Origin of the sequence: Actinoplanes sp. NPDC023936, assembly GCF_040639325.1 — a bacterium.
Lineage (GTDB): Bacteria > Actinomycetota > Actinomycetes > Mycobacteriales > Micromonosporaceae > Actinoplanes.
In genome coordinates this window covers 148,697-197,781 of the sequence record NZ_JBEZZR010000003.1, presented here as the reverse complement: position 1 = coordinate 197,781, position 49,085 = coordinate 148,697, and the positions used below count along the sequence as shown (strand labels likewise).

General features: G+C 72.2%; 43 protein-coding genes, 2 pseudogenes and 1 riboswitch (1 of these 46 cut by a window edge). Of the genes and pseudogenes, 24 read left to right on the top strand and 21 right to left on the bottom strand.

Features of this window, described 5'->3' with window-relative positions:
- Positions 1–123 precede the first annotated feature (123 nt).
- The 4 genes from AB0F72_RS05445 to AB0F72_RS05430 form a co-directional block, all read right to left on the bottom strand.
- Positions 124–333: a hypothetical protein gene (locus AB0F72_RS05445; protein WP_360425537.1), complete on the bottom strand. Its 210-nt coding sequence runs from the start codon at positions 331–333 to the stop codon at positions 124–126.
- A 205-nt stretch (positions 334–538) separates the two neighbouring features.
- Complete coding sequence (locus AB0F72_RS05440) at positions 539–1,558, bottom strand: cobalamin-dependent protein (RefSeq protein ID WP_360425533.1); 1,020 nt, start codon at positions 1,556–1,558, stop codon at positions 539–541.
- A complete protein-coding gene (locus AB0F72_RS05435) occupies positions 1,555–3,222 on the bottom strand; it encodes a PP2C family protein-serine/threonine phosphatase (protein WP_360425531.1) in 1,668 nt (555 codons plus the stop codon). Before AB0F72_RS05435 ends, AB0F72_RS05440 begins: the two co-directional genes overlap by 4 nt.
- A gap of 64 nt (positions 3,223–3,286) precedes the next feature.
- Positions 3,287–4,063, bottom strand: coding sequence for an exodeoxyribonuclease III (locus AB0F72_RS05430; protein ID WP_360425528.1), 777 nt, complete (start codon positions 4,061–4,063; stop codon positions 3,287–3,289).
- Positions 4,064–4,400: 337 nt separating this feature from the next.
- Here AB0F72_RS05430 and AB0F72_RS05425 point away from each other — a divergent pair, with 337 nt between their 5' ends.
- Positions 4,401–5,024: a hypothetical protein gene (locus AB0F72_RS05425; RefSeq protein ID WP_360425525.1), complete on the top strand. Its 624-nt coding sequence runs from the start codon at positions 4,401–4,403 to the stop codon at positions 5,022–5,024.
- A 3-nt stretch (positions 5,025–5,027) separates the two neighbouring features.
- Here AB0F72_RS05425 and AB0F72_RS05420 read toward each other — a convergent pair whose 3' ends face one another.
- Together AB0F72_RS05420 and AB0F72_RS05415 are read right to left on the bottom strand one after the other, a co-directional pair.
- Positions 5,028–7,355, bottom strand: a complete 2,328-nt coding sequence (locus AB0F72_RS05420; protein WP_360425522.1) for a bifunctional diguanylate cyclase/phosphodiesterase — start codon at positions 7,353–7,355, stop codon at positions 5,028–5,030.
- 73 nt (positions 7,356–7,428) lie between these two features.
- A complete protein-coding gene (locus AB0F72_RS05415; RefSeq protein ID WP_360425520.1) occupies positions 7,429–8,226 on the bottom strand; it encodes a universal stress protein in 798 nt (265 codons plus the stop codon).
- Between the two features lie 173 nt (positions 8,227–8,399).
- Here AB0F72_RS05415 and AB0F72_RS05410 point away from each other — a divergent pair, with 173 nt between their 5' ends.
- On the top strand, positions 8,400–9,683 hold the full coding sequence (locus AB0F72_RS05410) for a citrate synthase (RefSeq protein ID WP_360425517.1): 1,284 nt from the start codon (positions 8,400–8,402) through the stop codon (positions 9,681–9,683).
- 160 nt (positions 9,684–9,843) lie between these two features.
- On the opposite strand, the gene AB0F72_RS05405 is transcribed toward AB0F72_RS05410, so the two are convergent.
- Entirely contained in the window at positions 9,844–11,409 is a 1,566-nt protein-coding gene (locus AB0F72_RS05405) for a gluconokinase (RefSeq protein WP_360425514.1), read from the bottom strand.
- Positions 11,410–11,669: 260 nt separating this feature from the next.
- On the opposite strand from AB0F72_RS05405, the gene AB0F72_RS05400 reads away from it, so the two are divergent.
- From AB0F72_RS05400 to AB0F72_RS05350, 11 genes are all read left to right on the top strand, one after another.
- Entirely contained in the window at positions 11,670–12,161 is a 492-nt protein-coding gene (locus tag AB0F72_RS05400; RefSeq protein ID WP_360425511.1) for a SigE family RNA polymerase sigma factor, read from the top strand.
- A gap of 18 nt (positions 12,162–12,179) precedes the next feature.
- On the top strand, positions 12,180–13,031 hold the full coding sequence (locus tag AB0F72_RS05395; protein WP_360425508.1) for a hypothetical protein: 852 nt from the start codon (positions 12,180–12,182) through the stop codon (positions 13,029–13,031).
- A gap of 217 nt (positions 13,032–13,248) precedes the next feature.
- Positions 13,249–13,662 (top strand): hypothetical protein, encoded by a 414-nt coding sequence (locus tag AB0F72_RS05390; RefSeq protein ID WP_360425505.1) that lies wholly within the window; start codon positions 13,249–13,251, stop codon positions 13,660–13,662.
- 93 nt (positions 13,663–13,755) lie between these two features.
- Entirely contained in the window at positions 13,756–14,730 is a 975-nt protein-coding gene (locus AB0F72_RS05385; protein WP_360425502.1) for a hypothetical protein, read from the top strand.
- Complete coding sequence (locus AB0F72_RS05380) at positions 14,727–16,223, top strand: peptidoglycan-binding protein (RefSeq protein ID WP_360425499.1); 1,497 nt, start codon at positions 14,727–14,729, stop codon at positions 16,221–16,223. The genes AB0F72_RS05385 and AB0F72_RS05380 overlap by 4 nt, the downstream gene beginning before the upstream one ends.
- A 96-nt stretch (positions 16,224–16,319) precedes the next feature.
- Positions 16,320–17,039: an ABC transporter ATP-binding protein gene (locus AB0F72_RS05375; protein ID WP_360426050.1), complete on the top strand. Its 720-nt coding sequence runs from the start codon at positions 16,320–16,322 to the stop codon at positions 17,037–17,039.
- Positions 17,036–18,271: an ABC transporter permease gene (locus tag AB0F72_RS05370; RefSeq protein ID WP_360425497.1), complete on the top strand. Its 1,236-nt coding sequence runs from the start codon at positions 17,036–17,038 to the stop codon at positions 18,269–18,271. Before AB0F72_RS05375 ends, AB0F72_RS05370 begins: the two co-directional genes overlap by 4 nt.
- 154 nt (positions 18,272–18,425) lie before the next feature.
- Positions 18,426–18,551: riboswitch (cobalamin riboswitch) on the top strand.
- A gap of 57 nt (positions 18,552–18,608) precedes the next feature.
- Complete coding sequence (locus AB0F72_RS05365; RefSeq protein WP_360425494.1) at positions 18,609–20,798, top strand: VWA domain-containing protein; 2,190 nt, start codon at positions 18,609–18,611, stop codon at positions 20,796–20,798.
- 359 nt (positions 20,799–21,157) lie between these two features.
- Complete coding sequence (cobO, locus tag AB0F72_RS05360) at positions 21,158–21,757, top strand: cob(I)yrinic acid a,c-diamide adenosyltransferase (RefSeq protein WP_360425491.1); 600 nt, start codon at positions 21,158–21,160, stop codon at positions 21,755–21,757.
- Positions 21,751–23,097: a cobyrinate a,c-diamide synthase gene (locus tag AB0F72_RS05355; RefSeq protein WP_360425488.1), complete on the top strand. Its 1,347-nt coding sequence runs from the start codon at positions 21,751–21,753 to the stop codon at positions 23,095–23,097. The genes cobO and AB0F72_RS05355 overlap by 7 nt, the downstream gene beginning before the upstream one ends.
- On the top strand, positions 23,094–23,474 hold the full coding sequence (locus tag AB0F72_RS05350; RefSeq protein WP_360425486.1) for a cobalamin biosynthesis protein: 381 nt from the start codon (positions 23,094–23,096) through the stop codon (positions 23,472–23,474). The genes AB0F72_RS05355 and AB0F72_RS05350 overlap by 4 nt, the downstream gene beginning before the upstream one ends.
- 121 nt (positions 23,475–23,595) lie before the next feature.
- On the opposite strand, the gene AB0F72_RS05345 is transcribed toward AB0F72_RS05350, so the two are convergent.
- Positions 23,596–24,336 carry a hypothetical protein gene (locus AB0F72_RS05345; RefSeq protein WP_360425483.1) on the bottom strand — a complete coding sequence of 247 codons (741 nt, stop codon included), beginning with the start codon at positions 24,334–24,336 and terminating at the stop codon, positions 23,596–23,598.
- A 134-nt stretch (positions 24,337–24,470) separates the two neighbouring features.
- Positions 24,471–25,256, bottom strand: a complete 786-nt coding sequence (locus tag AB0F72_RS05340) for a hypothetical protein (protein WP_360426068.1) — start codon at positions 25,254–25,256, stop codon at positions 24,471–24,473.
- A gap of 133 nt (positions 25,257–25,389) precedes the next feature.
- Between AB0F72_RS05340 and AB0F72_RS05335 the strand changes: the two are divergent.
- A pseudogene (locus AB0F72_RS05335) lies at positions 25,390–25,515 on the top strand (cobalamin biosynthesis protein); the annotation flags it as partial.
- 143 nt (positions 25,516–25,658) lie between these two features.
- Here the strand turns inward: AB0F72_RS05335 and AB0F72_RS05330 are convergent.
- The 3 genes and pseudogenes from AB0F72_RS05330 to AB0F72_RS05320 form a co-directional block, all read right to left on the bottom strand.
- Positions 25,659–26,636: pseudogene (locus tag AB0F72_RS05330) on the bottom strand (acyltransferase); the annotation flags it as partial.
- 42 nt (positions 26,637–26,678) lie between these two features.
- Positions 26,679–28,157 carry a glutamate--cysteine ligase gene (locus tag AB0F72_RS05325; RefSeq protein ID WP_360425480.1) on the bottom strand — a complete coding sequence of 493 codons (1,479 nt, stop codon included), beginning with the start codon at positions 28,155–28,157 and terminating at the stop codon, positions 26,679–26,681.
- Positions 28,158–28,345: 188 nt separating this feature from the next.
- Positions 28,346–28,867: a hypothetical protein gene (locus AB0F72_RS05320; RefSeq protein ID WP_360425477.1), complete on the bottom strand. Its 522-nt coding sequence runs from the start codon at positions 28,865–28,867 to the stop codon at positions 28,346–28,348.
- Between the two features lie 224 nt (positions 28,868–29,091).
- Between AB0F72_RS05320 and AB0F72_RS05315 the strand changes: the two genes are divergently transcribed.
- Both AB0F72_RS05315 and AB0F72_RS05310 read left to right on the top strand, forming a co-directional pair.
- Positions 29,092–31,215, top strand: coding sequence for a hypothetical protein (locus tag AB0F72_RS05315; RefSeq protein ID WP_360425475.1), 2,124 nt, complete (start codon positions 29,092–29,094; stop codon positions 31,213–31,215).
- Between the two features lie 129 nt (positions 31,216–31,344).
- The gene (locus tag AB0F72_RS05310; protein ID WP_360425472.1) at positions 31,345–32,484 is read left to right on the top strand and encodes a SigB/SigF/SigG family RNA polymerase sigma factor; all 1,140 of its coding nucleotides are present in this window, start codon (positions 31,345–31,347) and stop codon (positions 32,482–32,484) included.
- Positions 32,485–32,527: 43 nt separating this feature from the next.
- Here AB0F72_RS05310 and AB0F72_RS05305 read toward each other — a convergent pair whose 3' ends face one another.
- The 6 genes from AB0F72_RS05305 to AB0F72_RS05280 all read right to left on the bottom strand — a co-directional run bounded on the left by AB0F72_RS05305 (position 32,528) and on the right by AB0F72_RS05280 (position 39,131).
- Positions 32,528–33,259 carry an ATP-binding protein gene (locus AB0F72_RS05305; protein WP_360425469.1) on the bottom strand — a complete coding sequence of 244 codons (732 nt, stop codon included), beginning with the start codon at positions 33,257–33,259 and terminating at the stop codon, positions 32,528–32,530.
- A gap of 57 nt (positions 33,260–33,316) precedes the next feature.
- Positions 33,317–35,155, bottom strand: a complete 1,839-nt coding sequence (locus tag AB0F72_RS05300) for a CheR family methyltransferase (protein WP_360425466.1) — start codon at positions 35,153–35,155, stop codon at positions 33,317–33,319.
- Positions 35,156–35,176: 21 nt separating this feature from the next.
- Positions 35,177–36,205, bottom strand: coding sequence for a chemotaxis protein CheB (locus tag AB0F72_RS05295; protein ID WP_360425463.1), 1,029 nt, complete (start codon positions 36,203–36,205; stop codon positions 35,177–35,179).
- The gene (locus AB0F72_RS05290; protein ID WP_360425460.1) at positions 36,202–36,942 is read right to left on the bottom strand and encodes an ATP-binding protein; all 741 of its coding nucleotides are present in this window, start codon (positions 36,940–36,942) and stop codon (positions 36,202–36,204) included. The genes AB0F72_RS05295 and AB0F72_RS05290 overlap by 4 nt, the downstream gene beginning before the upstream one ends.
- Before the next feature lie 66 nt (positions 36,943–37,008).
- Positions 37,009–38,124 (bottom strand): glycosyltransferase, encoded by a 1,116-nt coding sequence (locus AB0F72_RS05285; RefSeq protein ID WP_360426047.1) that lies wholly within the window; start codon positions 38,122–38,124, stop codon positions 37,009–37,011.
- A gap of 8 nt (positions 38,125–38,132) precedes the next feature.
- Positions 38,133–39,131 carry a glucosyl-3-phosphoglycerate synthase gene (locus AB0F72_RS05280; RefSeq protein ID WP_360425457.1) on the bottom strand — a complete coding sequence of 333 codons (999 nt, stop codon included), beginning with the start codon at positions 39,129–39,131 and terminating at the stop codon, positions 38,133–38,135.
- 184 nt (positions 39,132–39,315) lie between these two features.
- On the opposite strand from AB0F72_RS05280, the gene AB0F72_RS05275 reads away from it, so the two are divergent.
- Genes AB0F72_RS05275 through secA2 form a run of 3 tightly spaced genes read left to right on the top strand, consistent with a single transcriptional unit; the run spans position 39,316 to position 43,738 of the window.
- Complete coding sequence (locus AB0F72_RS05275) at positions 39,316–40,299, top strand: Gfo/Idh/MocA family oxidoreductase (RefSeq protein WP_360425454.1); 984 nt, start codon at positions 39,316–39,318, stop codon at positions 40,297–40,299.
- A complete protein-coding gene (locus AB0F72_RS05270; RefSeq protein ID WP_360425451.1) occupies positions 40,292–41,389 on the top strand; it encodes a zinc-binding alcohol dehydrogenase in 1,098 nt (365 codons plus the stop codon). Before AB0F72_RS05275 ends, AB0F72_RS05270 begins: the two co-directional genes overlap by 8 nt.
- 57 nt (positions 41,390–41,446) lie before the next feature.
- Entirely contained in the window at positions 41,447–43,738 is a 2,292-nt protein-coding gene (secA2, locus tag AB0F72_RS05265) for an accessory Sec system translocase SecA2 (protein ID WP_360425449.1), read from the top strand.
- Here the strand turns inward: secA2 and AB0F72_RS05260 are convergent.
- Entirely contained in the window at positions 43,722–44,099 is a 378-nt protein-coding gene (locus AB0F72_RS05260; protein ID WP_360425446.1) for an ankyrin repeat domain-containing protein, read from the bottom strand. The genes secA2 and AB0F72_RS05260 overlap by 17 nt on opposite strands.
- Positions 44,100–44,413: 314 nt before the next feature.
- Here AB0F72_RS05260 and AB0F72_RS05255 point away from each other — a divergent pair, with 314 nt between their 5' ends.
- The 3 genes from AB0F72_RS05255 (at position 44,414) to AB0F72_RS05245 (ending at position 46,141) form a co-directional block, all read left to right on the top strand.
- On the top strand, positions 44,414–44,872 hold the full coding sequence (locus AB0F72_RS05255) for a winged helix-turn-helix domain-containing protein (protein ID WP_360426044.1): 459 nt from the start codon (positions 44,414–44,416) through the stop codon (positions 44,870–44,872).
- Positions 44,873–44,882: 10 nt separating this feature from the next.
- Positions 44,883–45,512, top strand: coding sequence for a uridine kinase (locus AB0F72_RS05250; protein ID WP_360425443.1), 630 nt, complete (start codon positions 44,883–44,885; stop codon positions 45,510–45,512).
- 206 nt (positions 45,513–45,718) lie between these two features.
- Entirely contained in the window at positions 45,719–46,141 is a 423-nt protein-coding gene (locus tag AB0F72_RS05245; protein ID WP_360425440.1) for a TraR/DksA C4-type zinc finger protein, read from the top strand.
- 78 nt (positions 46,142–46,219) lie between these two features.
- On the opposite strand, the gene AB0F72_RS05240 is transcribed toward AB0F72_RS05245, so the two are convergent.
- On the bottom strand, positions 46,220–47,005 hold the full coding sequence (locus AB0F72_RS05240; protein WP_360425437.1) for a DUF72 domain-containing protein: 786 nt from the start codon (positions 47,003–47,005) through the stop codon (positions 46,220–46,222).
- A 90-nt stretch (positions 47,006–47,095) separates the two neighbouring features.
- On the opposite strand from AB0F72_RS05240, the gene AB0F72_RS05235 reads away from it, so the two are divergent.
- Together AB0F72_RS05235 and AB0F72_RS05230 are read left to right on the top strand one after the other, a co-directional pair.
- A complete protein-coding gene (locus AB0F72_RS05235) occupies positions 47,096–47,356 on the top strand; it encodes a BatC protein (RefSeq protein ID WP_360425434.1) in 261 nt (86 codons plus the stop codon).
- A complete protein-coding gene (locus AB0F72_RS05230; protein WP_360425431.1) occupies positions 47,353–48,558 on the top strand; it encodes a cupin domain-containing protein in 1,206 nt (401 codons plus the stop codon). The genes AB0F72_RS05235 and AB0F72_RS05230 overlap by 4 nt, the downstream gene beginning before the upstream one ends.
- A gap of 9 nt (positions 48,559–48,567) precedes the next feature.
- Here AB0F72_RS05230 and AB0F72_RS05225 read toward each other — a convergent pair whose 3' ends face one another.
- Positions 48,568–49,085, bottom strand: partial view of a hypothetical protein gene (locus tag AB0F72_RS05225; protein ID WP_360425428.1) — the 3' portion only. It continues 187 nt past the right edge of the window; the window shows 518 of its 705 coding nt (coding positions 188–705); its start codon lies off the right edge, out of view; it ends in the stop codon at positions 48,568–48,570.

The window sequence follows — 49,085 nt, the reverse complement described above, 5'->3', positions numbered from 1 at the left end:
GATCCGCTACGTGCCGGCGCCGGCAAAGGCCCGCCAACCTGTCCGGCGCGCTTAACCGTGCCGGCTATCGGCGGAGACGACCCAGTGTCGGCCTTTGCCCGGTGAATGTTCCCGGTCAACGTTCTAGCTGCGCCGGAAGGCGTAGCTGCGGCCACCGGCAGCGCCGGCGGCGCGCCCCGCGCGGTCCCGGCCGGACCGGTCGCGGGCGGCCTGACGGGGATCCCGGGCGCCGTGATGCGCGATCTCCGAGGAGTGGTCGCCCTCGTCGGCCGGCGACGGCCCCCGCTGCAGGGCGGCGGCGATGTCCTCACGGGCCAGGTCATCGAGGTTCAAAGATACAGAAAACGGCTTAGCAGGCATAAAGCGGCTCCTTGATGAACGAGGAAGAAGGCAAGCCGCAGTCGGCGCAGGACGAAGCTGTGGGCCGGCCGGGCCTGAAGAGACAGGAGGCAGCCCGCACACACGAGAGGGGGGCTGACCGGTATCCATCACAGCATGCGCCGACCCTAATCCGGCCGTCCGAGCCGCCGCAATCGATTTACTGCGCGAGCCCCGCCACCGCGGAATCGATCATCGTGGTCGCCGTCGGGAAGTCCACGAGCTGATCCCGGACCAGCCGCAGCCCGACCCGCAACGCGCCCGGCGGGACACCCCGGCTCGCCAGCACCCCCGCCGTCCACGCCACGAAGTCGGTGAAGATCGCTTCGTCGCCGACGTAGAGCGCGGCGGCCAGGAAGTCCGCGATGTGGCCGATGTCCTCGGCGGTGGCGTCGATCTGGGCCTGGTCGTAGTGGTGGGCCACCGGGTACACCGCAGGCAGCCGGTCCATCGCGCAGGTGATCAGCTGGGGCCGGGAGCGGACCAGGTGGGTGTACTCCTCGTCGCCGAGGAATGTGCCCGGGTGGTCGGCGACGTACGGCGGCGGCCAGTCGTCGGCCAGCCGGGCCACCGCCTCCTCCCCGGTGGCGGCCCACGCGTCCGCGCCGAGCCGCTGCGCGTACCGCCCGTCGGGGCCGAAGCCCCGGCCCCCGGCGATCACCGGGATCCCGGCGGCACGGCACGCGGTGATCGCGGCGTGCGCCCGGGGCAGCCGGGTCGGGATCATGCAGCTGAGCGCGACCGCGTCCGGCCCGGTCTGGTGCAGGTGGGTGATCAGATGGCGGCCGGGGACGCTGGCGCCGAGGAAGTCGACCCGCCAGCCGCCGAGACGCAGCATCTCGGCGAGCATCCGGGCGGGCAGCCCGTGCCACTCGCCGTCCACGCAGGCCAGGGTGATCCGGCCGCGGGTCGCCGGCACGTCGGTGCGGGCGCCGACGGCGGCCAGCACCCGCTCGCTCACCGCGGTGGCGGCGTGCTCCCGGGCCACACCCCACTCGTTGGACGCCCAGAGCTCACCGACCCGCCGCTGGGCCGCGCCGATCAGGTCGGCGATCACCTGCTGGGCCGGCATGCCGGAGTCCAGCAGCCGCAGCGCGAGGTCGATCGCGCCGCGCTCGTCGCCGTCGCCGATCAGCTCCAGATAGTGGTCGATCGCCACGTGGACGGCGACCCCGCTCATGACCGGGCCCGGCTTCTCCGGTCGCCGCGCCGGGCGGCGACCAGGTAGGGCGACGCGTTCGGCGCGCCGCCGCCGCGCAGGCTCAGCGGCGGCCGGGTGTGCGCGCGGACGGCCATGATGGCGATGTCGTCGCTGGGCCCGCCGTGCAGCCAGTCGGAGACCAGCTGGCGCAGCCGCTCCACCACCACCGCGCCGGGCATGCCGAGACAGCCGGCCAGATGCCGGTGCAGCCGCTCCTCGCCGAACTGCTCGTCGCCGCCGGGACCGCCGCGCGCCTCGGTGAGGCCGTCGCTGTAGAGCAGGCACAGCTCGCCCGGCGAGAGCTCGACCGTGGCCGGGGTGACGAGGGTGTCCGGGAGGACGCCGATCAGCGTCCCCCGGGTGGGCACCACGTCGACCGTACCGTCGGTGCGCAGGACCAGCGGCGGAGGGTGACCGCCGCTCGCCAGCCGGAGCCGCACCCGGCCGTGCTCCACCCGCTGGACCGAGCCGACCACCAGGGTGACGAAGCGCGAGCGGCGCCCGGACTGCAGCAGCGCCTGGTTGAGCACGGTCAGCATCGACTCGGGCGCGACGTCGACCAGCCGCAGCGCGCGCAGCGTCTGGCGCACCTTGCCGGTCAGCACCGCGGCTTCCGGGCCGGTGCCGCAGACGTCGCCGAGCGCGATCACCGTGTCGCTGCCGCCGGGCGGCGGCCCGAGCACGTCGTAGAAGTCGCCGCCGACCCCCAGCGAGTCACGGGCGGCCTGGTAGGAGGCGGCCAGCTCGAACCCGTCCGGCTGGGGCAGCTCGGGCGGCAGCAGGTCGGCTTGCAGGACCGCGGTGGTGTCGACCTGCTCCTGGTAGAGCATGGCGGCGGCGAGCGCGGCGCCGGCCCGCGCCGCGAAGACCCGCGCGAGCAGCTCGTCGCCGGGGTCGAACGCCCCCTGCGGCCCGAGCCGGGCCAGGATCAGCGCGCCGGCCGTCTCGGCGTTGCCGGGCAGCGGCGTGACGAGCAGCGCGCCGACCGGCCCGAGATCGGCCGGGAAGAGCCAGCCGGGCGTCTGGCCGGGGTCGAGCCAGCGGCTCGGGATCGGCGGGAACCCGTCGAGCGCCTCGGAGAGGCCCGGCACCTCGGTGAGCATCCGCGCCGCGAGCGTGCCCTCCTCGGGCGCGTGGCCGGGGGAGAGGCGGATCCAGGAGCACTGCCCGCCGGTCCCGGCGGGCAGGACCACGATGGCGGCGTCGGCCAGGTGGGCCACCGCCAGCTCCGCCGTGGTACGCGCACAGCGCCGCACATGCAGTGACGCGGAGAGCCGCTGTCCCGCCTCGGCGAGGAACGCCGCCCGGGACCGCTCCACCTCCAGCGCCGCGGCGTGCTGGGTCTCCTCGGTGTGGTCGCGCAGGAACCAGGCGTCGTGGCCGTCGTCCAGCCGGCGCCGCATCCCGTAGACCTGACGCCCGCCGATCGTGGCCCGGACCGAGTCACCGGTGAACGTGACGGCCCGGCCCGGGGTCAGCCCGGGCACCAGGTCGCGCGCCGCGGCGTTGGCGAACAGCACGATGCCGTCCGCGGCGGTGCAGAGCACCACGCCCTCGGCCGCGGCGTCCAGGGCCGCCCGGATCAGGACCGGGGCCGGAATCTGCAGCGATTCGCCGGTTCCGGCCGGCGTGAGCGCTGTCATCCATCCCTCCCGTTCTCTCCCCGTTGAGCCTTCAGGATCGACCCCAGCCTACGTGCTTTCCTGCTCAGTCCTTCAGGTCGACCACGATCGGGGCATGATCGGAGGGCCCTTTGCCCTTGCGTGCCTCCCGGTCCACCAGGGCATCCTCGACCCGCCCGGCGACGTCGGCGCTCGCGTAGACGAGGTCGATCCGCATGCCCTTGTTCTGATGGAACATACCGGCGCGGTAGTCCCAGTAGGTGAAGGGGTGATCACCCTTGAGCGGGCGGGCCGGCACGTCGGTGAGACCCAGCGCCCGCAGCTCGGCCAGGGCGGCGCGTTCCGGCGGCGTCACGTGGGTCGAGCCGGCGAAGACCCCGATGTCCCAGACGTCCGCGTCGGTCGGCGCCACGTTGTAGTCGCCGGCCACCACGACCGGCCCGGCCGCGAGGTCCGGCACGAGCGCGGTGCGCAGCGCGGCCAGCCACTGCAGCTTGTACGCGTAGTGCGGGTCGTCCGGGGTGCGCCCGTTCGGCACGTACACCGACATGAACCGGACGCCGCCGCAGACCGCGCTGATCGCCCGGGCCTCGGCGACGCCGCCGAACTGCGGCTCACCCGTGAAGCCGCGGCGCACGCCGTCCAGGCCGATCCGGGAGAGCAGGGCGACGCCGTTCCAGCGGCCCTGCCCGTACGCCGCCGTCTGGTACCCCAGCTCGGCGACCTCGCCGGCCGGGAACCCGTCGTCGGCGACCTTGGTCTCCTGGAGGCAGACGACGTCCGGGGCGGTGGTGCCGAGCCAGTCGAGCAGGCGGGGAAGGCGGGCCTTGACCGAGTTGACGTTCCAGGTGGCGAAGCGCATCCACCCAGCCTGCCCTATTCGAGCGTGCGCCCGCGCGTCGCGGTGAACAGAGCGGCGGCGAGCCCGGCCATCAGCACGAGCAGCAACACAGCGAGCATGTCCCCTCCTCTGCGACCGAAGGATGCGACCGGCAGGCGCGACCGAAGGATGCGACCGGCAGGCGCGACCGGCGGATCCGGCCGGCAGGCGCGACCGGAAGATCGGCAGTGACCTGGCGCACATCAGATTTCCGCAGGCGAATAATGCCGGAGTTGCCCGCACGGCACCAGTCCTCCTGACAGGTTTGTCATCGGAAGAGCATCTGCCGACGCAGCATCTGCCAACGACGGGGGAGATCATGGAAGTGCGCGTGGTGCCGGAGTTGCCGGCGGACATGTCCGACGATGCCTGGGAGTTCTACCAGGACACCTTCGCCGACCTCGCGATCCTCGCGGTCAACCGGCACCTGATGTACCGGAGCGAGTTCGACGACCTGATGGCCGACAAGCGCGCCGACAAGTACGTGGCGGTCGACGCCGACGGCGGCATCGTCGGGCTCGGCGTGATGACCAACGAGCTGGACGCGGTGTCGCTGATCTCGGCGGACTACTTCGAGTACCACTGGCCCGACCTGTTCGAGCAGCGCCGCCTCTTCTACGTGGTCTTCGTCGGCGCCAAGGCGGGCGCCCGGGGCACCGGCGTCTTCATCAGCCTGCTGCGGTCGATGTACACCGCGATCGGCGCGGCCGACGGCAAGGTGTTCGTCGACATCTGCGCCTACAACGAGGAGCGCAACTCGCTGCCCCGGATGATCTCGATGATCCTGGGCCGGGTCGCCGGGCGGGCGCAGCCGACCCGCCTGGACTCCCAGTCGTTCTGGATGTACGAGTTCCCGCCGCCCGGCGCCCCGGTCCGGCCGGAGCGCCGCACCGGGTTCCGCGAGCGCGGCGACCTGCCGGAGCGTCGCGGCGGGGCGCGCTGATCCTCACTCCAGCCGGCGGTGCCGGCCGTACAGGGCCGCCATCGCCGGCATCTCCGGTGTGGCGATCGCGGCGTGGTGCCACCGTTCGGCGAACTCCGCGGCCGGCACCGCCGCGCCCCAGAGCCAGCCCTGACCGTTGACCACGCCGATCGCGTAGAGGGCCTCGCGCTGCAGCGGGGTCTCCACGCCCTCGGCGATCACGCTGAGGCCGAGCGCGTGGCTCATCGCCACCACGGCCCGGACGATCTCGTCGTCCTCCGCGTTCGCGCCGAGGCCGATCACGAACGAGCGGTCGATCTTGACGCCGGTGACCGGGAAGCGGCGCAGGTAGCCGAGCGCCGAGAAGCCGGTGCCGAAGTCGTCGATGAGCAGCTTGACGCCGAGCTCGCGCAGCTCGAACAGGACCCGCGCGGTGACGCTGGAGCCGTCCACCATCACCGACTCGGTCATCTCCAGGGCGACGCAGTGCGCCGGAACCCCGTACCGGAGCATCTCGCCCGAGACGATCAGCGGCAGCTCCGGCTCGCTGAGCTGGCGCGGTGACACGTTGATGGAGAGGTAGAAGTCCTCGCTGACGACGCCCTCGGACCGCCACACGCCGAGCTGGCGCAGCGCCTCCTGACGGACCCAGGTGCCGATGCTGCCGATCAGGCCGGCGTCCTCGGCGATCGGGATGAACGTCATCGGCGGGATCGCGCCGCGCTCCGGGTGCTCCCAGCGGACCAGCGCCTCGGCGCCGACCGGGATGCCGGTCTCCAGCCGGACCAGCGGCTGGTAGTGCACGCGCAGCTGGTCCTCGGCGAGCGCCTGGCGCAGCGCCACCTCCAGCTCGATCCGCTCCCGGACCTGGTCGTGCATCGAGGTGTCGAAGATGGAGGAGCGGCCCGGCCCCTCGCTCTTCGCGCGGTACATCGCGGTGTCCGCGTCGCGCATCAGCGCCTCGGCGGTGACCGCGGCGCGGGCGGCGTCGCCGGCGGCGTGCGAGATGCCGATCGACGCGCTGATCACCACCTCGGTGTCGCGGACCGGGAACGGCCGGGCGAAGCAACCGCGGATGTCGTCCACCAGGTGCAGGGCGCCGCCCTTCTCGCCGACGTAGGCGAGCAGGAACTCGTCGCCGCCGACGCGGGCCACCGGGACGCCGGCCGCCACCGCCGCGCGCAGCCGCCGGCCGACCTCGATGACCAGCTGGTCGCCGGTGTCGTGCCCCCAGGAGTCGTTGACCCACTTGAAGCCGTCCAGGTCGAGCATGTAGACCCAGACCCGGTCGTGGCCCTCCGGGTCGACGACGGTGACCAGCCGTTCGATCTCGGCCGAGATGGAGACCCGGTTCGGCAGCGAGGTGAGCGGGTCGTGGGTGGCCTGGTGCTCGGAGCGCAGCTGGGCGGCGACCTGGGCCTCCACCGCGGAGGTGGCCCGGAACAGCAGCAGTGTGAAGATGGCCGCGCCGATCACGGCGACCAGGATCCGCGCCTCGGGCTCGCGGGTCCGGTTGGTCAGCAGCATCACCGAGGGCAGCAGCAGGGCGGGAGCGAGCATGGTGAGGCGCTGCCAGCCCCACTCCTGGACCGGCGCCTTCGCGGCCCGGCTCAGCTCGACCACCGAGGGGTGCAGAGCGGCGACGCCGAGAGACGTGTAGGCGAGCAGGAACGGCACGTTGAACAGCGGCGAGGCGTAGATCTGCCCGCTCACCCCGACGATCGCGTACGCGGCGTCGCCGACGAACATCATCACCATCGTGGCGGTCAGCGCGACGAGACTGAGCGGCCACGCCTTCGCGGTGAAGGTCAGGTTGATGATCAGCAGCAGGATCATCACGTCGAACAGCGGGTAGGTCCCCTGGATCACCGAGAGCACGGCGGAGCGCCCCGGGACCGCCGCGGCGGGCAGGGCCAGGATCAGCGTCGTGGTCATGCCGACCGAGAGCGTGACGATCAGGCCGTCCAGCACGGCGTGCCGGTCGACGCTCTGCCGCTGGCGCAGCAGCATCGCGAGGAAGACCCCGAGCAGGACGTATCCGCTGAAGCTGAAGACGTCGGCGAGCAGCGGCCACGGCATGTCCCACTCGGTGACGGTGGGCCGGACCAGCACCCCGATCAGGAAGGTGATCGCGGCCGTGCCCATCAGCAGCCAGGCGATCCGCGGCTCGGCGCCCCAGCGGCGCGGGCCGAAGAAGCAGGCCGCGAGGGTCCCGATGCCGAGCAGGATGAAGCTGATGTTGCTGATCAGCGTGTCGGGATAGATGGTGTAGAGCGCCGTGGCGAGGAGGCCGAAGGCGGCCATCACCTGCCAGAGCCGCCGGACGATCAGGGGCGGGAGTGCGGGTTGCACCGGGCATTCCTCCCGAAGAGCACCGGGCGTTCCTCCCGAAGACCAATGTTGGGATCAACGGTAGCAATCCGGGCTATTCGCCAACCGAGGTTTGCTGAACTGCCGGCGGCGCCGCAGACCCCGCCGGGAGGCCGTGCGCGAAGACCACCGGGCAGCCGCCGCGGCGCAGCACTTCGCCGGCGACCGAGCCGATCCGCCGGGCGCCGCCCGCGCCGCGCGGGCCGAGCACCAGCAGCCCGGCCCGGCGGGTGGCCCGGATCAGGGTGGCCGCCGGCGGGCCGACCAGGATCCGGCGCTGCTCGGCGGGCACCGCGGCGAGCAACCGGTCCGCCGCCTCCCGCCGGCCGGCCGCGCCGATCACGTGCACCACGCGCAGCGGGCAGCCGCGCAGCGCCGCCTCCTCGATCGCGAACCGCAGCCCCAGCAGGGAGAACTCCGAGCCGTCGACGGCCGCGACCACCGGTCCGGTCGGCGGCCGCTGGCCGCGGGCCAGGGCCACCGGGCACCAGGAGCGCGGCACCAGGTCGTCCACCACCGAGCCGGCGCCCAGCCGGTCCAGCCCGTCGCCGCCGACCACCAGCAGGTCCGCGGCGCGGCTCTGCGCGATCAGCACGCGTGCGGGTGGTCCATCCAGCAGTTGTCCCCGCGCGTCGAGGCCGGGTGTGGAACGCTGGGCGAAAGCGACCGCCTCCTCGACGAGGCGGGAGGCGGCCCCACGAGCCGAGGCGTAACCGGTGCCCGGATCGGCCCAGGTGAAAGCATGGACGACTTTCAGCACGCACCCGCGGGAGATGGCCTCCCGCGCGGCCAGCCGGACCGCGGCGCGAGCGGGCGCGGTGCCGTCGACGCCTACCACGACAGGATCTGGCATCGGTCCTCCCGTAACAAAGCCGCAATATACCGACCATTGTCTATGGTGCAACGGCCCATACGTACTGGTGACCAATGCCTCAACAGATGGCTACCTGATGACCCATTCAGGTTGAGGGTTTACGGTGAACGGCAAAATCTTTGGGACATCTGCCGGTGAAGTGAGGGAAATACATGACGGATGTCAAGCTCGACCACCCTGGTGGCCAGCTGTCGATGTCGGTGCGCGAGGCCGTCGACGGGCCGGGCGGCATCGACGTCAGTGCTCTGCTTAAGGAGACCGGCTTCGTCACCCTCGACCAGGGGTTCGTGAACACGGCGTCGACGACGTCGGCGATCACGTACATCGACGGTGACCAGGGCATCCTGCGGTACCGGGGTTACCCGATCGAGCAGCTGGCGGAGAAGTCCACCTTCCTGGAGGTGTCCTATCTGCTCATGAACGGCGAGCTGCCGAACGCCGCCGAGCTGCGGGACTTCGCGGACAAGATCCGCGTGCACACGCTCCTGCAGGAGGAGATGCGCACGTTCTTCTCCAGCTTCCCGCGGGACGCGCACCCGATGTCGGTGCTCTCCTCGGCGGTCACCGCGCTCTCGACCTTCTACCAGGACTCGCTCGACCCGCTCGACTCCGAGCAGGTTGATATCTCCGCAATCCGCCTGATGGCGAAACTTCCGACGATTGCGGCGTACGCCTACAAGAAGTCGATCGGCCACCCGCTGCCGTACCCGGACAACTCGCTGGACTACGTCGAGAACTTCCTGCGGCTCACGTTCGGTCTGCCCACGCTGCCCTACGACGTGGACCCGAAGGTCGCCAAGATCCTCGACATGCTCTTCATCCTGCACGCCGACCACGAGCAGAACTGCTCCACGTCGTCGGTGCGGCTGGTCGGCTCCGCGCAGGCGAACCTGTTCGCCTCGATCTCGGCCGGCATCAACGCGCTCTCCGGCCCGCTGCACGGCGGGGCGAACGCGGCGGTGCTGGAGATGCTGGAGCAGATCCGCAAGGACGGCGGAGACGTCAACTCGTTCGTCACGCGAGTGAAGAACAAGGAAAAGGGCGTCAAGCTCATGGGCTTCGGCCACCGGGTCTACAAGAACTACGACCCGCGCGCCGCGATCGTGAAGAAGGCCGCCCAGGAGATGCTCTCCAAGCTGGAGACGCCGGACCCGCTGCTGGAGATCGCGTTCAAGCTGGAGGAGATCGCCCTCTCCGACGAGTACTTCGTCTCCCGCAAGCTCTACCCGAACGTCGACTTCTACACCGGCCTGATCTACAAGGCCATGGGCTTCCCGACCAAGATGTTCACGGTGCTCTTCGCGATCGGCCGCCTGCCCGGCTGGATCGCCCAGTGGCGCGAGATGATGACCGACCCGGCCAACAAGATCGGCCGTCCGCGTCAGATCTACACCGGCTCCCCGGTCCGCGACTTCGTCGCGCTCGACCAGCGCTGACCCACCGAGCGACAACGCCCTGCCGGAACCTTCCGGCAGGGCGTTTTCCTTTCCGGGTACGCGTCACCCCGTCCCCAGCCGCAGCACACCCGTCCCCGAGAGTCCGCGCGGCCACCTGCCCGCGCCAGGCCGTCCGGCGCGTTTCGCTACCGGTGCCGGGTCAGGCTCCGACCGCCTTCTCCGTGCCCGGCAGCGGCTCCGGCGCCAGCCGGTCCAGTTCGGCCACCACGTCGAGCACGGCCAGCGCCGACTCCTCCACGAGCGGGCGCAGCCGCCGGTAGAGCTCCGCGTCCCCGGGCTCCGGCCGGGTGTGCCGGCTGATCGGGACCAGGGCGGCCGCCTCCGCCAGGTCGGGGAACTCGCCGAGGGCGTGCCGGGCCAGCAGGCAGGCGCCGAGCGCGGTGCCCTCCGGGGTGTCCGCGACCGCGACCGGCAGGTCGAGCGCCGAGGCCAGGATGCTCACCCACAGCTCGGACGCGGCCGCACCGCCGGTGGCCCGGATCTCGGTGAGCGGGTACCCCTCCGCGTCGAACGAGTCCCGGACCAGCGCGAGCTGCTGGCACACCCCCTCCACCGCGGCGCGGACCAGGTGCGGGCGCTTGTGCTCACGGCGCAGCCCCAGGTACGCGCCACGCAGGCCGGGACGCCACCACGGCGCCCGCTCGCCCAGCAGGTAGGGCAGGCAGAGCAGTCCCTCGCTGCCGGCCCGGACCCCGGCCGCCTCCTCCAGCAGCGCCGCGTCGCGCTCGTCGGCGTCCTCGCCCTCGGCGCCGGGCCGTTCGAAACCGGCCGCGAAACTCTCGCCGGCCCACCGGACCACCGATCCGGCGTTGTTCACCGCGCCGCCGATCACCCAGCGGTCCTCGGTCAGCGCGTAGCAGAACAGCCGCCCGGCCTCGTCGCTGGCCGGCCGGTCGACGACAGTGCGCAGCGCGCCGCTGGTGCCGAGTGAGACGGCCGCGATACCGGCCGGGGTGGCGCCGACGCCGAGGTTGGCGAGCGGCCCGTCGGCCGCCCCGATGATCAGCGGGACACCCGCGTCGAGCCCGGCCGCCCGCGCCACCTCCGGCCGCAGCCGCAGCCGGGCCGTCGTGGGCACCACGTCGGCGAGCTGCTCCGCGCGCACCCCGGCGATCCCGAGCGCCTCGTCGTCCCACTTGCGCGAGTGGATGTCGTAGAGCCCGGTGCCGGAGGCGAGCGACAGGTCCACCTGGAACGGCCCGCCGGTGAGCGCCGCGACGATCAGCTCCTTCACCCCGCCCCACCGGGGCGTGCCGTGCAGCGTGTCCCGGTCGGTCGCCTCCCACCAGGCCAGTTTGGTCAGCGGCGACATCGGGTGCACCGGGGTGCCGGTGCGCGCCTGCAGGACCTTGGCCCGCCCGGCCGCGACGATCTGCTCGCACTGCTCGGCCGAGCGCCCGTCCGCCCAGGTGATCAGCGGGCCGAGCGGCGCGCCGTCCGCGGACATCGGCACGAGCGCGTGCAGGAACGCGCTGAGTCCGATCGCGATCACCCGGTCGCCGTGCTCCCGGCACTCGGCGGCGACGTCGGTGAGCGCCTTCACCGCGGCGTCGACCAGCTGCGCGGGGTCGAGCTCGGCGCGACCCGGACCGGGCACCGAGAGCGGGTAGTGCACGCTGGTCAGCGCGCGTATCTCCCCGCGCGGCCCGGCGGCGACGCCCTTGGTGGCGGTGGTACCGGTGTCGATGCCGATCACGACGTCCATGCATGGCCTCCCTCGTCCTGCCCTTCGCCTTACCCGGCGGACATCCTTTCGTACCGGCCCGGTGGGTCGCCCGGCCCGGTGGGTCGCCCGGCCCGGTGCGTCGCCCGGCCCGGGGCGCCGCCCGCCGTCGCCTCCGCTGACCCGGCGCCCGGGGATTGGCACGGCGGCCAGCGAAAGATTCGGCCCCGGTCGTGCAACCCTGCCGTCGGGCGGCGGTGTCGTACCCATGTCATCGTCAGCGCGGACCGGAAGGACGGCTCTTGACCCGGGGGGACGATCGGGAATTCCACGAGTTCGTGGAGGCCCGGATGGATCGGTGGCGGCGCTCCGCGTACCTGATGTGTCAGGACTGGCACACCGCCGACGACCTCGTGTCCATCGCGGTCACCAAGGTGTACCGGCACTGGCGTGACGTGCGCCGGGCGGACAACCCGGAGGCGTACGCACAGAAGATCCTCACCCGCAGCTGGCTCAACGAGCGCCGCCGTCCGTGGCGGCGGGAGTGGCCCGCGGAGCGGCTGCCGGACCGGCCGGACGCCGTGCCGGACCGGGTCACCGACCGGGAGTCGCTGGGCCGCCTGCTGCAGTCGCTCGGCCCGCGTCAGCGTGCCGTGCTGATCCTGCGGTTCTACTACGACTACTCCGCCGAGCAGACCGCCGAGATGTTGCAGGTGTCCGTCGGGACGGTGAAGAGCCAGACCGCGCGCGGCCTGCGGACGCTCCGGCTGAGTGCGGACTCGCTACGTGGGTGAGGAGGGAGGAGGGAGACCATGGGCAAGCAGCTCTTCGACGAGGTGATCGGCACCCCGCCGCCCAGCCGGGTGGACGTGGCGGCGATCGTGCGCCGGGAGCGGCACCGCCGGACGGCGCTGCGCGCCGCGGGCGCCGCCACCGCGGTCCTCGCCGTCGTCGTGTCGGCCGGCATGCTGCAGCAGGTGCGCGGCCCGCAGAGCGAAGCGCCGCAGGCGCAGGCCTCGTCATCGGTGGTCACGCCGCACGGCTTCCGGCTGGCGGCGGAGGACCGCCGCTCGGCCGAGGCGACCGCCGCCACCCTGCGCGGGGTGCTGGACGAGGCGGTGCACCGCGTCGTCCCGCAGGCCACCTGGTTCCGGCAGGACGTCGACGGTCATCCGCCGGCCGACGGTGAGCCGCCGGTGCTGATCGGCAGCGAGAAGACCGCCAAGGCGGATCAGCCGTTCGCCGGCGGCACCGGGATCGCGGCGACCGGCCGGCGCGGGGTGCTCACCCTGCAGGTGCTCTCCACCCGGCCGTGCGCGGACCCGTCGAACCCCAAGTGCGCGCAGGAGAACGAGAACCCGGAGCTCGAGCAGCAGCGGCGCGACGAGTTGCTGCTGACCTGTCAGCCACCGGTCAAGGACTGCGCCGACGGCACCGGGGTGGACGGTCGTCGCTACCTGGCACAGACGGTGCCGGGCGACGGCGGCGAGGTGACCCATGAGGCACGGCTGCAGCTGGCCGATCGGCGGGTGCTGACCCTGCGGGTGAGCAACCTGGTCGCGGCCGGCGGCGGCAAGGCGGGCGTGGCGCAGGCTGGCACACCGGTGAGCCGTGACCAACTCGGTGAGGTCGCCGCCCTGGTCGGCGCACGTATTCTTCCATGATCCGGAAAGGAGTGTCGGAAATGGTTCGAAGTATTTGTGAACTTCTATGAGACGAGCCTTGTAGGCATCCGGAATCGGTGGCACAGTGACACCTGGCGCGCCAATCGGTAAAGATCGGCATGCGAGCGGGGGCTCACTTTGCAAATCTCAATACATGGGCTTACTTCTCGCCTGCCCGCGAGAAGGGGACCACGTGTCATCGAAGAGAATTTTCGGAATGGCCATGGCGGCGATGGTCGCTATTGTGGCCGGGCTCTTTGCGACGTCCGCTCCGGCGGCGGCCGCAAGCCGTAACATCGGCACCACCGGGGTTTCTGCCCGGTGTGACTCGTCGCCGTACCTGCTGTGTCTTTTCTACTCGGGGAACTTCACCGGGGCGTACTGGGGCACCAGCTCGTACGTGGCGAATCTGTCGAACTCGCGATTCCTCGCCGGCACCGGTAGCGGTGCTGGTCAGGTCGTGCGCAACAACGCGGCTTCCATGTCGTGCGACACGTCCGTCGCGGGGAACCTGTGGTGCTGGAGCTACTTCAACACCAGCCGCGGTGGCAACGTCGACTACCTGCTGCCCCAGCGTAGCGGGAACCTCTATTACACCTGGAACGACGAGGCGTCGGTCGACATCTTCTGACCCTCGTCCCGCTTGAGGCGGGGCCGGTGCTGTGCCCATTGGAGCTGGGCACAGCACCGGTGCGCCCAACCTAGCATCGAGGGAGAAACGGCCATGTCGCGATCGAGGCGACTGCGCTTCGCCATGCCCGGAATTGCCGCATTGATGCTGGCCACAGCGTTGGCCGGCTGTTCCGGGGAGCCCGACGGGGCGGACTCCGCGACGGGATCCGGCGCCGCGCCGGCCGCGGCAGGCGCGTCACTGCCCGCCGCGGACGGAGAGATCGTGCTGCCGATCGACACGTACGCGTTCACCTTCCCGCAGATGTCCCAGCTGGACCGGGCACGGCAGACCCTGGTCCGCGACTGCATGCAGCGGTTCGGCTTCACCTACCCGTTCGACCAGGCCCGGATGGAGGAGCGCGAGCGCGGCCTGGTGCTCGACTTCGGCGTCTACGGCAACAAGCGGCGGTACGGGCCGACCGACGCCGGCGACGCCGGGAAGTACGGTTACCACTCGCCGTCGGACATCGAGATCGGCAGGCCGAAGATCGATGTCGCGAAGGAGAAGGAAAACGGCTCCGCGGCTCAGCAAATGGTTCTGAGCGGACAGGGTCCGGACGGAAAATCCGCGCCCGATTCCGTCGGGGGGCAAAAAATTCCTGAGGGCGGCTGTGTCGGGGAGGCAGACACAAAGATCAGCCCGCAGAACACGCTGGGGGAAAGCGGGCCGGTCAGTCAGATAGCGCGCGATTCCTTCGACCGTTCGCTGGCCGATCCGGCGGTGACCGCGGCCTTCAAGGAATGGTCCTCCTGCATGTCCGAAAACGGTTACAACTACCCGACCCCCAAAGAGGCCGGCGGCGACTTCAAGACCGACACCCGGAAAGCCTCGGCCAAGGAGATCGCGGCGGCCAAGGCGGACGTCGCGTGCAAGGAGAAAACCGGTCTGATCCAGGCGTGGCAGGGCTTCGAGGTGGCGTACCAGAACGCCCAGATCGAGCGGAACGCCCAGGCCTTGCAGACGGCCAAGGCCGAGCGAGACGCGCAACTCAAGCGCGCCGCCGAGATCGTCGCCAAGGGCTCATGACGGCTGAGGACACGACAGTGCTGGACTCCGGCAGCGGCCCACGCCGCTCGCCGCTGGCCCGGCGGCAGCGAGTGCTCACCACGGTGGCCCTGGTCGCCGTGGTGGCCTCCACCGGCGGGCTGATCGCGGCCACCCAGATCAAGAGCCCGCAGCAGGTGGCGGCCGAGACCCGGGCGCCCACGCCGACCCTGCTCACCGCCGAGGTGGTCCGCAAGAGCCTGGACACCACGCTGGTGATGCGCGGCGAACCGGTGCGCGGCCGGGAGTACACCTTCACGCCGTCCTCGGTGGCGCGCACCGCGCACGGGGCGGGCGGCGACATCCTGGTGGTCACCGCGGTCCGTACCAAGGTGGGCGCGACGGTGAAGCCGGGCCGGGTGCTGCTGGAGGTCTCCGAGCGCCCGGTGTACGCGCTGCCCGGCGCCTTCCCGGCGTACCGCGACATGCTGCCCGGCCAGCGGGGCAAGGACATCCGGCAGTTGCAGGAGGCGCTGCGCGACCTCGGCTACCGGATCAGCGACACCCGGGGCGTCTTCGGCGCCGGCACCGAGCGGGCGGTCCGCAGGTTCTACGAGGACCGTGACTACGCCGTGCCGCTGACCACGGTGGAACCCACCGGCACCACCTCCACCGCGTCCGGCGCCAAGCCGGCCGCCGCCGAACCCGCAGCCGTGCCCGCCGCGACCAGCGCAACCGCGCCGCCCGCCGCGCCGCCTGCCGCGCCGCCTGCCGCGGCGGCCGCCGCCGTGCCCGCTGCCGCGCCGCCCGCCGTAGCCGTGCCCGCCGCCGCGCTGGTCGCGGCGGCGGGGCCGGACGCCTCCAGCCCGCCGGCGGCCGGGCCGCAGCCGTCCGGCGCGCCGCCGGTTCGCGAGTCCAGCCCGCCCGTGGCGCGGGAGAAGCCGATGGTGCCGATGTCCGAGGTGGCGTTCCTGCCGACGCTGCCGGCCCGGGTGTCCCGGCTCTCCGCCCGGGTCGGTGACACCGTCGGCCAGAACCTGCTCGGCTTCACGTCGGGCGGGCTCTCCCTGATCGGCAAGCTGGATCCCTCGTCCGGCAGCCTCGCCGAACCCGGCATGCCGGTCACGGTGCTCTCCGAGGTGAGCGGCTTCGAGGCGGAGGGCACCATCGGCTCCGTCGGCAAGCAGGTCACCAAGGACGAGGAGACGTACGTCCCGGTTCGCATCGACCGCGCCGGTGGGTGGCCCGCCGACCTGGAGGGCGACGACCTGCGGATCACCGTCACCACCGCGAGCACCGGCGGCGAGGTGCTGGCCGTGCCCGAGGCGGCGATCTCCTCGTCGGCGGACGGCCGTACCACCGTGACAGTGGTCGAGCCGGGTGGCGCCCAGCGGCAGGTGACGGTGGAGCCCGGCGTCTCCGCGGCGGGTCTGGTGGAGATCGAGCCGGTCGACGGCGGTGACCTGGAGCCGGGTGACGAGGTGGTGACCGGCCTCGACGCGGCGCCGGCCGCTCCCGAACCGGGGAAGAGCTGAATGGGGCCCACCATGCCGCCGGTGCCTGATCCCGGTCCGGACCTGACCACGCAGATCTTGGAACTCGGAGGGCCCGGCGACGTACCGGCGGCGCCGATCCTGAAGCCCGGAGAGCCCGGGCCGGAGCCGCCGCCGGTTCTCGATCTTGACGGGGTGTCCCGCGTCTATCCCGGTCCGCCGGCCGTCGCGGCGCTGCGTGCGGCGACCCTGCGGGTGACCCGTGGCGACTACCTGGCCATCGTCGGGCCCTCCGGTTCCGGCAAGTCCACGCTGCTCAACCTTCTCGGCCTGCTGGACCGGCCGACGTCGGGCACCTACCGCCTGGACGGGGTGGACGTCTCCGGCCTCGCCGAGCGGGAACGGACCGCCCTGCGCGGCGGCCGGATCGGCTTCGTCTTCCAGTCCTTCCATCTGCTGCCGCACCGGACCGCCGTGGAGAACGTGATGCTCGCTCAGGTCTACAACGGCCGTCCGCGCCGGCACCGCCGCGCCGCCGCCCTGGCCGCGCTCGGCCGGGTCGAGGTGGGCCACCGGGCGTACGCGCTGCCCACCACGATGTCCGGCGGCGAACGGCAGCGGGTCGCGATCGCCCGGGCCCTGGTGAACGAGCCGGCGATCCTGCTCTGCGACGAGCCCACCGGCAACCTCGACTCGGCCACGTCGCTGCGGCTGCTCGGGCTCTTCGACGAGCTGCACGCGGCCGGTCTCACCATCGTGGTGATCACCCACGACGCCACGGTGGCCGAGCGGGCGCGGCGCGTGGTCCGGATCGTCGACGGCCGGATGGACGAGCTGCCGGCCGGAGCGGTGCGGTGAGGCTCCGCCGGCGCCGGGCCATTCCGGAACGATCCGTCTTCCGTCTCCCCGACCTGATCGCCGAGGCGGTCGCCGGCATCCTGCAACGGCCGGCCCGCTCCGTGCTCACCACCCTCGGCACGGTTCTCGGGGTGGGCGCCTTCGTCGCCGTCCTGGGCCTGACCTCGACCGCCACCGGCCAGATCGGCAAGCACTTCGACGCGCTCGCCGAGACCACCGTGACGGTGACCGACGCGGGGGAGAGCGGCGTCAGCTTCCCCGCCGACGCCGACCAGCGGATCAACCGGCTCAACGGGGTGGTGGCGTCCGGCGTCTACTGGAACGTGCCGCTGCGCCGCCCGGTGATCGGCTCGGCGCCCGACGTGCGGGCCGAGTCGCGGGGCAACGCCGCGGACCTTCCGGTGTACGCGGCGTCGGCCGGCGCACTCGCCGCGGCCAAGCCCGCCGTGCGTACCGGCCGGCTGTTCGACGCCTTCCACGACAAGCGCGGCGAACACGTCGTGGTGCTCGGCCCGGCCGCCGCCGGCCGGCTCAACATCCACCAGCTCAGCGGCCGTCCCGCGGTCTTCATCGACGGCCGCCCGTTCACCGTCGTCGGCATCATCTCGGACACCGAGCGCCTGCCCGAGCTGCTCCTCGGCATCGTGCTGCCTCGGGCCACCGCCGAGGATCTCTATCCGGCGCCCGACCCGGCCGTGAACCCGGCCAAGATGGTGATCGAGACGCGTCTCGGCGCGGCCCAACTGATCGCCCGGCAGGCGCCGGTCGCGCTGCGCCCGGACGGCGCCGGCCTGCTCCGGGCCGTGCCGCCGCCCGACCCGCGCAGCCTGCGCGACGATGTCGACACCGAACTGTCCGGGTTGTTCCTCGCGCTCGCCGGGATCTGCCTGGTGATCGGTGCGGTGAGCATCACCAACACCACCCTGGTCGCGGTGATGGAACGGGTCGGCGAGATCGGCCTGCGCCGGGCACTGGGTGCGCGGCCCCGGCACGTGGCCGGTCAGTTCCTCACCGAGTCGACAGTGCTGGGCGCGCTCGGCGGGCTGACCGGCACGGCGCTGGGAGTGGGCGTGGTCCTCGCGGTGGCGCTCGCGCGGGAGTGGACGGTCATCCTGGACCCGGCCACCGTGCTGCCCGCCCCGGTGATCGGCGCGCTGACCGGGATGCTGGCCGGGCTCTACCCGGCGCTGCGGGCCGCCCGCACCGAACCCTCCGAGGCGCTGCGCCGCTAGCGCCGCCCGCACCGAGCCGTTCCGGACGCGGCGCCGATTGAGCTGTCGGACGCGGCGCGGGGAGGCCCGGGAGGCGCCGGAGCGACCGTCGTCACCGGTGCTCGCGTTGACGCGTACCCCGCCGGTGAGAAAGAGTGACCGGCGAGCGGTAGCGGAGGAACCCGGTGCGAGTCCGGGACGGTCCCGCCACTGTGACCGGGGAGCGACCCGCACGTCCAGCCACGGCTTCGCCATGAGGCCGGAAGGCGCGGTGATCGCCGATCCGGGAGTCAGGAGACTCCGGCCGCTCGTTCGTGACTGACGTGCGGGCGTGGACACCCGCGCAGAAGGGACCCTCGTGACAACTCCCTACCCGTTCACGGCCGTCGTCGGCCTCGATGATCTGCGCCTGGCGCTGCTGCTGACAGCGGTCTCCCCGGCGGTTGGCGGTGTGCTGGTGCGCGGCGAGAAGGGCACCGCGAAAAGCACCGTCGTGCGTGCGCTGGCCGGTCTGCTGCCGGGCATCGAGACGGTACGCGGCTGCCGGTTCGCGTGTGACCCGGACGCCCCGGATCCGGGCTGCCCGGACGGCCCGCACCCGATCGGTGGCCCCGCCGACGCCCGCCCGGCCAGCCTGGTCGAGTTGCCGGTCGGCGCCACCGAGGACCGAGTGGTGGGCACGCTGGACCTGCAGCGGGCGCTCAGCGACGGCGTGAAGGCGTACGAGCCGGGTCTGCTCGCCGCCGCGCACCGGGGCGTGCTCTACGTCGACGAGGTGAACCTGCTCCCCGACCACCTGGTCGACCTGCTGCTGGACGCCGCCGCGATGGGCCGTGCGCACGTCGAGCGTGACGGTGTGTCGGTGAAGCACGCGGCACGTTTCCTGCTGGTCGGCACGATGAACCCGGAGGAGGGCGAGCCGCGCCCGCAGCTGGTGGACCGGTTCGGCCTGGTCGTCACGGTGGCGGCGCCCCGCGACGCGGTGCAGCGGGCCGAGGTGGTGCGCCGGCGGCTGGCCTACGAGGCGGACCCGGATGGGTTCGCCGCCCGGTTCGCCGAGGCCGAGCGCGAGGTCGCCGCCCGGATCGCCGCCGCCCGCGCGCAACTGCCCAGCGTCCGGCTGCCCGACACGGAGCTGGACCGGATCGCCCGGGTCTGTCTCGCCTACGGCGTGGACGGCATGCGCGCCGACATCGTGGTGGCCCGCAGCGCTGTCGCCCTGGCCGCCTGGCACGGCCGCGACCGGGTGACCGCCGACGACGTCCGCGACGCGGCCCGGCTGGCCCTGCCGCACCGGCGGCGGACCGACCCGCTCGATCCGCCCGGCACCGACGAGGAGAAGCTCGAGCAGGCCCTCGCCGAGGCCGAGCGCCAGGCGGCCGAGCAGGACCCCGGGCCAGCTGATCACGACGGTGACGATTCGGACGGTGACGACCCGGACGGCGACGGCCCGCCCGAGGGCGGCGGGGGTGGCGCACCGCAGGGCCCGCGTGACGGCGGCGGTCCCGGGAGCCCGGCCGGCGACGACCCGGGCGGCCCAGGGGACAACGGCGCCGGGCAGCAGGCGGCGAACGACGCGGGATCCGGCTCCGGGCCGGCGGCGGACCCCGCGGGGCAGGCCGCGGACGGCTCCGGGCAACCGGGGGAGACCGGCGCCGAACAGGCCGGCAAACCCGGTGTGGCGGCCAGTGCCGGGCCGGCCTATCGCACCAGGACACTGCGCATCTCGGCCCGTGGCGAGGGGGGCCACGCCGGACGGCGCTCCCCGGCCTACGCCCGGCGCGGCCGGGTCGTCGGCAGCCGGGCTCCGGTCGGCAAGCTCGCGGGCGCGCCGCACCTGCCGGCGACGCTGCGTGCCGCGCTGGACCGGACGGGCGCGGAGGCCGCGCTCCGCCCATCCTCCGATATTTCGGAAATATCCGGAATGTTGCGGCGGCGGGTTCGCGTGGCACCACGAGATCTGCGGGAATCGGTGCATGTGGGGCGGGAGGCCAACCTCGTGCTCTTCGTCGTGGACGCGTCCGGATCGATGGCGGCCCGGAAGCGGATGACACTGGTCAAGACGGCGGTGCTGTCGCTGCTGCGGGACGCCTACCAGCGGCGGGACCGGATCGGGATGATCACGTTCCGGGGTGCGGACGCCGAGGTGGTGTTGCCGCCGACGTCCAGTCATGAGGTCGGCGTGATGCGGCTGGCGGCGCTGCGGACCGGTGGGCGGACCCCGATCGCGGCCGGGCTGCGCGCCGCGGCGGCGACCATCGCCACCGAGCGGCGGCGTGACCCGCGCCGGCGGCCGTTGCTGGTGCTGGTCACGGACGGGCGGGCCACCAGCGGCCCGGACCCGCTGCGGCTCGCGCCGGCGCTGAACGGGGTGGCGACGGTGGTCGTCGACTGCGAGTCCGGTCCGATCCGGCTCGGTCTGGCCGGGCGGCTCGCCGCCGCGCTGAAGGCCGAGCTGATGCCGCTCGAGCGGTTGCAGGCATCGGTCCTGCCGGGCCCCGGAGCGGCGCCCGCTCCGGCGGACCGCGCCTACCGCCGGGCGGCCTGAACCCCACAGCGTGTGGAGTTGGGGCGCGTTCCGCACCCGAACTCAACACGCAGGCGGGGGAGCGGGACTGCGTGTGGAGTTGGGGCGCGTTCCGCACCCGAGTTCAACACGCAGGCGGGGGGCGGGACTGCGTGTGGAGTTGGGGCGCGTTCCGCACCCGAACTCAACACGCGGGCGGGGGGCGGGACTGCGTGTGGAGTTGGGGCGCGTTCCGCACCCGAACTCAACACGCGGGGGTGGGAGCGGGACCACTGACGGTGGGTGAGGGGAGCGAGCCGGCCCGCGCCGGGTCGCTGGGTTCTCGGTGACGGCTCGGGTTGGCGGGACGGCGTCACCCGTACAAGGAAAAGGGTGGGAAAATGCCTCAAGGGAAAGTCGCCGTGACTCCGGACGACGGGCTGACCACGCGGCAGCGGCGGCGGCAGGCGGTGTTCGCCGTGCACACCGGGGCGGGCAAGGGCAAGTCGACGGCGGCGTTCGGGATGGCGCTGCGGGCGTGGAGCGCGGGGTGGCCGATCGGCGTGTTCCAGTTCGTGAAGTCGCAGAAGTGGAAGGTCGGCGAGGAGTCCGCGCTGAAGGCCCTCGACGGCGTCAACGGCACGCCGGTGACCTGGCACAAGATGGGCGAGGGGTGGTCGTGGATCCAGCGCGCCGGTACCGAGCGTGACCACGCCGCCGAGGCCGCCGAGGGCTGGGCGCAGATCAAGCGGGACCTCGCCGCGGAGAGCTACAAGTTCTACGTGCTGGACGAGTTCACCTACCCGATGAAATGGGGCTGGGTGGACGTCGCCGAGGTCATCTCCGTCATCCGGGATCGTCCCGGCACGCAGCACATCGTGATCACCGGGCGGGACGCGCATCCCGACCTGATCGCGGCGGCCGACCTGGTCACCGAGATGACCAAGGTGAAGCATCCGATGGACGCGGGGCGCAAGGGACAGCAGGGGATCGAATGGTGAACCGGGTCGTGATCGCCGCGCCCGCGTCCGGGCACGGCAAGACGACAGTGGCGACCGGGCTCCTCGCGGCGTTCCGGCAGCGCGGTCTCCGGACAGCGCCGTTCAAGGTCGGGCCGGACTACATCGACCCGGGCTATCACGCTCTCGCGGCCGGGCGCCCCGGGCGCAACCTGGACCCGGTCCTGGTCGGCGAGGACATGATCGGGCCGCTGTTCGCGCACGGGTCGGCGGGGGCCGAGATCGCGATCGTGGAAGGGGTGATGGGCCTCTACGACGGCCGGACCGGCGCCGGCGAGACCGGCTCCACCGCCCAGGTCGCGGAGTTGCTGCAAGCCCCGGTGATCCTGGTCGTGGACGCCGCCGCGCAGGGCCGGTCGGTGGCCGCGCTGGTGCACGGCTTCCGCAGCTTCGGGACGGTCCGGCTGGCCGGGGTGATCCTCAACCGGGTCGGCTCGGACCGGCACGAGCAGATCCTGCGCGACGCGTGCGAGGAGGTCGGCACGCCGGTGCTCGGTGCGTTGCGCCGCGCCGAAGCGGTCGCCGCCCCGTCCCGGCACCTCGGGCTGATCCCCGCCGCCGAGCGCCGCGCGGAGGCCCTGGCCTCGGTCGACGCGCTCGCCACGCTGATCGCCGCCTCGGTCGATCTGGACGCGGTCGCGGCGGTCGCCCGGTCCGCGCCGCCGCTTGCGGTTTCCGCGTGGACCCCGATCTCTGAGGACCCGGTTCCGGGCCGTCCGATCGTCGCGGTCGCCGGTGGCCCGGCTTTCTCCTTCGGGTACGCGGAGACGACCGAACTGCTGACCGGAGCCGGAGCCGAGGTCGTGATCGTCGACCCGTTGCGGGACGAGTCCCTGCCGGCCGGGACGCGGGCCCTCGTGGTCGGCGGCGGGTTCCCGGAGGTGTACGCGGCCGAGCTGTCGGCGAACGCCCCGCTGCGCTCCTCGGTCGCCGCGCTGGCCGCCGCCGGCGGACCGATCGCTGCCGAGTGCGCGGGGCTGCTGTGGCTGTGCGACTCGCTGGACGGCAAGCCGATGTGCGGCGTGATCGAGGCCGAGGCGGCGATGACGCCGTCGCTGACCCTGGGATACCGCGACGCCGTCGCGCTGTCGGACAGCCCGCTCGCGGCGGCCGGGACCCGGGTCACCGGGCACGAGTTCCACCGGACCGTGGTGCATCCGCGGTCCGGGGTGCTGCTGTCGCCGGCCGGCGGGGCGGCGTGGGCGTGGCGGGGCGCGGACCCGGAGGGGTTCGCCGGTCCGGGGCTGCACGCGTCGTATCTGCATCTGCACTGGGCGGGGCATCGGGGGATCGCGGAGCGGCTGGTGCGGGCGGCGGCGTGATCGCCGTGGGGGTCGGCGCCCGGTCCGGGACCGGGCCCCACGAGTTGTCAGCCGCGGTGCGGTCGGTGCTCGACGCCGCCGGGATCCCGGGGGAGCGGGTCGCGGTGCTCGCCACCGTGCATCGGCGGGACGACGTGGTGCGGATCGTGGCGTCGTCCCATGGCTGGCGATTCGTCGCGTTCACGGTGCCGGAACTCGCCGAGGTGCCGGTGCCCACTCCGAGTGTGGCGGTTGCGGCAGCGATCGGGACGCCGGGAGTAGCGGAAGCGGCGGCGCTGCTGGCGGCCGGTCCGTCGAGCGTGCTGCTGGTGCCGAAACGCATCGTCGGAACGGCGACCGTGGCGATCGCCCGGTCATCCTGTGAGCCTGATGCCTGACGGTCGACGATGGTGACGCGACCTCAACGTTGATCGCGGAGGGTCGTGCCGACCGGTCGTCCGGGCAGCCATGGCGGCCCGGACGACCAATCAGCGGGGAGTCGAGATGAACCGCATCAGATCATCGGCGCTCCCGCCAGCCGGCTTCGATCAGCACCCGGCCGACGGCGGCCGACGCCGCATCGACAGCCTGCCGTGACGGGCTCACCGGTTCCTCCGGCCGCAGCCAATGCGAGACGAACAGCCCGGTCGGCCCGTCGAACGTCAGCGGCCTGGGGAAGAGCTTCGCCACTTCGCCGGGGAGGGAACCCAGCCGCCGGGATACATAGAAGTCCTCGGGGAACGATTCCTCGCCGCCGGCAAGGACCGATGGGACCACCGTCGGTAAAAGGTCCCAGCCCACGACCCCGTACGCGGGATCGAGTTGTTCGCAGAGCCCCTGGAACAGCACCGCCACCCGGCTGCGGAAGCGGGGGTCTTCGGCGCGGTCGTCGTCGTCCCATGCCAGCGGCGGTATGTCATAGAGGCCGGCGTGGAGCAGCACGGTGACCGGGTGGCCTCCGGCGGGATCGCCACGGTCGAAAGTCACCGCCAGCCTGCCGAGATCGCTGGTGACCATCCCGATCCGGTAGGGGCGAAGGGAGGGCTCGGCAGTCGGCCATGTCGAGGACATCAGCGGCAGTTCACTGACGTACTCGAACGGCTCCGGTTCCGCCGGACCGAGCCATGCGCCGCCCGCCGGCTCGGCGCCGAGTCCGCGCAGCGCGGCGCAGGTCCGCTCCAGGGCGTCGGCGTCCGTCAGCCGATCCAGGAAAAGCCCGATCACGAGATGGGGAGATTCAGGCTGCCACTCTTCGGTCATCTCAAGCCCACCGCTCGTAGCATCTCCTCAAGTTGTCTGCCGCGAGGAAATACAACCTGGGCCAGGTACCCAGGAAATGTCCTGCGGACGTTGTGACGCAAGGGATCCCCTTCCACGCCCCACCATGGGCGGCGCTACTGGCGGCCTGCCCGTCCAGCGCGCTGATCGTGCCGAAACGTGTCCTCGGCCCGGCGTTCGGCCCAGCCGATCCCCTCCACCCCGCGGCCGACAGCGACCGATGCGGAGCGGAGGGCTTCCGGTGAGGATTTCGTGTATCCCCCCACCCGAAGCCAATGGGTGACGAACGACCCGGTCGGCGCGGCACTTGTCAGGGACGCAGGGAAGAGGCTCACCACCTCGTCGAGGACCGGGCCCAACCGGCGAGAGACATAGAAGTCGCTCGGCAGCGAGAGCGCACCCTCAAGGAGCTCCGACGGCGTCACGGTTGGGTTGACGTCGTCAACCGCCGCATAAATGGGATCAAGGTCAATGCAAAGCCGACGAAAGAGTTTCCCCAGTTCGTGTAGGTATCGCGGAGCCTCTTCCCGGTCTTCGTCGTCCCAGGATTCCTCGGGGTCGCCGTAAGGCCCCGCAGAAAGCATCACCTCCACCGAATGCCCGCCCCGGCGGTCGCCGTGGCCGAAGCCGACCCAGAGGTGGCCGAGTCCTCCGACCTCCATCCATACGCGGTACGGGCGCATGTCCGGCCGGCTGGATGGCAAGGTCGCCGCCAGCAGTGGCAGATCCGTGACCCACGAGAACGGACCCGGATCGGACGGTCCGAGCCAGACCCTTCCCGAATACCCGGCGCCGAGTTCGACGAGCTTGCGGCAGACCGCGTCAAGTGCGTCCGCATCCCGCAAGCGATCGAGCACCATTCCGATGCACATGTACGGAGGCGTCGGTTGGGGATCACTCATCTTGCTCCCACCTCACGCGATATTCGATGTCCTGAATCGGTCTGCGTCCGCCGTCGGCAGGCAGCGACCTAGAGAGCTGGACCGCCGGGCCGGCGTGGTGCGGCCCGTGGCCGCCTCCTACCGCTGGCGGTCCGTCGGGTTCAGCGTGCCGGAGCTCGCCGCCGTGCCGGTGCCCACGCCCAGCCCGGCGGTCGCCGCGGCGACCGGGACGCCCGGGGTGGCGGAGGCGGCGGCGCTGCTCGCGGCCGGGCCGGGCGGCGTGCTGGTGGCGCCGAAGCTGATCCGCGGCAGGATCACCGTTGCGCTCGCCGAGTCGTCCGCAGGGCGTGGCTTCGGCGCCTGAGGCAGCTGCTTCTTCAGCCAGGCGGCGAACGGCTTCTCCACGTACCGGTGCATCAGCCACGCCAGCACCAGCATGCCGATGGTGACCCCGATGAAGAGGACGTAGCGGGGCGCCAGGTCGCGGGTCTTGTTGAGGATCGTGTAGCCGATGAAGCAGTGCAGCAGGTACAGCGGGTAGGTCAGCGCCCCCGCCGTGGTGAGCCAGCGCCACTGGATCCGGGACGTGTGCCCGAGCGCGATCACCGTGAGCACCACGAAGAACGCGGTGATGAGGGCGGCGACCAGCATGGTGTCCATGTCCCGGTTGACGGCCCGGATCGTCGCGAAGTGGATCGCCGTCACGTAGGAGAAGACGAGCAGGCCCCAGACCCGGATGTCCGAGCCGAACTTGTAGATCAGGTAGAGCGCGATGCCGGCCACGAAGTACGGCGCGTAGTCAGGCATCAGGATCCGCAGGCCGATCGGCAGGTTGACGTGTGTGACCATGGCGGCCGCGATCATCCAGGCGTACCCGAAGATCAGTGCCCGCTGGAAGGTGAGCCCGCGCCAGAGCACGAAGACGGCGAAGAGCAGGTAGAACCGGGCCTCCACGAACAGCGTCCAGTAGACCGGGTCGACCGGCGCCACGTCCGAGGTGGCGTTCAGCATCGTGAAGTTGTAGAGCAGGACGTCCAGGGTCGGCGCCTTCATGAACGTCGGGAACAGGTACAGCACCGCGGCGGTCAGCAGCACCGCCGGCCAGTACGCCGGGAAGAGCCGGACGATCCGGGAGTACGCGAACTGGCCGACGCTGCGGCCCCAGCTGCTCATGCAGATCACGAAGCCGCTGATCATGAAGAACAGTTCAACGCCGAACAAACCGTACTTGAACACGGCGCTCAATCCGGGGAATGCCACTTCGCGCGGCACTCCCCAGATCTTGACGGCGTCGTTCTCGTGCGACGTGAAGTGGTAGATGACGACCATGAGAGCGGCCGAGATGCGCAGGCCGTCAAGGGTCGCCAGTCGTGCTCTGGGAGCCGGAGTCGCCGAATTCACAGCGACACCTTAGGTCATTCAAAGGCGTTGTAAAGGGGCCGCCTATTTTGTCACAGGCCATTCGTGAACGGGAATGTTCTCGTGCATTAATGGGAGGTAGCGGCGAAGCATCTCGTGCAATGCGTGCCGCCGGTCCTGACCCTGCGCCTCCAGCGCGTGCAGCGTGTCCACCTGCCACGACGCGCCGTTGCGGTGCTTCAGGCAGCGCTGTTCGATGATGCCGAGCAGCCGGTCCCGCTGTTCCGGTGAAACACCCCACCGGTCCAGGCCCTCGGACGCCTGCGGCAGCAACCGGCGCAGCACCAGCTCGGTGACCGGCAGCGTGCCGTGTCCCGGCCAGAAAACGGAGGCGTCGATCCCGTGCCGGGCACAATTGTGGAAATTCTCCTCGGCGGCGCGGAAACTCATCTGGGTCCACAACGGGCGCTCCGCCTCGGCGAGCGAGCGGGTCAAACCGTAATAGAACGCCGCGTTCGCCATCGTGTCGGCTACCGTCGGGCCGGCCGGCAGCACCCGGTTCTCCACCCGCAGGTGCGGGCGCCCGTTGACCACCGCGTAGATCGGCCGGTTCCAGCGGTACACCGTGCCGTTGTGCAGCCGCAGCTCGGAAAGCTCGGGGATCTCGCCGCGTTCCAGGATGTCGGCCGGGTCGTCGACGTCGCAGATCGGCAGCAGCGCCGGGAAGTAGCGGACGTTCTCCTCGAACAGGTCGAAGACGCTGGTGATCCAGCGTTCTCCGAACCAGACGCGGGGCCGTACACCCTGGGCCTGAATCTCTTCTGATCTGGTGTCCGTGGCCTGCTCGAAGAGCGGGATCCGGGTCTCCCGCCACAGCTCCCGGCCGAGCAGCAGGGGTGAGTTGGCGCCGAGCGCGAGCTGCACCCCGGCGATCGCCTGCGCGGCGTTCCAGTACGCGGCGAACTGCGCCGGGCTGACCTGGAGATGGAACTGGGTGCTGGTGCACGCCGCCTCGGGCGCGATGCTGTCGGTAGTGACGGCGAGCCGGTCCACCCCGTCGATGCGGATGTCCAGGTCCTCACCGCGGGCCGCGAAGATCTGCTCGTTGAGCAGCTGGTACCGCGGGTTCACGGTGAGCGCCTCGCCGGTGAGGTGCTCCCGGCGCAGGGTGGGCAGGATCCCGATCGTCACCATGTGCGCGCCGGCCGCCCGGGCCCGCCGTTCCGCCTGGTTGAGGCTGGCCCGCAGGCCCCGCTCCAGCTCGGCGAAGTCGTCGCCGGCGAGCCGGCGCGGCGGCAGGTTTATCTCGATGTTGAACTGGCCCAGCTCGGTCTGGAAATCCGGGTCGGCGATCGCGCCGAGCACCTCGGCGTTGCGCATCGCCGGGTCGGCGTGCTCGTCGATGAGGTTGAGCTCGATCTCCATGCCGGTCAGTGGCCGCTCGAATTCGAACCGTGCCTCCCGCAGCATCGTCGCGAAGACGTCCAGGCTTCGGCGGATCTTCTGCCGATAGCGGGTCCGGTCCTCACGGGAGAATTCGGTCTGTTCGACTTTCTCGCCCATGGCGCACCACCCTTCAGCCGATGACGGCGTCGGCCTCATGATGACGGTTGTCTATCGCTGTTCTCATCAGGAGAGCCGTGCATTGTCGCCAGATGGCCAAGGTGTCCGCTGACATTGACGAGGGTGAGGTTCGGTCGGGCGATCTCCGGGCAGCATGGACGCAGCGTTACCCGCTCAGCGCGGAATTCTCACCTGAGCAGAGCGGCCAGGACCACGCCGAAGACCGTCAAACCGGCCGCGGCCTGCAACAGCATCGCCGGGCCGAGGTGTGACCAGCGGGTCGGGATGCGCGGGGTGAGTGGCTGCATCGTCGTCAGGTTCACCACCTGCGTCAGCTTCACCGGCAGCGTCGGATCGGCCTGCGGCTGGGTGCGCACCTGGACCAGGTCGCCGCGGTGCAGCGCCGACTGCGGCAGCTGGCCGTGCATCTCGATCTCGTAGGTCTGCCCGAGGTCGTCACGCAGCCGGACCGGGGTCACCAGGAACTCCGGTCCCTTGCGGAGATCCTTCAACGAGCGCCGGGCGGGCCGCATCCGCAGCAGCGAGCCGATCACCTGCGCGATCCCCGCGGTGACGAAGACGGCGAGGGCGAGGGCTCGGCCCACCCGTACCTCGCGGGTGTACGAGGCCTGGAAGCCCACGAAGCGGCCGGTGATGATCGGGCTGACGTGCCGGAGGATTCGCTCACGGTGCAGTTCGGTGTCGTCCATGGGGGGTCACCTCCTGGATATTCCTTCATGTTACGGAGAGAACGCGTTTAAGCACCGTGAGTGAATCGACGATTCCTCAACACCTCTGCTTACCTCCGATACGGGATGCTTCGCTGCGATTTGCGCCGATCTGCGGAAACCGGCCCTGCCAGGACGCCCGGCGGGGTGAACTGGACTCGGGTCGCGTGCACCCGGTGCGACCCGCCGATGGGGGGCGGAGTCCAGTGGCGTCGACGAAGGCGTACGTGAAACCGGAGAGCGTGCTGGCACGCACCGCGCGCGAGATGGTCGAGGCGCACACCGGCGGCCCGGGCGTCACGGAATGCCCGGCCTGCGGCGAACGCCTGCCGTGCCGGACCGCCCAGTCGGCCGCCGAGGTGCTCGTCGCCGCCGGGCTGGCCGAGGAGTCCGGCCTGACAGCGGCGGCCCGCCCGCCGGTTTCCCCGCCGGTTTCCCCGCAGCCCATGTCCCGGCCGCCGGTTTCGCCGCCAGATCTTGTGCCGCCGGATCTTGTGCCGCCAGATCTTGTGCCGCCGGATCTTGGAGCGTCGGTCACTCCACCCTGGGCGGTGCCCGGCCTGGAGGCGCCCCCGGTCTGGAGCCCGCCGACCTCCCCGGCCGCCGGTCCCGGCCTCACCTGGCCGCCGCCGGCTCAGCCCTCGTCCGGCGTCGTTCCGCCGGTGCCGAACCCGGCGTCCCCGCCATGGCTGCCACAGAGCGAGGATCAGACTGCGGAGGGTACGGGGGAGAGCGCCACCGTCCGCCCCCCGTGGAACCCGATCGCCGACTCGGCCGTGCGGCTCCCCGCCACCGATGACGAGCCCTCCGGCACGGTGGTGGGCCACGGCGATCCGGTCCCGACGCCCGCCCTCTCCGCCCCGGCAGAATCCGCCGCCCCGGCGAGCCCGGCCATCCCGGCGGGATCCCTCGCCCCGGCGGGATCGCTCGGCCCGGCGGGATCGATCGGTCCGGGAGGATCGGTCGCCCCGGCTGGACCCGGCGACGGCGGACGGTTCGACGCGGGGGTCTCGCTGCCCCGGACGCCGCCCGGCCCGCCGCTGGGACAGCCCGCCCCTCAGCCGGGCGTCTCCGCGTCCTACTCCGGCATTTCCGAAACCGAGTCCTCGCTGTCCGGCCTGCCGCCGGCCAGCCCTTCCCAGACCGGTCCATCCCCGTCCAGCCCGTCCGTGTCCAGCCCGTCCGCGTCCAGCCCGTCCGCGTCCATCCCGTCCGTGTCAGGTCCGTCGGTGTCAGGTCCGGCCATGTCCGGGTCGGCCACGCCGGGTCCGGCCATGTCCGCGGGCGCTCCGATCCTCGGTTCCGGCCTCAGCGCCGGGGCTTCCGGAATCGCCCCCGGCCCCGGCGAGCCGCTCCCGGAACAGCCGGGCGGTCCCGCGGCGGCCATGCCCTCGCTCGACGATCTGGACGAGCTGATGCGGCAGCCCCCGCTCTACAGCCAGCAGAACAGCCCTCTCGACGCCCCGAGATTCCCGCGCTCGCCCCGCCCGGCGGACGCGTCACCGGCCGGGCAGCCCGGCATCGGCCTCCCGGCGGAGCCGCGTGGCATCCCGGCGGAGCCGCGTGGCATCCCGGCCGCCGCGAGCACGTCCCTCGGCGAACCCGAACCGTCGTCCTTCCTGCCCTCCGCCGCCATGATGGCCCGCGAAGCCGACCGTCAGCAGCCCAGCGCCGCACCCTTGCCCAGCGCCGCACCCTTGCTCGGCAACCCGCAGATGCCCGCTATGCCCGCTATGCCAGCTATGCCAGTGGCGCCGGCCATGTCCCCGCCGCCGGCCATGCCTCCGGCCCCCTCCATGCCGACGGCATCGGCCGCGCCGCAGGAGCCCACCGCCCCCGCCTCCGGCCTGTCGGTTTCCGGTCTGCCCAGGAGCTCGGCAACCCCCGGCTCCCCGGCTGCCGCCCCCAAGCGTCCACCGCTGCGGGCCCCCGACATGGGCCAGCACCAGCCGCCCGGGGCGCCACCCGCCTCCGCAACCGGAGCGCCGGGCGCTATCCAGCCGGGCGCTACCCAGCCGGGCGCGGGGCTCAGCTCGGGCGCCGCGCCGAAGCGACGGCCGCTCCAGGCGCCGGACATGGGTCAGCACAACCCTGCCGGCCGCCCTCCGCTGCAAGCCCCCGACATGGGCCAGCACAACCCGCCGGCCGCACCGGAATCCTCCTCCGGGCTGCCGGGCCGCGCCGCCGCGCCGTCCGGGAGTGTCGCGCCGGCCGGGAGTGTCGCGCCGTCCGGGACTGCCGAACCGGCAGCGACCGGCGGGGTTGAGGGCGATGGTGATCCGCACGGCGCTCCGTCCGGGCTGCCCTCCCGGCGGAACCGGCAGCGATGACACGCCGATGGACGGCCCGCGGCACACCGGCGGCGGACGGTGTTTGGAGCGTATGTGGCCGGGGCACTAGCGTGCCGATGGAGAGACGCGTGCCGTACTGGCCAGGATTTTGTCCTGGAAAGGCCTGATATGACCTCGCGCAATACCGTCGGCGAAGCCGCCGACAACACGCTCGAGGATCTCGACGCCGCCGCGACGCGGTTCGCGGAGCGCCGTGAGACCGCGAGCGCCGCGGAGCTGGACGCCCTGCGGGAGACACTGATCCGGTACTGCCTGCCGTTCGCCGGCCGGCTCGCCCGCCGCTACCGTGGCCGCGGCGAGTACCTGGAGGATCTGGAGCAGGTGGCCCGGCTGGGCCTGGTGAAGGCGATCGACCGGTACGACCCGGAGCGCGGCTCCTTCACGGCCTACGCGGTGATCACCATTTCGGGTGAGCTGAAGCGGCATTTCCGGGACCGCACCTGGGGCGTGCACGTGCCGCGCCGGGTGCAGGATCTCAGCCTGGAGGTCGGGCACGCCTCGACCGTGCTGACCAGCGCCCTGGCCCGTACCCCGACGGTCCCGGAGCTCGCCGCCCACCTCAGGGTGAGCGAAGCCGCCGTGCTGGAGGCGGTGGAGTCGGCCGCCGGTTACTCTCCGGCCTCGCTGAACGCGCCGGTCACCGGCGACGGGCTGGCCGAGTTCGGTGATCTGCTCGGCGACGTCGACGGCGACCTGGAGTCGGTCACCGACAAGCTGACCGTGACGGACCTGCTGATGCGCCTCCCGGCCCGGGAACGGCGGATGCTGGCGATGCGGTTCTACGGCAACCGGACCCAGGCGGAGATCGCCGCCGAGCTCGGCATCTCCCAGATGCACGTCTCCCGGCTGCTCAGCCGGGCGCTGGCCTGGCTGCGGGAGGCGATGCTCAGCGACACCTTGCCGCGCTGGGAGGGCGCCGATTCCCGGGCGTCGCAGCACCACGGCATGCAGGTGCTGGTCGAGGACGAGGACGCGGCGATCGTGGTGCGGGTCCGCGGCGAGGTGGACCGGGACACCGCGGACCGTCTGCGGATCGGCCTGCGGCACGCGATCGAGTCGGGGCCGGGCGCTGTCGTGGTGGACTTCTCCGGTGTGCCGCTGGTCGACGCGGGCGGTGTCGCGGTGCTGGTGGAGGCCGTGCGGGCGGCCGGCGAGGCGCGGGTGGATCTGTGCGTGAGCGGCGCCCAGCCGTACGTCGCCCGGGTTCTGGCGGTCTCCGGCCTGGAGGCGGTACTGCGCCGCTGCTGACAGCGGTGACGGGCAGCGGGTGACGGGAGAGCGCGCCGCGGGCCTACGGCTCGCGGCGCAGGGCGGCCCAGACCACCTTGCCGCTCTCCGTCGGCAGCCAGCCCCAGGTGTACGCCATCGAGTCGATCAGCAGGAGCCCGCGCCCGTGCGTCGAGTGCGGCTGATGCGGCCCGCCCGGCTCCGGCGGATCAGCCGATCCGTCCCGGACAGCGATGTTCAGATACCGCTTTCGCAGCGAGACCCGCAGCGCCATCATCGTGTGCGCGTGGTCGATCACGTTCGCCACCAGCTCGGTGACGATCAGGCTGGCCGGCGCCACCAGGTCCGGCAGGTCCCAGCGCAGGCAGGCGTCGGTGACGACGTCCCGGGCGTGCCGGGTGGAGCCGCTCACCGGCAGCAGGTCGTCCCGGATCTGCGGGATGACGAGGCGCTCGTCGCTGAGCCGGGCCTCGGCTGCCGCCCGGTCCGCGACGAGCGGGAGCTGCCGGTAGGCGCCGTTGATCAGCAGGTCCCGGGTGCGTGGTGGCGGGCTGTGGAGCAGGACCGGGGTGCCCGGCCACCGGGCGGCCTGCTGGAGGATCGCCGTGAAGACGGAGAGTGCCAGCGGCTGGTCCACGTGGAGGCCGCCGAGGTCGATCAGGAGCGCCTCCGGCTGCTCGGCGAGACACTTCAGCAGCCTCTCGCGCAGCGGCACGCTGTCGCTGAGCCGTAGCAGACCGTTCACGGCCACGGTCAGGCGCTGGCCTTCGGGGTGCACCTCGCAGTGGACCGCCATGGTTTCCGCCCTTCCCTGAGGACCGCCGCATACCCCCGCCCGGACAGAACAAAACTGTCAGGCGGTCTCCATCACCACGATGGCCCCGTCGGCGTCGCCCGGACCGCCGTCGCGGCGGCTGAGTGGGGTGCACGCTACCCGTACGGTGATGGGCCGCCCGCGCCGGTTCACCGCCTCGAGTTTGGTCTCGGCGGAGGAGCCACCCGGCCCGAGCGCTCCGCGCAGCAGCGGCCGCAGCTGGTCGATCGGCAGGCCGATGTCGAGGTTGAGGAAATGCTGCCCGATCACCTCGCCGGAGCGCAGCCCCCAGAGATCCTCGGCCCGCCGGTTCCACATCCGGACCCGCAGATCCGGGTCGACCACGGCGACGCCGGCCTGCAGGCTGGTCAGCACGGCCTCCAGGAACACGTTCGCCTCGTCCAGCTGGCCGGTGCTGATCCGCAGCTGGTCGTTGATGGTCTGCAGCTCGTCGTTGGTGGACTGGAGCTCCTCGTTCATGGTCTCCAGCTCCTCGTTGGTGGACTGGAGCTCCTCGTTGGTGGTCTCCAGCTCCTCGACCGTGGACTGGAGTTCCTCGTTCGTCGTCTCGAGCTCCTCGTTCGTCGACTGGAGTTCCTCGTACGCCGCCTCGAGCTGCTGGTTCGCCGCTTCCAGGTCGTCCTGGAGGCGGCGGGACGCTGTCACGTCGTGGAAGATCACGTCGACCCCGAGCAGGCTGCCGTCCGCGCCGCTGAGCGGGATGATCTCCACCTCGAGGTGGACGGAGTCGGCGCCGCGGCGGTAGTCGACGTCCCTGACCCGCACGGGTCGCCGCTCGATCTGGGCCTGTTCGATGAAGCGGCGCAGTTCGACCGGGCGGTAGGACAGTTCCAGGTCCCGGAACGGCCGGCCGATGTCCCGGGACGAGACACCGAACAGGCTCTCCAGCTGCCGGTTGGAGAGCGCGACGGTGCCGTCGGGGGTGAGCGCGAGCTGGGCCAGGGGACTCGCCGCGAAGACCTCGCCGCGCAGCTCGTCCAGGCTGGTTCCACCGGTCGTGACCGGCTCCGGCCGGTCGGGCAGGGCCACGCCGGGCGTGGCGTAGAAACGCGGGACGCGGCGGAAGACGCGCCGCTTCAGATCGATCGGGCTGAACAGGCCGGAGTGGCTGAGCAGCATCTCCGCCTTGCCGAGGAAGAGCACGCCGGTCTCGGCCAGGGCGAAGTGGAAGCGGCCGAGGATCTTCGCCTGGGTCTCGGCGTTGAAGTACATCAGCGTGTTGCGGCAGGTGAGCAGGTCGATCCGGGAGATCGGGGCGTCCTGCACCAGGTCGTTGCGCCCGAAGATCACCGACCGGCGCAGGTCCTTGCGGAAGACGAACCTGCCGTTGACCGGCTCGAAGTACTTCTCCACCATCTCCGGCGGCAGGGCCTGCACCTCGCGCTCACCGTACGACGCCTGGCGTGCCTCGTTGAGCTGTTCCTCGTCCACGTCGGTGGCGTAGATCTTCACGCGCTGCCGGAACTGCTCCAGCCCCAGCAGCTCGGCGAGCGCCATCGCGAGGGTGTACGCCTCCTCGCCGGAGGCGCACCCGGCGGACCAGACCCGGATCGTCGACTCCGCCGGCCGGGCGGCGACCATCGGCTCGAGGACCTCGGAGCGCAGGTAGTCCCAGGCGTCGGCGTCCCGGTAGAACGCCGTCACATTGATCAGGACGGTGTTGAAGAGCGCGGTGAACTCGTCCGGGTGGACCTGGAGGTAGTCCAGGTACTCGTGGTAGTCGGCGGCCTGCACCTGGCTCATCCGCCGGTTGACCCGGCGCATCAGGCTGGACCGCTTGTACCCCGTGAAGTCGAAGCCGCGGGCCTCCTTGAGATATGCCAGCAGTGCCTCGAAGTTCGGGTCGGTACCTTGCACGACTCGGGACGCTACCGTACGTCAGCGCGGATCGGTCACGTCGGACACCAGGAGGTCGTGGTCGGTGTGCGCGGTGGAGCCGAGCTGGGCGATGAGACCGCGCAGGGTCGTGCCGGCCGACGCGGCGTCCTCGGCCATGGCGAGGAAGCGGGCGCCGGTCGGCCGCCCGGGCCGGCTCGCGGCCATCCGGTGGCTCAGCGCGGCTTTCTCCTCCAGCGCGCGCAGGGCCATCCACAGGGCGCTCTCCAGTGCCTCGGCCTGCTCGTCCAGGAGACTCTCCGGTGACCAGGCATGCCCGACCCGGCAGCGGAACCGGGGGACCGGGCGCTCCTCGATCAGGAACAGGCTGCCGCCGCAGTTCGGGCAGCCGTACCCGGCGGGCGGGGCCAGCTTGTCGCTGGTGATCGGCAACAGGTCGGCCGCGGCGACCTCGGCGTCGAGGACGGGGTCGGCTTCGGGCGGTGTCGCCGGCTCTAGCTCCATGGCGGTGATCCCGGCGATAAGGCCACCGATCTTGGCGGCGGGGGCGACGTGGTCCGGATCCAGCTGGTCGAGCGCGGCCCGCGGCATCGACGCGTGCAGGGCGTCGCCCGGGTCCTGCACCAGGGTCGTGCCGCCCCGGCGGGCGATCGCGGCGAGACCGGCGGCGCCGTCGTCCCGGGATCCGGAGAGCACCACGCCGATGGCCCGGCGGCCGACGGCCCGCGCCACCGAACGGAACGTCGGGTCGATGGCGGGACGGTGGCCGTTCTCGGCCGGCCCGCGGCTGAGCCGCAGGTGGCCGTCGAGCATCAGGAGGTGATGATCACCGGGTGCGACGTAGATGTGGCCGGCTTGCACCGGCTCGCCGTCCTCTGCCAGGAAGGCCGGCAGCGGCCCGCTGCGGCTGAGGATCCGGGGCAGCGCGCTCGGCGCGTCCCGCGGGACGTGCAGAACCACGAGCAGCGCACCCGGATAGTCCGGTGGCAGGCCGGCGACCAGGGCGCGCAGCGCCTCGACGCCGCCGGCGGAGGCGCCGACCGCGACCACATCCCGATGTTCTCCGGTCATCCGGCGGCTCCGGTGGCGAGCTGGGTCCAGACCACCTTGCCGCCAGATGTGGGGAGCACGCCCCAGGCGTCGGTGAGGTCCCGGACCAGGCGCAGGCCCCGCCCGCCCGCGTCGGTGACCGACGGGTCGAGCGCGCGTGGCATGCGCAGGCTGCCGTCGCGGACCGCCATGGTGAGCCGCCCGTCCCGCAAACCCAGGGTGAACTGCATGGTGGTGTGCGCGTGCCGGACCACGTTGGCGACGAGCTCGGTGGCGACCAGGGCGGCGGTCGCGGTGGCGTCCGAGCGGTGCCACGCGGCACACGCCTGGGTGACCAGGTGGCGCACCTGGCGGCAGGCCTCCGGAACCGGGCGCAGCCGGACCCGGATGCCGGGCGGGTGCGGCGCCGCGTCCGCCTCGGCGAGCGCGGCGGCACAGTCGCCGGCCATCTCCAGGCCGGCGCAGTCCGGCGCCGTGGCGAGGGTGTCCCGGGTGGCCCGGTCGGCCCCGCACACCACGATCGGCACCGCGGGGAACTCCGCCGTCTGGCAGAGCACGGCGCCGAGCGTGGTGAGCGCGAGCGGGTCGGCGATGCGTAACCGGGACACGTCGAGCAGCAGCCGTTCCGGAAACATGGAGAGGCTGCGCCGGATCGCGGTGCCCAGCGCGTCGCCGGTGACCCGGTCGAGGGTCCCGCCGACGGTGAGCACCGCCACCGGGAGGTCCCGCTCCGGCCGGCACACGAGCTGGCTGGGCATGCGGTCCCGCCTCCCTTTTACGCGTATGTCGTGCTGGAGGTGCCCCCGGCCGGTGCCCGGCAAACGTCAGGTCCGGTTCCGGATCCGTTCGTAGAGGGAAAGGTACCCCTGCGCCATCACCGCCGGGGTGAACCGGCGTTCGGCCTCGGCCCGGCAGTCCCGCGGATCGACCGTGACGGCCTTGCCGACCAGCTCGCCGAGCGCCTCCTCGGAGTCGGTGAGCAGGCCGGTCGTCCCCTCCTCGATCAGTTCCGGCAAGCATCCCCGCGCGATGCCGACGACCGGGGTGCCGAGCGCGAGCGACTCCACCACGGCGGTGCCGCCGGGCTCCTCCCAGCGCAGCGGGAAGAGCGCCGCGCGGGCCCCGGCCACCAGCAGGTCCCGGTCGCGGCCGGTCACCGTGCCGATCCAGCGCACCCGCGTGCCGTCCACGTGCGGCGCGACCTTCTCCCGCCAGAAGATCACGTCGGGGTTGAGCTGGGCGGCCGGGTCACTCTCCGCGGCGGCGAGCTCCGCCGCGTTCCGGTACGGTCCGACCGGCCCCGCCAGCACCAGATCGAACCCGTGCGTGTGCGCGAGCCGGGCTGCCAGATCCTGTCCCTTGCCCGGGTTGATCCGGCCGAGGACGACAGCGTAGGAGCCCTTGGACACCTCGATCGGCGGCTGCGCGGCGAGTGGCGTGGAGAGGTGGACGTGCCCGATCGCGTGGTCCCGGAGGGCCTGCGGCGCCCGGGCCAGCTGGGACGCGGAGACGCCGTTGACGAACACCCGGCCGCCGCCGTCGAAGCTCCCGTACAGCTCGGGATGCTTGTGCAGGTCCCAGTGCAGGGTCTGCAGGCCGGGCGGCGCGTCGCCGCCGAGCGTGGCGAGCGTGACCAGCCCGGCCGCCTCGACGTGGTCGTGGATCAGGTCGATGTCGCCGTGCTCGCGCAGCGCCCGCACCACCGCGTGCTGGTGTGCCTGCACCACGCCGACCGCCTGGTTGTACGGCCGCTGGATCGCGTCGAACTGCCCCCGGTCGAAGATCGACACCCGGCCGTCCGCCTCGAGGGTGCTCTCGCCGACGCTGGCGAGGATCACCGTGACGCCGAGCCGCCGCAGCTCGGGCACGAGCGCGGCGACGATGTTCTCGATGCCGCCGTAGCCGGGTGGCGGGACCGGCAGCCACGGGCCGGCGTTCATCAGCACCTTCACGCGGCCACCGCCCGGTCGAGCGAGGCCAGCGGGGGACGCTCGGTCACGCCGGTGTCGGTGACGGCGATCTGCCGGTCCAGGTTGGGCAGGGCGTCGCCGACGCCGCGGCGGAACTGGGTGAGCAGCGTGGACGGCGGCATCGGGTCGGTGACCAGGCCGCGGCGGTGCATCCGGGACCAAGCGGTCACCATGATCTGCGCGGCCATCCGGCCGAGCGCCTCGGTGCCCTGGTGGCGGTGTTTGCGCTCGCCGAGGTCCACCTGGGCGAGCGCGTCCAGGCCGACCAGGTCGACCAGGTCGATCAGCATGCCCACCTCGACGCCGTAGCCGGAGACGAACGGGATCCGTTCCAGGGTGCGGCGGCGTCCCGCGTACTCGCCGGCGAGCGGCTGGACGAATCCGGCCAGTTCCGGGAAGAAGAGGTTGAGCAGCGGCCGGGCGGCCAGTTCGGTGACCCGGCCGCCACCGTCGGTCTCCACACTGGCCGGGCCGACCAGCGGGCGGTGGTAGAAGCCCTTCACGAACTCCACGTCCGGCTCGGTGAGCAGCGGCCCGAGCAGCCCGGTGACGAAGTGCGCGGAGAACTCCCGCAGGTCGCCGTCGACGAACGCGACGACGTCCCCGGTGCTGGCCGCCAGCCCGGCCCAGAGCGCGTCGCCCTTGCCCTCCATCCGGGGCAGCCCGCGGGTGAGCCGGTCCTGGCTGACCACCCGGGCGCCGGCCCGGCGGGCCACCGTGGCGGTGGCGTCGGTGGAGCGGGAGTCGACGACGACGATCTCGTCGACCAGCGGGACCTTCTCGATCAGTTCACGGCGGATCGTGGCGACGATCGCGCCGATGGTGGCCTGCTCGTCGCGGGCCGGGATGACCACGCTCACCCCGGCGCCCTTCTTCGCGGCGGCCAGTTGCCGGGCTGTCCACTGTGACGCCCGGCCGGTCCGATATGTCGTCCACGCCTCGACGATCGGTGAGGCGGTCTCGTGCGAATGCCACATCAGCGTTCCCCCAAGTTCGCGATCTTCCGGCGGGCCCAGCCTTTCCCAGTACGCGGCTTTACCAATCTTTCCGGTCGGTTACCGAACGAATGCGCAGAGGTGTGCTCCTCCGTGGAGAGTTTGGGATCTGGGCGTCGGGATATCCATCGGTCCGCAACTGACCTGTATGACGGACGGGGAGCACGTGACGATGACGCGAATCGGTCTGATCGGCGCCGGAGGGGTGGCGCAGCGGCACGCCCGGGTGTTGTCCGGGCTGCCGGACACGCAGGTCACCGGGGTGACCGACGTGGTGCCGGAGGCCGCCGCGCGCCTGGCCGGCGACGTCGGCGCGCAGGTGTACGGCAGCGTCGCGGACCTGATCGAATCCGGTCCGGACGCCGTCTACGTCTGCGTGCCGCCGTTCGCGCACGGTGACGCCGAGCGTGCGGTAGTCGCGGCCGGACTGCCGATGTTTGTGGAAAAGCCCATTTCGATCAATAGAGACACGGCGCGTGAAATCGCCGATCTCGTCGCACAGCGTGGCCTGCTGACCGCGGTCGGCCACCACTGGCGGTACCTGCCCGTCGTCGAGCGTGCCCGGGAGCTGCTCGCCGGCCGGCCGATCCGGTTGATCAGTGGCGCCTGGCTCGACAAGGTGCCCCCGGTCGCCTGGTGGGCGCGTGCCGAGAAGTCCGGCGGCCCGGTCGTCGAGCAGGCGGCCCACGTCATCGACCTGGCCCGGCACCTGGGCGGCGAGGTGGACGAGGTGTTCGCCTACGGCAACGGGACGCCACCGGAGGCCCCGGACGCCGATGTGGACGGCGCCACCACCGCGGTGCTGCGGTTCGCCTCCGGCGCGGTCGGGACGCTGGCGGCCACCTGTGTGCTGGGCTGGAAGCAGCGGGCCGGCCTGGAGGTGTACGCGGACGGGCTGGCGCTGGCGCTGACCGAGAGCGAGCTGGTGGTCCGGGACGGCAACGGCGCCGAGGTGATCACCTGTGATCCGGTGAGCGCGCACACCGCTGTCGACCGGGCGTTCGTCGCGGCGGTGCGGGGTGAGGCGGAGGACGTCCGTGTCCCGTACGCCGAAGCCCTCCGTACCCACGAGGTGGCCCTGGCCGTGGCCGAGTCGGTGGCCGCCGGCCGCCCGATCGCCGTGCCCCACCCGGAGGCCGCGCGTGTCTGAGAAGGAGCAGAACCTGATCGTCGCGGCGCCTGGCCGGGTCGAGATCGCCGAGGTTCCCGGCGAGGCGGTCCCGGACGGCGGCTTCCGGGTCCGCACCCTGTTCAGCGGCATCTCGGCCGGCACCGAGCTGACGTTCCTGAAGGGCACCAACCCGGCGCTGCACGCCGGTTTCGACACCGCGCTCGGCCTGTTCGGCGCGCCGCCCGAGCAGGCCTACCCGGTGAACCGGCTGGGGTACATGGAGGTGGCCCGGATCCAGGAGAGCCGCACGCCGGCCTACCGGGAGGGGACGGTGGTGGCGATGACCTACGGCCACCGCACCGGCTACGTCGGTGATCCCCTGCGCGACCGCGTGGTGGTGCTGCCCGACGGGCTGGACCCGCTGCTCGGCATCTACGCCGCCCACATGGGCCCGATCTGCGCGAACGGCCTGCTGCACGCGGCGGCCGACCGGTTCGGCCCGGCGGTGCGCTCGCTCGGCGACGGCGTCCTCGGCGCCCGGGTCGCGGTCGTCGGCGCCGGCGTGGTCGGCCTGCTCACCGCCCTCCTCGCCCGCCAGCACGGGGCCGCCTCGGTGGTGGTGCTGGACCCCACGCCGCAGCGTCGCGCGGTCGCCGAGGCCCTCGGTCTGGAGACCCTGGACAGCGGCCCGGACGCGGACGACCCGGCGGTCACCCTCAAGACCCGCTGGCGGCACGCCGACGGCGACCGCGGCGCCGACGTGGTCTTCCAGTGCCGGGGCCAGGCCGCCGCGCTGCATCTGGGTCTGCGCCTGCTCCGGCCCCAGGGCACCGTGATCGACCTGGCGTTCTACCCGGGCGGCGCGGACGAGGTCCGGCTCGGCGAGGAGTTCCACCACAACGGCCTCGGCGTGCGCTGCGCGCAGATCGGCCGGGTGCCGCGCGGCCTGGCGCACTCCTGGGACCGGGAACGGCTCTCCGCCGCCACCCTCGACCTGCTCCGCGCCGACGGCGACGCGATCCGCAAACACCTGGTGACAGCGGTCGTGCCGTTCGCCGAGGGGCCCGCGGTCCTCAGCGACCTCGCCGAGCGCAAGCGCCAGGAGTTGCAGGTGGTGCTCTCCTTCTGACGGCCCGGCGGAGGTCCGCCGCCTGAGAGGGGCGGAAATGAAGTACCGTTGCGCGCCATGGGAGTGTCGCAGCGGTTGAAGAGCCGTGTCCGGAAGTTTCTGCAGCGCCCGGGCACGACGGTGGACCTCGCGCCGTTGTCGAAGCGGCTCGGCGCGATCGAGGCGCGCGAGGACGCGCTGAAGGAACTGGACGACGCGGCGCTGACCGACGCGGCGCGCGAGGCGAACGACTACGCGGAGATCTGCGCGATCGGCCGCGAGGCAGCCCGGCGGGCGATCGGTCAGCGGCCGTACGACGTCCAGCTCCTCGGCGCGATGGCGCTGCTCGACGGCCGGGTCGCCGAGATGGCCACCGGTGAGGGCAAGACGCTCACCGCGACCCTCGCGGCGTACGGGCACACCCGCCTCGGGCACGGCCCGGTGCACGTGCTCACGGTCAACGACTACCTCGCCAAGCGGGACGCCACCTGGATGGAGCCGATCTACACGCTCCTCGGCCTGACCGTGGGCTGGGTGACCGAGCTGATGACGCCGGAGGAGCGCCGCGAGGCGTACGCGGCGGACGTCACCTACGTCTCGGTCAGCGAGGCCGGCTTCGACTACCTGCGCGACCAGCTGGTCACCGACGTGGCCGACCGGGTGCAGCGCGACCTGGCGACCGCCATCGTCGACGAGGCCGACTCGATCCTGATCGACGAGGCCCGGGTGCCGATGGTCCTGGCCGGCAGCACCGCGGTGGAGAGCGACCCGGTGCACGAGGCCGCCGCCCTGATGCGCGGGCTGCGGGCCGGCAAGCACTACGAGGCCGCCGACGACGGCCGCAGCGTGGCCTTCACCGACGAGGGGCTCAAGCACCTCGAGGAGGAGCTCGGCGGCATCGACCTCTACGCCGACGAGCAGGTCGCGCACCTCTCCGCGCTGAACGTCGCGCTGCACGCGCACGCGCTGCTGCGCCGCGACGTCGACTACATCGTCCGCAACGGCGGCGTCGAGCTGATCGACGAGATGCGCGGCCGGGTCGCCCAGCGCCGCCGCTGGCCGGACGGGCTGCAGGCGGCCGTGGAGGCCAAGGAGGGCCTGTCCGCGACCGCCGAGGGCGAGGTCCTCGACACGATCACCGTGCAGGCGTTCATCGCGCTCTACAAGACGGTCTGCGGCATGACCGCGACAGCGGTGCACGTCGGCGAGCAGCTCCGGGAGTACTTCAAGCTCGAGGTCGCGGTCATCCCGCCGAACACGCCGAACATCCGCGAGGACGACCCGGACCGGATCTACTCGGCGCACGACACGCGCGACGAGGCCCTGGTCGAGGAAATCAAGATCGCGCACGAGAAGGGCCGTCCGGTGCTGATCGGCACCCTGGACGTGCAGGCCTCGGAGACCCTGGCCCGCCAGCTGGCGGAGGCCGGCGTGCCCGCCAACGTGCTGAACGCGAAGAACGACGCCGAGGAAGCCGCGATCATCGCGGAGGCCGGCGCGCTCGGCGCCGTCACCGTCTCCACCCAGATGGCCGGCCGTGGTGTCGACATCCGCCTCGGCGGCAGCGACGAGGCCGACCGCGAGCGGGTGGTCGAGCTCGGCGGCCTCTACGTGATCGGCGCCGGCCGGCACGACAGCCGCCGGGTCGACGACCAGCTCCGTGGCCGGGCCGGCCGGCAGGGCGACCCGGGCGCCTCGGTCTTCTTCGTGAGCCTCGAGGACGAGCTGGTCACCCGGCACGCCGGTGACATCGTCCCGTCCTCGCCGCGGATGGACATGGACGGCGTGGTGCACGACCCGCAGGTGGACTACGCGGTCGAGCACGCCCAGCGGGTCGCCGAGGGCGTCAACTACGAGATCCACCGCAACACCTGGCGGTACAGCCAGATCATCGAGCAGCAGCGCCTGCTGCTGGCCGAGCGCCGGGAGCGGCTGCTCACCTCCGAGGTCGCCGCGATCATGCTGCTGGAGAAATCGGCGGAGAAGGCGAAGGAGACCGACGAGGACGTCCTCTCCGACGCGGCCCGCGCGATCGCCCTCTACCACCTGGACCGGCTCTGGGCTGACCACCTCGCGTTCCTCTCCGAGGTCCGGGAGGGCGTGCACCTGCGGGCCCTCGGCAAGCTGGACCCGCTGGACGAGTTCCACCGGGCCGCCGTGCCGGCGTTCCAGGAGTTGCTCACCCGGGTCGAGGCGCGCACCATCGAGACGTTCGAGGAGGTCGACCTCACCGACGGCTGGCAGCCCGACCGTGCCGAGATCGTCCGGCCCAGCGCCACCTGGACGTACCTGGTGCACGACAACCCGTTCGGCTCCGAGCTGGACCGGCTCATCGCCGCCGTGGGCCGCCGCCTCACGTCCGGAGGCTGACCTCCGGCAGGTTGAAGTACTCAGCCAGTTCCACCGCTGAGGGCCGTCCGGCGTGGGGATCCGCGCCGGCGGCCAGCAGTGCGTTCACCGTCTCCTGGTTCTTCCGGAACACCGCCGCGCCGAGCGCCGTCTGCCCGCGGTCGTTGACCCGGTCCGGGTCCGCGCCCAGCTGCAGCAGGGCCGTCACGGTGGCCGGGTGGTTGTGGTAGGCCGCCAGGATCAGCAGGGTGTCCCCCTTGTCGTTGGTCAGGTTCACCGGCAGCCCGGCCGCCACCTGGGCGGCCAGTTCCGGGTCACCGGAACGTGCCAGATCGAACATGCGGTGCGCGAACGCCAGGGTCTCTTCGTCAAGCTCAGCCACGCCGGTGTGCGTACCCGTGCATGCCGTTCGGCAATCTTTAATGAGGTTGCAAGAAAGCGTTACCGGAATACGTTTCCGTGACGATGAACAATATGGAACGTCTTTCCCACAGTGTGGTTGGCGACTTGACCCGCGAACCGGCGGAAGGGAAATATCGTCCGCGTTTACGCACAGTGATCAGTTGTATTCGCTTGCCGCAGCAAATTCTGGGGGATGAATCAATGCCGGGCAGCGCATTGTCGCCGCGTGCCGATCGCCGTTCCGCCGGACCGGGCCGTGGCCCGGGCCGCCGTCCCGCCGAGCCGGCGCTGACCGTGACCTTGGCCATTCCGCTGACCGGCGACGCCGTCTCGCCACAGGCGCACAAACTGCTCAGCGCCGTCCGCGAGCTGGTCGAGCTGAGCAAGGGCACGGTGACCGTGGAGCCGGCCGCCGCCATCGAGCCGGCCGAGCCACCGTCCGCCGCCGGCCCCGAGGTGCGGCTGCTGACCGGCTCCCGGCAGGCCCTGCTCGACGGTGCGGCGCTGCCGCTCACCCGGCTGGAGTTCGATCTGTTGCTGTACCTCGCCGAGCGGCCCCGGCGGGTCTTCTCCCGCACGCAGCTGCTGGCCGCCGTCTGGGGCTACGAGCGGGCCGGAGAGCGGACCGTGGACGTGCACGTGCGGCGGCTGCGGCTCAAGCTCGGCGCGAACGTCCCGGCGATCACGACGGTCTACGGTGTCGGTTACCGGCTGGCCGACGACGCGAACATAACCGTCCTGCCGCACGAGTGATCATTGACGCATGCGCGTCGTTCCGGTCTCGTTCGAGGGCCTCGTGGAAGATCTGGCGGATCGCCTCGCCAGTCGGGAATCCGACACTAGGATTCGGGTGGCCGTGGACGGCCCCGATGCCGCTGATCCGGCGCGTCTCGCCGGCGCGCTGGCCGATCCGCTGCGGGTCCGCGGGCGGCCCGTGGTCCGCGTCGCCACCAGCGATTTCCTGCGGCCCGCGTCGCTGCGCCTGGAGTTCGGGCGGACCAATCCGGACTCGTTCTACAACGGCTGGTTCGACGAGGCCGGCCTGGCCCGGGAGCTGCTGGTGCCGGCCGCGCCGGACGGGTCCGGGCGGATCCTGACCCGGCTCTGGGACGCGGGGCGGGACAGGTCCGCGCGGCAGCCGTACCAGGAGCTGCCCGGTGCCGCGATCGTGCTGGTCAGCGGCCCGCTGCTGCTCGGATCCGGCCTGCCGTTCGACTTCACCGTCCACCTTGAGCTGTCCGCCGCGGCCCTGGAGCGCCGCACCGGCGACGATCAGCGCTGGACCCTGCCCGCCTTCCGCCGGTACGCCGAAGAGGTCGCCCCGGAGACGTTCGCCGACGTCGTCGTGCGGGTGGACGACCCGAGACGCCCCGCCATCGTCCTGGAGAGATGAACCGGGGTGAGCCTCGGCACAAGACCCGCTTGCCGAGTCCGTGGCGGATTCAACCACTGACAGTTATGCTCCGGTTACTTTTTCGCGGGGGTCCCGTTTGGGATCTCCGGCGGTGGGTATCGTCCGGCTCCACCGAGCCGGACCCGGGTCGAGGACGACACGGGGCCGATACCGCCGGCTGGGCTGAGGGAAGGCAGGGGGACTGCATGCTCGTCAACGGAGCGATTGTTGCGGGTAAGGGCGCGGGCGCGGTCAAGGCGCGTTCGACCGAGGAGATCGAGCAGATCCGGGTGATCCTGCGCAGCCGGTTCGACGAACTCAATGCCGAGTACGAGGAAGCCGCAGCGCAGAACCATCGACTCAGGCTCGTCGAGATCGGCGACGCGGCCGGCGACGACCAGGCCGACAGTGGATCCAAGACGGCGGAGCGCGACGCGGCCACCTCGCTGCTGCGGACCCTGCTGGAGCGGCGTACCCAGGCGGAGCACGCCATGCAGCGCCTGGAGGACGGCACCTACGGCAACTGTGAGGGCTGCTCGCACCCGATTCCGGTGGAGCGGCTGGAGGTCTTCCCGTCCGCCACCACGTGTGTGAACTGCAAGGCGGTGCGCGAACGCCGGGCGAGCTGATTCCTTTCCCCGGAGCCGGTGCGATCTCGGCCGGCTCCGGAAAAGGCATTTCGCCATTGTCCGGGAATGGCGCGCCACCTAAGAATGGGAGCGCTGCTTCATCGTCGGCACCCGGCTGATTTCCCGGTCGTTTCGCGCGGCCAGCCGGGCGAGCACGGCAGCGTCGACCACTGCCGCGCCCCCGGGGTCATTGTTGAAAAACACAAAGGTCTCCGAGGGTACGGTCATCCGGTCGAGCCACGACTGCAGCGCCTGACGTCCATATCGGGGCCAGGGCCGCCCGCCTCCCTCGTGGAATCTCAGATAACCCCAGTCCGCGGTCTGCCACAGTGGCGTGACCGGCCGCCCGCGCCGGTCGGCCCAGCAGAGCGCGGCGCCGTGCCGTCGCAGCAGGTCCTCGCAGTCGCGGGTGAACCAGGTCTCGTGCCGGGGCTCCACCGCGACCCGCACCTCCGGCGGGAACCGGCTCAGCGTCTCGTCCAGGGCCGTCAGGTTCGCCTGCAGCGTCGGCGGCAGTTGCAGCAGCACCGGTCCGAGCTTGTCGCCGAGCGCGCTCGCCCGGTCCAGGAACCGGGCCACCGGCTCGGCCGGCTCCTTCAGGCGTTTGATGTGGGTCAGGTACCGGCTCATCTTCACCGCGAACCGGAAGCCGTCCGGGGTGGTGTCCCGCCACTTCGCGAACGTGTCCCGCTCCGGCAGCCGGTAGAACGCGTTGTTGACCTCCACCACGTCGAACCGGGCGGCGTAGTGCTCCAGCCAGAGCCGCTGCGGCAGGCCGCCCGGATAGAGGTAGCCGGTGTCGTCCGCGCCCTTGGCGGGCCGCCAGTCGCGGTACTGCCATCCGGAGGTCCCGATCCAGAGCATGACGCCCGGATACCCGCTCGTCCGGCAGATTAGACCTGATCATCGCGGGTACCCAAGTTGTCCTGATATTTCGTTTTAAAGGGGGCAGTCATGGGGCTCAGCGATCAAGAGATCATCAGCTCGGATCCGGCCGGCCACGACGGCGAGGGCCCGGCGGACGGCGGCGCCAACCCGACCGGCCGGGACGGCGGAGCGGACGGTGGCGCGGGCGGTGAGGGCCCGGCCGACGGGGGAGCGAACCCGTCCGGCCGGGACGGCGGAGCGGACGGTGGCGCGGGCGGTGAGGGCCCGGCCGACGGGGGAGCGAACCCGTCCGGCCGGGACGGTGGTGCCGACGGCGCCGCCGGATGACCGCACTCTCCCGTGTCATCGCGGTGGAACCGGCGACGTTCGCGGACACCGTCTGGGGCCGTGCGCCGCTGCTGTCCCGGGCCGCCGGCCTCGGCGGCCCGGACGGCTTCACCGACCTGCTCTCCCCGGCCGCCGTCGACGAGCTGCTCAGCCGGCGTGGCCTGCGCACCCCGTTCCTGCGGGTGGCGCGCGACGGCGAGGTGCTGCCGCCGAGCCGGTTCACCGGCGGTGGCGGCGCCGGTGCGGAGATCACCGACCAGGTCCTCGACGAGAGGGCCATGCGCCTGTACGCCGCCGGCGCCACACTGGTCCTGCAGGGCCTGCACCGGCTCTGGCCGCCGCTGATCGCCTTCGCCGGCGAGCTGGGCGCCGAGCTGAACCGCCCGGTGCAGCTCAACGCGTACCTCACCCCGCCCGGCAGCCAGGGCTTCGCCACCCACTACGACACCCACGACGTCTTCGTGCTCCAGGCCGACGGCGTCAAACGGTGGTGCGTGCACCCGCCGGTGCTGCAGGACCCCCTGGAACGCCAGCCGTGGGGCGGCCGGGCCGACGAGGTGGCCGCCACCGCGGCGGGCGAACCGGCCCTCGACGTCGTCCTGGAACCGGGCGACGCCCTCTACCTGCCGCGCGGCTGGCTGCACTCGGCCCGGTCCCTGGGCGGCCGCTCCCTGCACATCACCGCCGGGGTACGGGGTCTGACCCGGTACGCGCTCGTCGAGGAGCTGCTGGCCCTCGCGTCCGCCGAGCCGTCGTTGCGCGCCACGCTGCCGTACGGCCTGGAGGTGTCCGACCCGGAGGCGATCGCGCCGGAGCTGAGCGCCACCGTGGCCGCCCTGCGGGACTGGCTGACCACGGCCGAGGCCGGCCCGGCCGCCGTCGCCGACCGGCTGCGTGCCCGCTCCTGGCCGTCCGCCCGCCCCGCCCCGATCAGCCCGCTGGCCCAGCTGGACGACGCGGCGTCGCTCACCCCGGCCGACGCGATAGTGGCCCGCCCCGGCCTGCGCTGGACGCTGACCCCGGACGGGGAGCTGCGCTCGCCGGTCCGGACGGTGACCTTCCCCGCCTCCTGCGTGCCGGCCGTCCGGCTGGCGCTGGACGGCGCGCCGCACCGGGTCGGCGACCTGCCCCTGGGCGACGACGCGGACCGCCTGGTCCTGGCCCGCCGCCTGCTGACCGAGGCCCTGGCGGTCAGAGGCTGAGCCGTGCCGTCACGCCTGCTGACTGAACTGGACAGCGGTGAAGAGCAGGCCGGCCGTCACCAGCCCGGTGGTCAGCACCGTGGCGACGGCCGCCGTGTCCAGGCCCACCCCGCGCCGGTCGGCGAACAGTTTCGCGGTGACCACCGCGAGCACCGGGCAGACCAGCAGCACCAGCAGCGCCACCACCGGCGCGGCCTGTTGCCAGTCCCCGCCGGCCGCCGCGCCGGTCTGCCGCAGAAGGGTGTTCCCGATCACCCCGAGCACGCCGCCGGAGAACCCGAGCAGCCCGAAGAGCACCTGGGTGCCGCCGGTGAGCGGCCGTGCCGGAGCGGTGTACTTCACCCGGGTCTCCACCTCGTCCAGGTAGTCCTGGGCGTCCCGCTCGGTGCGCTGCCGGGGGATGCTGGCCGGCGGCAGGGTCCGTCCCCAGCGCTCGGCGGCCGGGCCGACCCGGTGCACGAACTCCGACCAGAGCCCGGCCGCGCGGGCGTCCACCGCCTCCAGGGCGCGCTGCGCCTCGCGGACGG

Bases quoted from the DNA above. Each gene is read 5' to 3' on its own strand.
- AB0F72_RS05285 (WP_360426047.1), bottom strand. From the start codon at position 38,124: ATGAACGCCGGCCCGTGGCTGCCGGTCCCGCCACCCGGCTACGGCGGC.
- AB0F72_RS05390 (WP_360425505.1), top strand. From the start codon at position 13,249: ATGGCCATGGCGGCGATGGTCGCTATTGTGGCCGGGCTCTTTGCGACG.
- AB0F72_RS05250 (WP_360425443.1), top strand. From the start codon at position 44,883: ATGCGCGTCGTTCCGGTCTCGTTCGAGGGCCTCGTGGAAGATCTGGCG.
- cobO (WP_360425491.1), top strand. From the start codon at position 21,158: ATGCCTCAAGGGAAAGTCGCCGTGACTCCGGACGACGGGCTGACCACG.
- AB0F72_RS05355 (WP_360425488.1), top strand. From the start codon at position 21,751: ATGGTGAACCGGGTCGTGATCGCCGCGCCCGCGTCCGGGCACGGCAAG.
- AB0F72_RS05295 (WP_360425463.1), bottom strand. From the start codon at position 36,205: ATGACCGGAGAACATCGGGATGTGGTCGCGGTCGGCGCCTCCGCCGGC.
- AB0F72_RS05320 (WP_360425477.1), bottom strand. From the start codon at position 28,867: ATGGACGACACCGAACTGCACCGTGAGCGAATCCTCCGGCACGTCAGC.
- AB0F72_RS05305 (WP_360425469.1), bottom strand. From the start codon at position 33,259: ATGGCGGTCCACTGCGAGGTGCACCCCGAAGGCCAGCGCCTGACCGTG.
- AB0F72_RS05345 (WP_360425483.1), bottom strand. From the start codon at position 24,336: ATGACCGAAGAGTGGCAGCCTGAATCTCCCCATCTCGTGATCGGGCTT.
- AB0F72_RS05380 (WP_360425499.1), top strand. From the start codon at position 14,727: ATGACGGCTGAGGACACGACAGTGCTGGACTCCGGCAGCGGCCCACGC.
- AB0F72_RS05340 (WP_360426068.1), bottom strand. From the start codon at position 25,256: ATGAGTGATCCCCAACCGACGCCTCCGTACATGTGCATCGGAATGGTG.
- AB0F72_RS05440 (WP_360425533.1), bottom strand. From the start codon at position 1,558: ATGAGCGGGGTCGCCGTCCACGTGGCGATCGACCACTATCTGGAGCTG.
- AB0F72_RS05325 (WP_360425480.1), bottom strand. From the start codon at position 28,157: ATGGGCGAGAAAGTCGAACAGACCGAATTCTCCCGTGAGGACCGGACC.
- AB0F72_RS05245 (WP_360425440.1), top strand. From the start codon at position 45,719: ATGCTCGTCAACGGAGCGATTGTTGCGGGTAAGGGCGCGGGCGCGGTC.
- AB0F72_RS05410 (WP_360425517.1), top strand. From the start codon at position 8,400: ATGACGGATGTCAAGCTCGACCACCCTGGTGGCCAGCTGTCGATGTCG.
- AB0F72_RS05385 (WP_360425502.1), top strand. From the start codon at position 13,756: ATGTCGCGATCGAGGCGACTGCGCTTCGCCATGCCCGGAATTGCCGCA.
- AB0F72_RS05395 (WP_360425508.1), top strand. From the start codon at position 12,180: ATGGGCAAGCAGCTCTTCGACGAGGTGATCGGCACCCCGCCGCCCAGC.
- AB0F72_RS05405 (WP_360425514.1), bottom strand. From the start codon at position 11,409: ATGGACGTCGTGATCGGCATCGACACCGGTACCACCGCCACCAAGGGC.
- AB0F72_RS05425 (WP_360425525.1), top strand. From the start codon at position 4,401: ATGGAAGTGCGCGTGGTGCCGGAGTTGCCGGCGGACATGTCCGACGAT.
- secA2 (WP_360425449.1), top strand. From the start codon at position 41,447: ATGGGAGTGTCGCAGCGGTTGAAGAGCCGTGTCCGGAAGTTTCTGCAG.
- AB0F72_RS05280 (WP_360425457.1), bottom strand. From the start codon at position 39,131: ATGTGGCATTCGCACGAGACCGCCTCACCGATCGTCGAGGCGTGGACG.
- AB0F72_RS05290 (WP_360425460.1), bottom strand. From the start codon at position 36,942: ATGCCCAGCCAGCTCGTGTGCCGGCCGGAGCGGGACCTCCCGGTGGCG.
- AB0F72_RS05415 (WP_360425520.1), bottom strand. From the start codon at position 8,226: ATGCCAGATCCTGTCGTGGTAGGCGTCGACGGCACCGCGCCCGCTCGC.
- AB0F72_RS05430 (WP_360425528.1), bottom strand. From the start codon at position 4,063: ATGCGCTTCGCCACCTGGAACGTCAACTCGGTCAAGGCCCGCCTTCCC.
- AB0F72_RS05310 (WP_360425472.1), top strand. From the start codon at position 31,345: ATGACCTCGCGCAATACCGTCGGCGAAGCCGCCGACAACACGCTCGAG.
- AB0F72_RS05235 (WP_360425434.1), top strand. From the start codon at position 47,096: ATGGGGCTCAGCGATCAAGAGATCATCAGCTCGGATCCGGCCGGCCAC.
- AB0F72_RS05435 (WP_360425531.1), bottom strand. From the start codon at position 3,222: ATGACAGCGCTCACGCCGGCCGGAACCGGCGAATCGCTGCAGATTCCG.
- AB0F72_RS05230 (WP_360425431.1), top strand. From the start codon at position 47,353: ATGACCGCACTCTCCCGTGTCATCGCGGTGGAACCGGCGACGTTCGCG.
- AB0F72_RS05240 (WP_360425437.1), bottom strand. From the start codon at position 47,005: ATGCTCTGGATCGGGACCTCCGGATGGCAGTACCGCGACTGGCGGCCC.